The organism is Geothrix sp. PMB-07 (assembly GCF_030758935.1).
Lineage (GTDB): Bacteria > Acidobacteriota > Holophagae > Holophagales > Holophagaceae > Geothrix.
On the sequence record NZ_CP132333.1, the window covers coordinates 2,045,314 to 2,101,935 of the forward strand.

At 64.6% G+C, this 56,622-nt stretch carries 49 protein-coding genes, 5 tRNA genes and 1 pseudogene (2 of these 55 cut by a window edge); 29 read left to right on the top strand and 26 right to left on the bottom strand.

All coding sequences use genetic code 11. From position 1 onward, the window contains the following. The 8 genes from Q9293_RS09095 to dapA form a co-directional block, all read right to left on the bottom strand. A protein-coding gene (locus tag Q9293_RS09095) for a family 2A encapsulin nanocompartment cargo protein cysteine desulfurase (protein ID WP_306252256.1) crosses the window boundary here: on the bottom strand, positions 1–1,311 show its 5' portion. The gene continues 216 nt to the left of window position 1, outside the view; the window shows 1,311 of its 1,527 coding nt (coding positions 1–1,311); it begins with the start codon at positions 1,309–1,311; its stop codon lies off the left edge, out of view. Continuing rightward, positions 1,308–2,246, bottom strand: a complete 939-nt coding sequence (locus tag Q9293_RS09100) for a family 2A encapsulin nanocompartment shell protein (RefSeq protein WP_306252258.1) — start codon at positions 2,244–2,246, stop codon at positions 1,308–1,310. Before Q9293_RS09100 ends, Q9293_RS09095 begins: the two co-directional genes overlap by 4 nt. A gap of 62 nt (positions 2,247–2,308) precedes the next feature. Then, on the bottom strand, positions 2,309–3,742 hold the full coding sequence (moeB, locus tag Q9293_RS09105) for a molybdopterin-synthase adenylyltransferase MoeB (RefSeq protein WP_306252261.1): 1,434 nt from the start codon (positions 3,740–3,742) through the stop codon (positions 2,309–2,311). Positions 3,743–3,761: 19 nt separating this feature from the next. Then, a complete protein-coding gene (locus Q9293_RS09110) occupies positions 3,762–4,217 on the bottom strand; it encodes a M67 family metallopeptidase (RefSeq protein ID WP_306252262.1) in 456 nt (151 codons plus the stop codon). Beyond that, positions 4,214–5,215, bottom strand: coding sequence for a PLP-dependent cysteine synthase family protein (locus tag Q9293_RS09115; RefSeq protein ID WP_306252264.1), 1,002 nt, complete (start codon positions 5,213–5,215; stop codon positions 4,214–4,216). The genes Q9293_RS09110 and Q9293_RS09115 overlap by 4 nt, the downstream gene beginning before the upstream one ends. A gap of 59 nt (positions 5,216–5,274) precedes the next feature. Then, a complete protein-coding gene (locus Q9293_RS09120) occupies positions 5,275–7,209 on the bottom strand; it encodes a rhodanese-like domain-containing protein (RefSeq protein WP_306252266.1) in 1,935 nt (644 codons plus the stop codon). Positions 7,210–7,252: 43 nt separating this feature from the next. Continuing rightward, a complete protein-coding gene (locus tag Q9293_RS09125) occupies positions 7,253–10,081 on the bottom strand; it encodes a TonB-dependent receptor (RefSeq protein ID WP_306252268.1) in 2,829 nt (942 codons plus the stop codon). Between the two features lie 280 nt (positions 10,082–10,361). Beyond that, the gene (dapA, locus tag Q9293_RS09130) at positions 10,362–11,264 is read right to left on the bottom strand and encodes a 4-hydroxy-tetrahydrodipicolinate synthase (protein ID WP_306252270.1); all 903 of its coding nucleotides are present in this window, start codon (positions 11,262–11,264) and stop codon (positions 10,362–10,364) included. Positions 11,265–11,726: 462 nt separating this feature from the next. Between dapA and Q9293_RS09135 the strand changes: the two genes are divergently transcribed. The 3 genes from Q9293_RS09135 (at position 11,727) to Q9293_RS09145 (ending at position 14,578) form a co-directional block, all read left to right on the top strand. Continuing rightward, positions 11,727–12,722 (top strand): aldo/keto reductase, encoded by a 996-nt coding sequence (locus Q9293_RS09135; protein ID WP_306252272.1) that lies wholly within the window; start codon positions 11,727–11,729, stop codon positions 12,720–12,722. A 35-nt stretch (positions 12,723–12,757) separates the two neighbouring features. After that, the gene (locus tag Q9293_RS09140) at positions 12,758–13,516 is read left to right on the top strand and encodes a carboxymuconolactone decarboxylase family protein (RefSeq protein WP_372342204.1); all 759 of its coding nucleotides are present in this window, start codon (positions 12,758–12,760) and stop codon (positions 13,514–13,516) included. A gap of 90 nt (positions 13,517–13,606) precedes the next feature. Then, positions 13,607–14,578 carry an AraC family transcriptional regulator gene (locus Q9293_RS09145; RefSeq protein WP_306252276.1) on the top strand — a complete coding sequence of 324 codons (972 nt, stop codon included), beginning with the start codon at positions 13,607–13,609 and terminating at the stop codon, positions 14,576–14,578. 313 nt (positions 14,579–14,891) lie between these two features. Here the strand turns inward: Q9293_RS09145 and Q9293_RS09150 are convergent. From Q9293_RS09150 to Q9293_RS09180, 7 genes and pseudogenes are all read right to left on the bottom strand, one after another. Further along, positions 14,892–14,968 (bottom strand) — tRNA-Met (locus Q9293_RS09150). A 53-nt stretch (positions 14,969–15,021) separates the two neighbouring features. After that, positions 15,022–16,818, bottom strand: coding sequence for a flavocytochrome c (locus tag Q9293_RS09155; RefSeq protein WP_306252278.1), 1,797 nt, complete (start codon positions 16,816–16,818; stop codon positions 15,022–15,024). A gap of 135 nt (positions 16,819–16,953) precedes the next feature. After that, the gene (locus Q9293_RS09160; RefSeq protein WP_306252281.1) at positions 16,954–17,664 is read right to left on the bottom strand and encodes a lactate utilization protein C; all 711 of its coding nucleotides are present in this window, start codon (positions 17,662–17,664) and stop codon (positions 16,954–16,956) included. Next, a complete protein-coding gene (locus tag Q9293_RS09165) occupies positions 17,657–19,099 on the bottom strand; it encodes a LutB/LldF family L-lactate oxidation iron-sulfur protein (RefSeq protein WP_306252282.1) in 1,443 nt (480 codons plus the stop codon). Before Q9293_RS09165 ends, Q9293_RS09160 begins: the two co-directional genes overlap by 8 nt. Next, complete coding sequence (locus Q9293_RS09170) at positions 19,089–19,835, bottom strand: (Fe-S)-binding protein (protein ID WP_306252284.1); 747 nt, start codon at positions 19,833–19,835, stop codon at positions 19,089–19,091. The genes Q9293_RS09165 and Q9293_RS09170 overlap by 11 nt, the downstream gene beginning before the upstream one ends. After that, on the bottom strand, positions 19,832–22,687 hold the full coding sequence (locus tag Q9293_RS09175; RefSeq protein ID WP_306252286.1) for an FAD-binding and (Fe-S)-binding domain-containing protein: 2,856 nt from the start codon (positions 22,685–22,687) through the stop codon (positions 19,832–19,834). Before Q9293_RS09175 ends, Q9293_RS09170 begins: the two co-directional genes overlap by 4 nt. Before the next feature lie 99 nt (positions 22,688–22,786). Beyond that, positions 22,787–24,539 (bottom strand): annotated as a pseudogene (locus Q9293_RS09180) (L-lactate permease). A gap of 171 nt (positions 24,540–24,710) precedes the next feature. Between Q9293_RS09180 and Q9293_RS09185 the strand changes: the two are divergent. Next, positions 24,711–25,427 (top strand): FadR/GntR family transcriptional regulator, encoded by a 717-nt coding sequence (locus tag Q9293_RS09185; protein WP_306252288.1) that lies wholly within the window; start codon positions 24,711–24,713, stop codon positions 25,425–25,427. Positions 25,428–25,589: 162 nt separating this feature from the next. Here Q9293_RS09185 and Q9293_RS09190 read toward each other — a convergent pair. Together Q9293_RS09190 and Q9293_RS09195 are read right to left on the bottom strand one after the other, a co-directional pair. Further along, positions 25,590–25,665, bottom strand: a tRNA-Ile gene (locus Q9293_RS09190). 46 nt (positions 25,666–25,711) lie between these two features. Then, the gene (locus Q9293_RS09195) at positions 25,712–26,326 is read right to left on the bottom strand and encodes an LON peptidase substrate-binding domain-containing protein (protein WP_306252290.1); all 615 of its coding nucleotides are present in this window, start codon (positions 26,324–26,326) and stop codon (positions 25,712–25,714) included. Between Q9293_RS09195 and Q9293_RS09200 the strand changes: the two genes are divergently transcribed. The 4 genes from Q9293_RS09200 (at position 26,325) to Q9293_RS09215 (ending at position 31,364) form a co-directional block, all read left to right on the top strand. Continuing rightward, positions 26,325–27,347: an SIS domain-containing protein gene (locus tag Q9293_RS09200; protein ID WP_306252292.1), complete on the top strand. Its 1,023-nt coding sequence runs from the start codon at positions 26,325–26,327 to the stop codon at positions 27,345–27,347. The genes Q9293_RS09195 and Q9293_RS09200 overlap by 2 nt on opposite strands. Before the next feature lie 83 nt (positions 27,348–27,430). Then, positions 27,431–29,659 (top strand): LptF/LptG family permease, encoded by a 2,229-nt coding sequence (locus Q9293_RS09205; RefSeq protein WP_306252294.1) that lies wholly within the window; start codon positions 27,431–27,433, stop codon positions 29,657–29,659. 2 nt (positions 29,660–29,661) lie between these two features. Then, positions 29,662–30,792 (top strand): tRNA 2-thiouridine(34) synthase MnmA, encoded by a 1,131-nt coding sequence (gene mnmA / locus Q9293_RS09210; protein WP_306252296.1) that lies wholly within the window; start codon positions 29,662–29,664, stop codon positions 30,790–30,792. A gap of 35 nt (positions 30,793–30,827) precedes the next feature. Then, positions 30,828–31,364, top strand: coding sequence for a hypothetical protein (locus Q9293_RS09215; protein WP_306252299.1), 537 nt, complete (start codon positions 30,828–30,830; stop codon positions 31,362–31,364). Positions 31,365–31,414: 50 nt separating this feature from the next. Here Q9293_RS09215 and Q9293_RS09220 read toward each other — a convergent pair. The 3 genes from Q9293_RS09220 to Q9293_RS09230 all read right to left on the bottom strand — a co-directional run bounded on the left by Q9293_RS09220 (position 31,415) and on the right by Q9293_RS09230 (position 32,157). After that, a tRNA-Cys gene (locus tag Q9293_RS09220) sits at positions 31,415–31,489 on the bottom strand. Between the two features lie 56 nt (positions 31,490–31,545). After that, positions 31,546–31,620: transfer RNA gene (locus Q9293_RS09225), tRNA-Gly, on the bottom strand. Positions 31,621–31,656: 36 nt separating this feature from the next. Then, positions 31,657–32,157 carry a Fur family transcriptional regulator gene (locus tag Q9293_RS09230; protein WP_306252300.1) on the bottom strand — a complete coding sequence of 167 codons (501 nt, stop codon included), beginning with the start codon at positions 32,155–32,157 and terminating at the stop codon, positions 31,657–31,659. A gap of 30 nt (positions 32,158–32,187) precedes the next feature. On the opposite strand from Q9293_RS09230, the gene Q9293_RS09235 reads away from it, so the two are divergent. The 15 genes from Q9293_RS09235 (at position 32,188) to Q9293_RS09305 (ending at position 45,536) form a co-directional block, all read left to right on the top strand. Next, positions 32,188–33,873, top strand: coding sequence for a nitrogen regulation protein NR(II) (locus Q9293_RS09235; RefSeq protein ID WP_306252302.1), 1,686 nt, complete (start codon positions 32,188–32,190; stop codon positions 33,871–33,873). A gap of 201 nt (positions 33,874–34,074) precedes the next feature. Then, a complete protein-coding gene (locus Q9293_RS09240; protein WP_306252305.1) occupies positions 34,075–34,557 on the top strand; it encodes an LSm family protein in 483 nt (160 codons plus the stop codon). 185 nt (positions 34,558–34,742) lie between these two features. Continuing rightward, positions 34,743–35,801, top strand: coding sequence for a PdxA family protein (locus Q9293_RS09245; protein ID WP_306252307.1), 1,059 nt, complete (start codon positions 34,743–34,745; stop codon positions 35,799–35,801). Further along, complete coding sequence (locus tag Q9293_RS09250) at positions 35,801–36,514, top strand: aminotransferase class IV (RefSeq protein ID WP_306252310.1); 714 nt, start codon at positions 35,801–35,803, stop codon at positions 36,512–36,514. Before Q9293_RS09245 ends, Q9293_RS09250 begins: the two co-directional genes overlap by 1 nt. 162 nt (positions 36,515–36,676) lie before the next feature. Beyond that, entirely contained in the window at positions 36,677–38,062 is a 1,386-nt protein-coding gene (glmU, locus tag Q9293_RS09255) for a bifunctional UDP-N-acetylglucosamine diphosphorylase/glucosamine-1-phosphate N-acetyltransferase GlmU (protein ID WP_306252312.1), read from the top strand. Positions 38,063–38,101: 39 nt separating this feature from the next. Continuing rightward, positions 38,102–38,878, top strand: coding sequence for an ABC transporter permease (locus Q9293_RS09260; protein WP_306252315.1), 777 nt, complete (start codon positions 38,102–38,104; stop codon positions 38,876–38,878). A gap of 4 nt (positions 38,879–38,882) precedes the next feature. Next, positions 38,883–39,674, top strand: a complete 792-nt coding sequence (locus tag Q9293_RS09265; RefSeq protein ID WP_306252317.1) for an ABC transporter ATP-binding protein — start codon at positions 38,883–38,885, stop codon at positions 39,672–39,674. Next, positions 39,671–41,137: an MlaD family protein gene (locus Q9293_RS09270; RefSeq protein WP_306252319.1), complete on the top strand. Its 1,467-nt coding sequence runs from the start codon at positions 39,671–39,673 to the stop codon at positions 41,135–41,137. The genes Q9293_RS09265 and Q9293_RS09270 overlap by 4 nt, the downstream gene beginning before the upstream one ends. Further along, a complete protein-coding gene (locus tag Q9293_RS09275) occupies positions 41,134–41,922 on the top strand; it encodes a DUF116 domain-containing protein (RefSeq protein ID WP_306252321.1) in 789 nt (262 codons plus the stop codon). Before Q9293_RS09270 ends, Q9293_RS09275 begins: the two co-directional genes overlap by 4 nt. After that, positions 41,919–42,815 carry a prenyltransferase gene (locus Q9293_RS09280; protein WP_306252322.1) on the top strand — a complete coding sequence of 299 codons (897 nt, stop codon included), beginning with the start codon at positions 41,919–41,921 and terminating at the stop codon, positions 42,813–42,815. Before Q9293_RS09275 ends, Q9293_RS09280 begins: the two co-directional genes overlap by 4 nt. 66 nt (positions 42,816–42,881) lie before the next feature. Next, positions 42,882–43,721 carry a serine hydrolase gene (locus tag Q9293_RS09285; RefSeq protein WP_306252324.1) on the top strand — a complete coding sequence of 280 codons (840 nt, stop codon included), beginning with the start codon at positions 42,882–42,884 and terminating at the stop codon, positions 43,719–43,721. Positions 43,722–43,799: 78 nt separating this feature from the next. Then, positions 43,800–44,390 carry a polyphenol oxidase family protein gene (locus Q9293_RS09290; RefSeq protein ID WP_306252327.1) on the top strand — a complete coding sequence of 197 codons (591 nt, stop codon included), beginning with the start codon at positions 43,800–43,802 and terminating at the stop codon, positions 44,388–44,390. Between the two features lie 54 nt (positions 44,391–44,444). Further along, positions 44,445–44,804: a SpoVG family protein gene (locus Q9293_RS09295; protein ID WP_306252329.1), complete on the top strand. Its 360-nt coding sequence runs from the start codon at positions 44,445–44,447 to the stop codon at positions 44,802–44,804. A gap of 64 nt (positions 44,805–44,868) precedes the next feature. After that, positions 44,869–44,943 (top strand) — tRNA-Gln (locus Q9293_RS09300). Between the two features lie 50 nt (positions 44,944–44,993). Next, positions 44,994–45,536 (top strand): hypothetical protein, encoded by a 543-nt coding sequence (locus Q9293_RS09305; protein WP_306252331.1) that lies wholly within the window; start codon positions 44,994–44,996, stop codon positions 45,534–45,536. A gap of 17 nt (positions 45,537–45,553) precedes the next feature. Here the strand turns inward: Q9293_RS09305 and Q9293_RS09310 are convergent, their stop codons facing one another. Beyond that, on the bottom strand, positions 45,554–47,461 hold the full coding sequence (locus tag Q9293_RS09310) for a serine/threonine-protein kinase (protein WP_306252333.1): 1,908 nt from the start codon (positions 47,459–47,461) through the stop codon (positions 45,554–45,556). Positions 47,462–47,589: 128 nt separating this feature from the next. Between Q9293_RS09310 and Q9293_RS09315 the strand changes: the two genes are divergently transcribed. The 6 genes from Q9293_RS09315 to Q9293_RS09340 are packed head-to-tail and all read left to right on the top strand — an operon-like array spanning position 47,590 to position 52,126. Further along, complete coding sequence (locus Q9293_RS09315; RefSeq protein WP_306252335.1) at positions 47,590–49,113, top strand: cellulose synthase family protein; 1,524 nt, start codon at positions 47,590–47,592, stop codon at positions 49,111–49,113. A gap of 22 nt (positions 49,114–49,135) precedes the next feature. Next, a complete protein-coding gene (locus tag Q9293_RS09320; RefSeq protein ID WP_306252337.1) occupies positions 49,136–49,438 on the top strand; it encodes an EscU/YscU/HrcU family type III secretion system export apparatus switch protein in 303 nt (100 codons plus the stop codon). After that, complete coding sequence (locus Q9293_RS09325) at positions 49,435–50,286, top strand: PHP domain-containing protein (RefSeq protein WP_306252339.1); 852 nt, start codon at positions 49,435–49,437, stop codon at positions 50,284–50,286. Before Q9293_RS09320 ends, Q9293_RS09325 begins: the two co-directional genes overlap by 4 nt. A gap of 31 nt (positions 50,287–50,317) precedes the next feature. Next, complete coding sequence (locus Q9293_RS09330; protein ID WP_306252341.1) at positions 50,318–50,716, top strand: response regulator; 399 nt, start codon at positions 50,318–50,320, stop codon at positions 50,714–50,716. 1 nt (position 50,717) lies between these two features. After that, on the top strand, positions 50,718–51,548 hold the full coding sequence (locus Q9293_RS09335) for a tRNA pseudouridine(38-40) synthase TruA (protein WP_306252343.1): 831 nt from the start codon (positions 50,718–50,720) through the stop codon (positions 51,546–51,548). 20 nt (positions 51,549–51,568) lie between these two features. Next, positions 51,569–52,126 carry an HD domain-containing protein gene (locus Q9293_RS09340; protein WP_306252345.1) on the top strand — a complete coding sequence of 186 codons (558 nt, stop codon included), beginning with the start codon at positions 51,569–51,571 and terminating at the stop codon, positions 52,124–52,126. 15 nt (positions 52,127–52,141) lie between these two features. Here the strand turns inward: Q9293_RS09340 and Q9293_RS09345 are convergent, their stop codons facing one another. The 5 genes in view from Q9293_RS09345 to Q9293_RS09365 are tightly spaced (at most 24 nt apart) and all read right to left on the bottom strand, a layout consistent with a single transcriptional unit that may run on beyond the window. Beyond that, positions 52,142–53,890, bottom strand: a complete 1,749-nt coding sequence (locus Q9293_RS09345; RefSeq protein ID WP_306252347.1) for a sensor histidine kinase — start codon at positions 53,888–53,890, stop codon at positions 52,142–52,144. Positions 53,891–53,914: 24 nt separating this feature from the next. Next, the gene (locus tag Q9293_RS09350) at positions 53,915–55,189 is read right to left on the bottom strand and encodes a CapA family protein (protein ID WP_306252436.1); all 1,275 of its coding nucleotides are present in this window, start codon (positions 55,187–55,189) and stop codon (positions 53,915–53,917) included. After that, positions 55,189–56,067: a radical SAM protein gene (locus tag Q9293_RS09355; RefSeq protein WP_306252349.1), complete on the bottom strand. Its 879-nt coding sequence runs from the start codon at positions 56,065–56,067 to the stop codon at positions 55,189–55,191. The genes Q9293_RS09350 and Q9293_RS09355 overlap by 1 nt, the downstream gene beginning before the upstream one ends. Before the next feature lie 17 nt (positions 56,068–56,084). Further along, on the bottom strand, positions 56,085–56,513 hold the full coding sequence (locus tag Q9293_RS09360) for an acyl-CoA thioesterase (RefSeq protein ID WP_306252351.1): 429 nt from the start codon (positions 56,511–56,513) through the stop codon (positions 56,085–56,087). Between the two features lie 5 nt (positions 56,514–56,518). Then, positions 56,519–56,622: the 3' portion of a PepSY-associated TM helix domain-containing protein gene (locus Q9293_RS09365; protein WP_306252353.1), read on the bottom strand. The gene runs 541 nt beyond the window's last position; 104 of the gene's 645 nt are visible here — the last part of the coding sequence; its start codon lies beyond the right edge, outside the window; the stop codon is at positions 56,519–56,521.

Sequence of the window (56,622 nt, forward strand, 5' to 3'; positions counted from 1 at the left end):
GAAGGACAGGACGCCCGCCTTCTCCCGGGCGGTGCCGATGATCCGCAGGCCCGGAATCCGGCTGAGCGCTTCGGTGCCGTAGACGAGCAACTCGTGTTCATGGCGCTGGACATTCTCGAGGCCGAGACGGCTGAGGTAGTCCAGCGCCGCGCCCAGCCCCACGGCGTCGGCGATGTTCCCGGTGCCGGCCTCAAAGCGTGCGGGAGCCGCGTGATACACGGTGCGCTCGAAGGTCACGTCTGCGATCATGTTGCCGCCGCCCTGCCAGGGCGGCGTGGCGTTCAGGATCTCCGAGCGTCCGTAGAGCACGCCGATCCCCGTGGGGCCGAAGACCTTGTGCCCTGAGAAGACGTAGAAATCGGCATCGATGTCCTGCACGTCGGCCTGCAGGTGCGAGACGGCCTGGGCGCCGTCCACCAGAACCTTGGCGCCATGCCGGTGGGCCAGGGCAGTCAGATCCTTCACGGGGTTGATGGTGCCAAGCGCGTTGGAGACATGGGTGAGGGACACCAGGCGGGTGCGGCTGTTGAGCAGCTTCTCGTATTCCTCAAGGATGACTTCGCCGCGCTCATCGATGGGAGCCACGCGCAGCCTGGCCCCCTTTTCGGCCGCCAGCTGCTGCCAGGGGACGATGTTGGAATGGTGCTCCAGCCAGGTGATGACGATCTCATCGCCGGGGCCGATGAAGCGTCGCCCCCAGCTTTGAGCCACCAGGTTGATGGCCTCGGTGGCGCCCCGCACGAAGACGATGTCTTGAACGGAAGGCGCGTTGAGGAAGCGCCGCACCTTCTCGCGGGCCCCCTCGTAGGCATCCGTGGACCGCGCCGCCAGGTCATGGGCGGCTCGGTGGATGTTGGAGTTCTCATGCCGGTAGAAGGCCGCGATGCGATCAATGACGGCGTTGGGTTTCTGGGTGGTGGCGGCGTTGTCGAGCCAGACCAGCGGCTTGCCATGGATGCGCTCCGCCAGGATGGGGAAGTCGCGGCGGACCGTGTGGACATCGAAGGGACCCGGGGCCGGATCGAGGGAAGGCACCAACTCGGGCTGGAACGTATCCAAGCCGAAGGGCGCGGGGGCTTGGTTCCAGGGCGATCCTGTCGCTGCCGCCGGGGCCGGCTCCAGGAAGTAGTAGTCAGGGGTCGGGGCGCCGGGTTCGGAAGGGGGCAACTGAGGTGCGGGATTCGGCGGCGGATCCCTGAACAGGTCGTTGGCGAGCTGGGTGAGAAGCCCGGCATCGATGGCATCCGGCCCGGCTGACAGGCCGCTCGTCCCGCTGAGTGGATGCTGCGGAAGGAGGCTGGAATGGGTCATTTGGGCCACACGTAGTCGTGGTAGGCATCGATCTCGACGTTCTCCAGCACGCCCAGCGCATCCTCGGTGAGCACGGCCGCCGAGCAGTAGAGGGAGACCAGATAGGAGGCGATGGCGGTGGCGTCGATGCCCATGTAGCGCACCGACAGACCGGGGGCCTGCTCGCCGGGCAGCCCGCCCTGGAAGAGCCCCACCACGCCCTGCTTGGCTTCGCCGGTGCGGATCAGGAGGATGCTGGATTTCGCGCTGCCCTTGGCGCCGCTGATGGGAAGCTTGTCGCTGGGCACCAGGGGGACGCCGCGCCAGGTGAGGAAGGGGTTGCCGAAGATCGTCACCGTCGGCGGCGGAACGCCCCGGCGGGTGCATTCCCGGCCAAAGGCCGCGATGGTGCGGGGGTGGGCGAGGAAGAAGGCCGGTTCCTTCCAGACCTTCGCCAGCAACTCATCCAGATCATCGGGAGTGGGTGGGCCCTTGCGGGTGGGAATGCGGAAGGCGGGCGCGGCGTTCTTCAGCAGTCCGTAGTCCTGGTTGTTGATGAGTTCGTATTCCTGCTTTTCCTTGAGGTGTTCCACCACCAGCCGGAGCTGTTCCTTGAGTTGGTCATGGGGATGGTTGTACAGATCGGTGATGCGGGTGTGGACGCCCACCACCGACTTGATGGAGCTGAGCACGTATTCCCGGGGCTTTTCCACGTAGTCCAGGTACGAGGTCGGAAGCTCCTGCTCCGCCTTGCTGGTGCAGACCACCGCCACCGCGGTGTCACTGTTCTTGGTCTGGTTCACACGGTAGACGCCCGCCTCGACCGGCACCCAGGACAGGAAGCGGGGCAGCCAGCGGGGCGTGATGATCGAGGTTTGCGCGACGGTTTTCTGGGCGTTGGCCAGTTGCCTCGCGCCGGCATCGCCGAGCACTCGACGGGGGGTTGGGTCGGACATGGGGGCTCCTCGTGGGATGGGGCGGCAAGGGGCCGCCTGGGGGGTGGAAGGTGGTGCCGGAATCAGTAGCGGGGCAGGGAGTGGTCGATGCGTTCGGCCCAGGCATCCACGCCACCGGCGAGCACCTGGAGGTGGCCGAATCCCGCCTTCCGCAGCAGCCGGTAGGCCTCCAGGCTGCGTCCGCTCCTGTGGCAGTGGAGGGTGTAGCTGTTGGCGGAATCCAGTTCGTGCAGGCGCGCGGGAAGCTGGCTCAAGGGATAGCGGATGGCCCCGGGGATGCCGACGATCTGGGCCTCGTGGTCTTCGCGGACATCGAGCAAAGCCAACGTCTCTCCGCTTTGGCGGCGTGCATGGAATTCCTCCACCGTGACCGTGGGGATGCCTTGGCCATCTCCCTCGGGTTCGGCTCCCCGGACCTGGCAGAAGGCTTCGTAATCCACCAGGGCCGTGATGCTGGGGGAAGGCCCGCAGACGGCGCAGTGGGGATCCTTGCGCACCGAGAGTTCGCGGAACTGGAAATCCAGGGCGTCAAACCAGGACAGGCGGCCCACCAACGGCTCACCCACGCCAAGGATGAGCTTGAGGACTTCCAGGGCCTGCAGGGAACCGATGATGCCCGGGAGCACCCCGAGCACGCCGCCTTCCGCACAGGAGGGCACCAGGCCCGGAGGCGGCGGCTCAGGGAAAAGACAGCGGTAACAGGGGCCACGGCTGGCATCAAACACGCTCACCTGGCCCTCGAAGCGGAAGATGCTGGCGTAGACATTGGGCTTGCCGGAGAGCACGCAGGCATCGTTCACCAGGTACCGGGTGGGAAAGTTGTCGGTGCCGTCGGCGATGATGTCGTAGCCCTCGAACAGCTCCAGGGCGTTCCAGCTGGCCAGTTGCAGGGAGTGCGTGACGACCTCGATCTCGGGATTGAGGTCCGTGAGCCGCTCCTTGGCGGCATCCAGCTTGGGCCGCCCCACATCCGCGGTGGAATAGAGCACCTGCCGCTGGAGGTTGGTGAGATCCAGGGTGTCGAAATCCACCAGTCCGATGGTGCCCACCCCCGCGGCGGCCAGGTAGAGGGCCAGCGGCGAACCCAGTCCCCCCGCGCCGATGCAGAGCACCTTCGCGCCCTTGAGGCGCTTCTGCCCTTCCAGGGTGACCTCCGGCATGATCAGGTGGCGGCTGTAGCGGAGGATCTCCTCGCGGGAGAAGCGGACCTCCGGGGCCCCACCCGCGATGGCGGGAACGATGGTGAGAACGTCGCCGTCCTTGAGACTCACTTCCTGGAGGGAAGGGGCCAGCACGCGCACGTTCTGATCCTCCAGGTAGAGGTTCACGAAGCTGCGAAGGGCGCCTTGTTCATCCAGCAGCTGGCTGGCTAGATCGGGGCTCAGGGCCGCCAGCGCGGCGATGGCTTCTTGGGCGGTGCTGGCCTCGACCTGCACGCGTTTGGCGCCATCGACATAGCGTCGGAGCGGGGTGGGAATCAGGATGGATACAGCCATGGATGGCCTCCGGGAAAAGTCAGGATGCGGTTCCGTGTTCGAGGCGGGGTTCGACGGTCAGGAAGGTGCCGCCCTGCTCATCAAGGGCGAAGGCGTTGAGATCTGCCGAATGGCCCTTTTGCACGGCGCAGATCAGGTACAGGTAGCCCTCCCAGGCATGGACCCGGTCGTATTCCGAAGGCTGCGCCGGATGGTCCGGGTGGCTGTGGTAGTAGCCAAGCACCTCCTGATCGGTGGCCAGGGCATGCCGTTCGGCCTTCATCTGGAAATCCGGCGGGATGAGGTAGCGCCGGGTCTGGTCGTCTCCGTGCTCATTCGGGGCGGGGCTGATTTCCGTCACGGCCCAAGGCGAGGCGTGGCCATCCCCGTGGCCGAACAGGGCGCCGCAGGCCTCGTTGGGATACGCGGCCTCGCAGTGGCGGCGCACCTGCGCTTCCAGGTCCGCCGGAAGGGGGCGCATGGAAGGCGCTGTCATGGCCGACCCTCATCCCAGGAAGCCTCGCCCAGCGACTTCATGACGTTGTCCGGCAGGATGGTCACCAGCAGGCCCTGGTCCAACCCCTCGGCCACCTTGAGCGCCGCCACCACCGCCGCGCCGCCGCTGGTGCCCGCGGGCAGGCCCTCCTCGCAGGCGAGGCGACGGGCCATGGCCTGGGCTTCCTCGGTGGACACATCCACCTGCCGGTGGACCAGGCCCGCGTCGAAGATGGGAGGAATCTCCGTGGAGGCGTAGTGCTTGGTGCCCTCGATGCCGTGGTAGGCGGCGTTGGGCTGAACCGTGATGCACTGGATACCGGGCCGCAGTTCCTGCAAGCGTCGACTGACGCCTGTGAAGGTACCGCTGGTGCCCAGGATCGCCAGGAAATGGGTGACACGGCCCTCGGTCTGCTCCCAGATTTCAGGGGCGGTGCTTTCGTAGTGCGCCCGCCAGTTCATGGGGTTGCTGTACTGGTCGAGGTAGAGGTAGCGCTCGGGGAAGTCCTCGGCCAATTGGCGGGCCACGTCCCGGGCGCCGTCGGCCCCTTCCAAGGCGTCGGTCAGCACCAGCTCCGCGCCCAGCAGGCGCAGCAGGCGCTTGCGCGAGGCACTGGCATTGGCGGGCATGCAGAGGGTCACGCGATGTCCCCGGGCGGCAGCGATCTGGGCCAGGGCGATGCCGGTGTTGCCGCTGGTGGAATCCAGCAAAGTGCGAGCGCCACCCCGGAGCAGGCCCCGGGCCTCCGCGTCGCGGATCATCCAGAGCGCAGGCCGGTCCTTCACGGATCCGGCTGGATTCATCCACTCGCATTTCACGTAGATGTCGGCGCCCGAACGTTCGGCGCGGATCCGCTGCAGGCGCACCAGGGGCGTCCGGCCGAAGGTGGATCCGCCCGGGAGAAGCTCCGACGGACGGGCGGCGCGGCTCCGTGCCGCGATCCGGCGCAGGCGGGCGAGCCGTGCGGAAGCGTAACAGTCAGATGGCTTGGGGGACACCGGGGCTCCAGGTCGGAAGGTGGGGCTGACGGACCGCAAAGGAATCCAAAGGAAGGGCCTCACTTCACCGGCGCGGAGGTGGGCGGGAAACGGACGATGGGCGTGTCCTCGCGATTGCCGTACTCCTGCCAACCGGCGTCGTAGGACACGACATTCCGGTAGCCCAGGTCGCGCAGGGCGATCTCCTTCAAGGTGCAGCGGGTGCCGGTCTGGCAGTAGATGACCACCACCTTCTCCGTGTCCTTGGGCAGGTTCAGGGCCCTGAGTTTCGCTTCCACCTGGTCTGGGGGCAGCACCTTGTGGGTGACGGGATCGAGCAGGTCGTCGTAGTTGAGCAGCACCGCACCCTCGATATGCCCACCCCGCTTGTTGCCCCGCAGTTCCTTGCCTTCGAATTCGCTGGCCGAACGGGAATCCAGGAACACCACATCCTTGTCCCCGCGGTGGCTCAGCACCTGATCGAGGTTCCAGTAGTGCTTCTCATCAGGGCGGGCCTGGTACACCGCTGGCGGAAGCACCCGGGCTTCGGTGCTGGCGGGTTGGCCGAGCCGCTTCCATTCGTCGAGGCCGAGACCATCCAGGAAGCGCACATCCGGGTGCCCCAACCATTGCAGGATGGCCACCGGCACCGTGCCGTCGGCCTTGCCGGCATGCCCACCGTAGACGACGATCCGCTGCTCCCGCGTGAGGCCCGCCTTGCCCAGGAAGGCCTCATAGCGATCCACATCGGGTTTGCCCTCAGGGGTGCGGAAAATGTAGGAGCCAATGCCTTCCTGGGAAGGCACCTTGGTGGGCGCGGTGCGCCACAGCAGGCCGGGCAGGTTGATGGCGCCTGGAATGTGCCCAGCCGCGTAATCCTGGGGGCTGCGGGCATCGATCACGAGCAGCTTTGGATCCCCCCAGGCCGCCTGCAATTGGGTGGCGCTGATGAAGGTCTTCCATTGAGGTGCGGCTTCGGCTTGGATTCCCGTCCTGGCCGGTGGCCCCACATGGAGGCTGGAGATGTCCATGAGGTAGAGCGTGAGCAATGGGGCTTCAGTGCCGTTGGTCCGGTTCGAGGCGAAGAGCAGCCAGTGGCCATCGGGGGAAATGGCGGGGAAGCCGTCGAAGGCCTTGTCGTAGGTCAGCCGCACCTGCTCGTCGCTCTCCAGATCCCCGAGGAACAGTTCGTAGTTCCGCTCCGGCAGCACCTTCACGAACACGTAGTGGCGGCCATCTGGAGCCGGGTAGGGGGCCCAGTTGGTGCCTTCGTCGTGAGTCCGCTGGCGCAGCCCTGTGCCGTCATCCTGGATGGTGTAGATGGCCATGGGCAGGCTGCCCTTCCGGCCTTCGTCGGCCTGCTTCCAGGCGCGGAACAGGATGGTCCGGCTGTCAGGCAGGTAGAAGGCGCCGCCGGGTTGCAGCTCTTCGAGGTGGGTGATCTGCCGCGCCTGGGAGCCATCTGGCCGCGCGCGCCAGAGATCCAGCTTGCCGTTGGTCTGGCGGGCGAAGAGCACCCACTGGCCGTCCGGGGAAACGGAGACTTCCGCATCGTACTGGGTGTTCTGGGTCAGCCGCTGGAGGTTGCCGCCGTCCAGGTCGGAGCGGTAGAGCTCTGCGCCCTGCGGGTAGTTCCGGGGGTCGGAGAAGTTGCCCTTGGGCAGGTCGAGGTGGTCCCGGGTCGAGGTCCATACGATGGATTTCCCATCGGGGAAGAAGAAGGAGCAGGCATCCTCTCCGCGATCATTGATCCGTTTGATTTCCGTCCCGTCGATCCGGAGGGTGTAGACGTGGTGGGCGGCATCGCCCTCCCGCTTGGCGGTGCCGATGATGTGCTGGGAATCCGGCGCGAAGTAGAATTCCGCTGCGGCCCCGATGTTGGGAATCCGGTGAACGGGCAGTTCCTTGCCAGAACCTTCGGCTTGGGTGGTCTGGCCCAGCAGGCAGAGCCCGCCGAAGGTCGCCGAGAGGAGGGTTCGGAACAAGACGGGAGTGAGAGAGAACCGTGAAGCCATGGGCGGCCTCCTTGGGGAAGGGCAGAGGGTGGAGATGGAACGCCTAGAAGCGGACGCCAGCCTGAACGCCAAGGCTGCGGGCGGCGCCGTAGTCGCCGCGGCTGTGGGGAACCCCATTGCCTGCATCGGGCAGCCAGGCACTGCTGGTCCCTGTAGCCGGCGTGTCGTGGTTCCAGTTGTTCTGGACCTTGATGATCTGTTGCCGGTTGAAGACGTTGGCCACCGTCAGCTTGATGAAGAAGGCGAGGGGCTGGTTGCCGATGCGCAGCAGGCGGAAGTCCTGGCTGGCCGCCAAGTCGGTATAAGCCTGCGAGGGGAACACCACCTGGCCGCGGCGGCTGTCCTGATACTGGTAGAAGGTGGCGCCCTGGGCCTGGGCGGCGATGGCCGGGTTCACCTCCCGGCCCGTCAGGGTCCGGCGGATGCTGTCGTGGGCGCCGGAATCAAAGCGGTAGATCAGGCCCACCGTCGTGCGGCCCCAGGACCAATCGACGTGGTATTGGCCGTTGAGCCTCACTCGGAGGGGAATGTCGCCGAAGAGCGGGCCCTCGGGGTTGAACTGGCGCGTGTCATAGACCGAGACGCCGTCCTGGGTGGAGAAGTACTTGATGCCCTGCCCATTGGGGCCAGCTCCAGGGCTTTCGCCCTGGTAGTTGCCCTTGAGCGAGGACCAGGTGACGTTCCCGCGCAGGTCGAAGGCGGCGGCCTCAAGGCCTCCCTCCAGCTCAAGCGCCTGATAGGTCCGGCGCGCGAGGTCGCTGTTCTCCCAGACCTGGACGTAGGCGGATCCCACCGCGTCATAGGGGGGTGGCGGCGTCACTCGGCCATCGTTCCCCACCCTCACATCGAACAGATCCTTGTACTCGCGGCGCACCAGGGTGGCCTTGGCGAACCCCTCCTGGCCCGCCACCTTGAACCCATGGGCCAGGCTCACCTGGGCCTCATCGGTGTGGGGGGCACGCAGATCGGGAGACAGGCGGGTGGTGAGGGTGGGTGAGGCGTAGCCCTGGAGGGCCGTCCAATTGGCTGGGTTGGCGGCGTTGGCCTGAGTGGCGAAACCCGGAGAGGCATAGGGGCCGGTGTAGCCGTAGTCGATCTCCGTGGGATTGCCGGCCCCGCTGACGGAGTTGACGATGTTCGACAGAGCCTTGGCGTTGTACCGGTTGAAACTGGCTGTGGCCTGCCAGGTGTTGTCGCCGAAGAGATCCCACTTCAGGCCCAGACGGGGCGACCAGCCGGTGGCGCCGGCGGAGGCACTGGTGTCTTCGCTGTGGGCGGAGTAGCGATCCAGCCGGAGGCCGAGGTTCAGCGACCACCTGGAATTCAGGCTCCATCGGTCGTTCACGTAGAACCCGCGGCTGTCATCGAAGGCCTTGGCCCCGGTGGATTGGAAGGTGGAATACCCAAAGGGCAGGGTGGTTCGTCCCGGCTTCCAACGACCCACCACGATGAGGGCATTGGTGGGGGATTGGTAATCCTGGGCGCGGCGGGTGCCCTCCAGGATGTTGAAGCCGAAGGCGAGCTGGTGGGCGCCGTAGGCCTCGAAAAGGTAGGTGGCCTTCACGTCGGCGCTGCGGTTGTCGCGATGATCGCCGCCATCCAGAGCACTGTAGACGCCGTTCAGGTAGAACGCTCCGGTGAAGGCATCCAGGATGGGCGTGACGCCGGGCAGGGTGCCGCCTCGCAGAAACCCTTCCTTCTTGGCGCCCAGGCGTGCTTCCACCGACAGGTCAGAACCGAAATTGGCGGCCCAGTTGAGGCTCCAGGAGGTGTTCTGCTTGATCTGGGGGATCAGCGACTGCAGGTCGCCGGAGGCCACATCCACGTGATCGGTTTCGTTCCGGTTGGTGAGGTAGGACAGGGAGAGGGTCTGGTCGGGCAGCAGCTGATAGGTGAATTTCGCTTGCAGGCGGTTGTCTGAAAAGGTGCTGGTGTAGGGCGTGCCGGCATTGGTGGTGATGGAACTCAGCGACTTGGACAGGGACTGGGATTCCCGGTAGCCCGACAGGAAGAACCAGAACCGATCCTTGATGAAGTAGCCGCCCACGCTGAGGCTCTCGTTGTGGTTGAGTTTGTCGGACAGGCCCACGCGGCTTTGCAGCGGCTGGACCGCGTTCCAGGCGTCCTTGGAGAGGGTGCTGCGCAGGATGCCCGTGAACTGGTTGCCGCCGGATTTGGTGAGGCTGTTCACCACGCCGCCATCCACGTCGCCGTATTCGGCGGAAATGGCCCCCGTGATGATCTGCACTTCCTGGATGGCATCGGAAATGGGATCCACACCGCGGTTGCCGAACTTCGGATCGGTCACATCCTGGCCATCGATCAGGAACTTGTTGTTGGACGTGAGCGCGCCTCGGATGGACACATTGCCGTTGATCTTCTGGGTGTCCGTGACGCCGGGCGTCAACGCCAGCAGGTCTTCGGGGTTCCTTCCGGTGGGAAGGGCTTCCACGGAAGCGAACTGGAAATTGCTGGAGTTCCCCACTTCCGCCTTGTCCAGCTGCGAGAAGGTGGACGACACCACCACGGTGGCGCTGTCGATGGGACGGAGCACCAGGCGCGGCGTGTAGCCCTGGCCCAGGTTCACCTGGAAGGGCGCCTTGAGGGTTTGGTGTTCGGCCTTGGTGACTGCGATGAGGTATTCGCCCGGGGGCAGGAGGCGCGAGGAGAAACGGCCCTGGGCGTCCGTGAGGTGGGTGCGGAGGCCCTGAAGGGCAGGACTGGTGAGCACCACCTGGGCGCCGACGACAGGCCGTCCCTGGGGATCTCGCACCTCGCCGTCGATGTTCGAGGTTTGAACGCCCTGGGCTGCTAGGAAGAGCGGGCCGGAGGCGAGAAGGAAGGCCAAGGGGCGGAGTGGGAGGCGGTTCATGGACGTTCCTGAAAGAGGATCGGGGTTCAACGAGCTGGGGCATCGCCTTGGCGGCGGAGCGCAGGATGCGGGGAATGGGCGGGGGGAGGTGCGGGCTGGTGAACTCAGCCGCGACAGCGTGAGGAGGTCCACCAGGGCACCCGAGTGCGCCTGCCTTCGGTGCGCCACTCCATCCAGAGATCCAGGTGCGACAAGGATTCCCGCGGGTCAGCAGCGGGAGCTTCCGCTGCCTGGAATGGTGACCGGGTGATTTCTGAGAGGGGCTGGCGGGGGGTGGACATCAGGCCACCTGGGCGCGGTGGACCGCGGCGGAAAGCACGGCCTGGGTTCCAGGAGAGGCTGGCAAAAGGGGCAGGCGTACCTGATCGCTGCAGAGGCCGAGGCGATGGAGCAGGGCCTTCAAGGGCACGGGATTGGTCTCATGGAAGAGGGCTTCCACGAGGGGGCGCAGTTGTTCCTGCAGACGGTGGGCCTCCGCCTGTTTTCCCTCCAGCGCCGTGTGCACCAATTCCAGGGCTGCTTCCGGATAGGCGTTGCCAAGGACACTCACCAGGCCGCGGGCACCCCGTGCGATGCTCGGCGCGGCCAGGCCATCGTCCCCGGCCAGCAGCACTTTGCCCTTGGGCAGGAACTGGGCGATTTGCCCGATCTGCACAAGGTTGCCGCTGCTCTCCTTGACCCCCACGACTTCAGGGATTCGCCAAAGGCTGCGCAGGGTCGGGGGTTCCAGGTTCACGCCGGTGCGGGAGGGCACGTTGTAGGCGATGAGTGGAAAGCCCGGCACCGCCTCGGCGATGGCCTTGTAGTGGGCCACCAGGCCGCACTGCGTGGGGCGCGTGTAATAGGGCGTCACCACCAGCGCCGCCCGGGCCCCAAGCTGGCGGGCCCGTCGCGTCCAGGCGATGGTCTGGCGCGTGGAATGGGAACCTGTTCCCGCGACCACGGGCCGTCCCTGGGCTTCTTCCACGGCGACCTGGAGGATCGCGTCCCGCTCGGTTTCCTCCAGGGCCGAAGCTTCTCCTGTGGATCCCAGGGGGACCAGGCCCGACACGCCTGCCGCCACCACCCTTCGCGCCAACAGCCGGAAGGCCGGAAGATCGATGGCCTGATCAGCCGTGAACGGCGTGGGCAGGGCCACGAGGAGGCCCTGAAGGTCGAGGACGATCCGCCTGAGGGGCGTCATCGGATCTCCCCCGCCCGGCCTTTGCCGGATTCAGGGCTTTCAACTGGAGGTGCTGCCGTCCTGTCCATCATCGCCATCCTGTGTGTTTGAACTGAGGGGCTCCATGGGGCGTTGGGGCCCCAGAATCATCAGCAGCAACACAGACAGCGCATGGTCCTCTCCAGATGGGACGGGCACCTGGCCCGGTAAACCCAGCATGGCCGAGGGCAATTATATTGTCAATCAATTATATTAAATTGCTTATATATAAAATGACAACCGTGGCTGCCACTCGTTCTGAGGTCATCCCATCGCAAGGGGAAGTGGGCGGCCTTGGCCATTCAGGCAAGAGCTCTGGAGCATCAGGCAAACCCGGGCTTTCCCGATTCCTAGACTTGTCTCTGGGCATTGAGTAACCACGGTCTTGCACGCGACCCTGTGATTCAACTCAACCCAAAAACCACCCACGCCTGAGGAGCCATCATGCAGACACGAACGCTTGGAACGAACGGATTGCAGGTGTCGGCCCTCGGCCTGGGCTGCATGGGCCTGAGCTTTGGGCTCGGCCCCGCCGTCGAGAAGCAGGAAGGCATTGCCCTGATCCGGGCCGCCGTGGAGAAGGGCGTCACCTTTTTCGATACGGCCGAGGTCTACGGGCCCTGGGTCAATGAGGCGCTGGTGGGTGAAGCCCTGGAGCCCTTCCGGGGGCAGGTGGCCATCGCCACGAAATTCGGGTTCGAGATCGACCAGGTGACCGGCACGAACCCCGGTGGCCTGAACAGCCGCCCCGAGCGCATCAGGGCCGTGGCCGAGGCCTCCCTGAAGCGCCTCCGGGTGGAGGCCATCGATCTCTTCTATCAGCATCGGGTGGATCCGGAGGTGCCCATCGAAGATGTGGCGGGCGCCGTGAAGGAACTCATTGAACAAGGCAAGGTCCGGCACTTCGGCCTTTCGGAAGCCGGTGTGCAGACCATCCGCCGGGCCCATGCGGTCCAGCCGGTGACGGCACTCCAGAGCGAGGACTCACTGTTCTGGCGCGAGCCGGAACTGGAAACCATCCCCACTCTGGAGGAACTCGGCATCGGCTTCGTGCCCTTCAGTCCCTTGGGCAAGGGATTCCTCACAGGCAAGATCGACGAAACCACCACCTTTGATCCCACGGACTTCCGGACCGTGGTTCCACGATTCACACCGGAAGCGCGCAAGGCGAACTTCGCCCTGGTCGAGGTGCTCAAGGCCCTCGCGGCGGCGAAAGGGGCGACGCCCGCCCAGCTCGCTTTGGCCTGGCTGCTGGCCCGGAAGCCCTGGATCGTCCCCATTCCGGGTACCACCAAACGGCATCGGCTTGAAGAGAACCTGGGGGGCGCTGCCCTCGAACTCAGCGCCGAGGAGCTGCAGGCCATCGACACCGCCGCCTCGACGATTCGGCTTCAGGGTGAGCGGTATCCCGCGCACCTGCAGCGCCTGGTGGGACGTTAACGCGACCTCGACCTGGATCAGGAAAGGGAGGGATGATGAGCCTTTCGGATACTGCCCGCAGAAACCACGAGCGCTGGTTTCCGAATCACGTCTCCACGCTGAAGAAAACCGACCCGGAGTTCATCGAGCTCTTCGATAACTTCGCCTTCGACGAGGTGTTCTCCCATGGAAGCCTGGATGACAGGGCGCGGCTGATGGTCATCCTGGCAGCCTTGATCGCGGGCCAGGCGCACGGGGAGTTCAAGGTCATGCTCCGTGCGGCCCTGAATGCAGGTGTCTCGCCCGTGGAAGTCAAGGAGATCGTGTACCAGGCTGTGCCCTATTGCGGCATCGCCGACGTGTACGAATTCCTCCATGTCACCAACGAAACGCTTGAGAGCCTAGGAATACAGCTCCCCTTGCCGGGGCAGTCCACCACCACGCCGGAGACGCGAATGGAGCAGGGACTTGCGGTTCAGAAGGCGATCTTCGGTGGGCTGATCGACAGGATGCGCAAGGAGGCAACAGCCACCCAAACTCACGTTCAGGACTACCTGTCCAGCAATTGCTTCGGCGACTATTACACGAGGACCGGGCTGGATCTGCGGATGCGGGAACTGCTGACCTTCTCGATGCTGGCCGCCCTGCGGGGCTGCGAACCTCAGCTGAAGGGCCACATTCAGGGCAACGTGCAAGTGGGCAATGACAAGGGCGTGATGCTCGATGTCCTCACCCAGTTGTTGCCCTACCTCGGCTATCCGCGGATTCTCAATGCCTTCCGCTGCTTGAATGAAGTCCTCCCTGAATCGGCCTAGATACGGGCCTAAATCCAGGGTTGGTGCACAGGGTGAAGAAGGGCACCACGTTCTGGCAGACCGGACAGATGCGAAAGGCGACAATGACCCATGGCACACACCCACGCTTCAGCCTCCCCCCGTGGTCTGGGCCCGGACACCCAGCAGGCTGATCTCGCCAACCTCACAGCTTTGCTGAAGGCCCACGCGCCCTATGACGGTGTCTTTGAACTGCGCCTTCCCGGGGTGTTCCTCAGCCGGGCCTCTCAGGCGCACAAGGCCTTCCACCATGCGGTGCAGCGCCCGGCCCTGTGCCTGGTGGCCCAGGGGGCGAAGCGGGTGATGCTGGGGCAGGAGCTCTTCGAGTACGACGCCTCGCGGATGCTCATCTATTCGGTGGATGTGCCCGTGGCCGCCCAGGTCACCGAGGCCACCCTCGACCAACCATTCCTGGGGATTCGACTGAACCTGGATCCCAGCCGAATCGCTGATCTGACCTCCAAGGTGTACCCGCATGGCCTCCCCAAACGGGAAGAGGGCCGCGCCATCTGCGTCGATCAGGCCGACAGCCACGTGCTCAACGCCGTGGTGAGGCTCCTGGAACTGGCCTCGCAACCGGGCGAAGCCGACCTGCTCGCGCCGCTGGTCATCGACGAAATCCTGATCCGGCTGCTGCGCAGCCCCCTGGGTCGCCGCGTGGCCCAGATCGGCCAAGAGGACGGCCGCCTCCACAGGGTTTCCAAAGCCGTGGCCTGGGTGCGGGCGAATTTCGACCAGCCGCTGGACGTGGAACGGCTGGCCACCCTGGTGCACATGAGCCCCTCCTCCTTTCATCAGCACTTCAAGGCCGTCACGTCCTTTAGCCCCCTGCAGTACCAGAAGGCGCTCCGGCTGCAGGAAGCCCGGCGCCTGATGCTCCATACCCAACTGGATGCCGGGCTGGCCGCGCAGCGGGTGGGCTATCAGAGCGCTTCCCAGTTCTCCCGTGAATACGGGCGTTACTTTGGAAACACGCCCACCAGGGACATGGCCGTCCTGCGGGAGCAGGCCGCGCACTCAGGTGCTGCTTCTCCAGACGCGTGAGGGGTGGTTGGCCGCCCCTGCTTCTCGGCAGTCCGAGTCTGGTTCTCTCTCCGCCGTACAAACGAAGATCGGGGCCGAGGCTCCGATCTTCTGTGTGGTGGCTGACCAAGGTCTTCGGGCCGCGTCCGCGCGGACCGAAGGAGGCAGACTCGAACTGCGCGCGTGGCTGGCCACGGCTGCGGACGCTGCGCAGGCCCCACAGGGGCCTTGCTCACTGCAGCCTACCTGGCCGCCCCTGCTTCTCGGCAGTCCGAGTCTGGTTCTCTCTCCGCCGTACAAACGAAGATCGGGGCCGAGGCTCCGATCTTCTGTGTGGTGGCTGGAGGCAGACTCGAACTGCCGACCTAGGGATTATGAGACCCTCGCTCTAACCACCTGAGCTACCCAGCCAGAACAAACAGTCTATCGCGGCCCTGGGGCTGCGTCTACGGCGGAAATGACGCTCAGGGCTTGACCGGCGCGTGGGCCGCGGCGGCAGCCTGGGCACCGGCGATGCGGCCGAAGGTGATGGTCTCAGAGATGGAATTGCCACCCAGGCGGTTGGCGCCATGGACACCGCCGGTGACTTCGCCCGCGGCGAAGAACCCGGGGATGGGCTTGCCGTCCTTGGCCATCACCTCGGTGCGGGTGCTGATCTTCAGCCCACCCATGGTGTAGTGGACGCCGGGCTTCACCTCGATGGCATAGAACTTCGGCGTGGTCAGGGCCCGGGGCAGGTCGGGGCGCTTGAATTCGGCATCGGCCTTGGCGGCCACAGCCTGGTTGTAGCGGTCGAGGGTCTCCTTCAGGGCCTGGGGCGGCACCTGGATGGCGGCCGCCAGAGCTTCCGGCGTGGCACCTTCCTTCACCAACTCAAGGTGAAAATAGCCATCGATCTGCTTGAGGCTCTGGCGCACGCCCTCGTCGAAGACCATGAAGGCGCTCTGGCCCGGCTGGGCCAGGGTGGCCTTGGACGCCGCGTCGCGGGTGGTGATCTCGTTGACGAACCGCTTGCCTTCGCGGTTCACCAGGATGGCGCCGTTGCCACGGACGGCCTCGGTGATGAGGATGCGGCTGCCTGCGGCGATGCTGGGATGGATCTGGATCTGCTCCATGTCCTTGAGCACACCGCCCGCGGCGGCGCCGAGATCCAGGCCATCGCCGGTGGCGCCGGGCTGGTTGGAAGAGGTCATGCCCTGGAAGGTCGGCTGGTAGTGGGCCACGCGTTCGGGGTTGGCGGAGAAACCGCCCGCAGCCAGCACCACGGCCTTGGCGTCGATGCGGTAGAAGCCGCGATGACGGCCCTGGACCAGAACGCCCGTGATGCGGCCCTGGCGGTTCTCCAGGAGGCGGACCACCCGGCTGTTCACGCGGACATCCAGCTTGCGCTTGACGGCATTGGCCCGCAGCACATCGACGATGTGGGCGCCCACGGCCTTGCCGCCCTGGGGCCGGTGGGTGCGGTCCACGCTGGCGCCGCCCATGCGGCCCACGTCCGACAGATCGGCGCCCAGTTCCGTCAGATACTCCACGGAAGCCGCGGACTGCTCCGCGAGGATCTTCACCAGCTCCAACTCATTGAGGTTCTTGCCGCCGGTCATGGTGTCCTTGACCATCAGCTCGACGCTGTCCTTGATGCCTTTCTTGGCCTGGAAGCGGGTGGCGGCGGCGTTCATGCCCCCGGCGGCCAGCATGGAGTTGCCGCCGGTGATGGGCTGCTTCTCGAGCACGACCACCTTGGCGCCTGCGTCATGGGCCGTGAGTGCGGCCACCATGCCGGCGGCGCCGGATCCGATGACCACCACATCCGTGCGTTCCCGGCGGCGCACCGAGGCTGGCTGCGGCGGCTTCGGCGCCGCTTCGGCAGGTTTCATCACGGTGGCGGGGAAGGGGATCTTCAGCTCAAAGCCGTGACAGTTGCCACAGTAGGCCCAGGATCCCCGATGGCCTCCATGGCAGGCCGTGCAGGCGATGTCACCCAGGTGGGACACGTGGGGGTTGATGTGCCCTTGGGCCTTGGCGCCGACCTCCTTGAGGCTGCCGTGGCAACGGACGCATCCCTCGTTCACGGTGGTTTCGTTGTCATCGACCTTCACCGGCCGACCCTTGCCATGGCATTCGGCGCAGGCGATGCCGTTCTTGGCATGCTGGCCAGCCAGAAAGCCGGGGGCCTGCGGCAGGGCGGCCTGCATGGGAGAGGCGCCCAGGAGCAGGCCCAGAAGGCATCCGAGAATCAGCCGAGACGACGAAAGGTGACGCATGGGAACTCCTGAATCCGGTGCGGACTGGTGGTCTGACCGCACCGGGTAATAGGATCCCCCAGCAGCAGATTGGAATCAATCGATACTTCATGGCTGGGTCATTAATGTTGCAATGGTTGCCTCTGGCGCGGGGCCTCAGGGGGCGCCGAGATCATCCACCAGAACCACGATGAGCCGCTTGGGACCATGGACGCCATAGGCCAGGGTCTGCTCGATGTCGGCGGTCTTGCTGGGACCGGAGATCATCAGGGCATTGGGGGGCAGGCTGCGACCCCAGCCCAGGGCTTTCACGGCGGACCAGAAGCTGTCCTGGATGGTGGAAGCCCGCAGCAGGGCCAGGTGGATGGGAGGCACCAGGGAGAGCAGGCGAGGCTCTGCGGCATCGGGCATCAGCAACAGGCCCCCGGTTTCAGCCACGCCGCCCACGGTGCCGGTGAAACCGGCCTCGACGCCGTTGAAGAGCTCGTCCTTGAAGCTTTCCACGGGCCGGTCGTAGGGCATGAGCTGGGTGCCTCCAGCTCCCTGATCGGCAACCCAATCCGCGGCGAGGCGGGTGCCGGCCTCGCTGCCAGGTCCGTAGAGCAGGTTCTTCAGGCCTTCCCGCGCGCAGAAACTCTGGATCACGGCGGTCCAGTCCTCCGGAGTGGCTTCAAGGAATTCGGTGTGGACGGCCTCCATGCCTTTGCGCAGGCGTTCCATGCGCTCGCGGGCGGGCCAGTGGCGGCGCTCCAGCACGGCGAGGTCGAGGGGAGGCAGGGGGGCGCTGCCTCCCGCGGCGCGCAGGCGGCCGAGGATGGCGGCGCGGGCCGTGGAAGAGGCGGTGGAGGAGGGGGTGGTGTCAGTCATGGCGGGCTCCCTGGCGGGCTTCATTCCGCATGCGCTCTTGCAACGAATGCCGCGCGGGAACGGGGGTCGAGCGGGTGCGGGTCCAGTGCTTGATCAGGGGAGCCCCAGCTGGCAGGGCCTTGCCGAAGCGGGTGGCGAACCAAGCCGCCAGCCGGTAGAGCCGCGGCCGTTTGAGCACCCCAGCCCAGAGGCGCCAGGCCCAATCCTCCGTGCGGGTCCGGCCTGCCCCCTTGCCCGCGACCTGTGACTCCGCGTCGGTGTGGGTGGCCTCCCGGCGCAGGCGCACCAGGATCTCCGGGATGGGGATCTCCACGGGGCAGACCTCGCCGCAGGCGCCGCAGAGGCTGGAGCCGTGGATGAGATCGTGGCGCACGCCGACGCCTTCCATTTGCGGTGTGAGGATCTTGCCGATGGGACCCGGGTAGACGGCCTCGTAGGCATGGCCGCCCACGCGGGTGTAGACCGGACAGTGGTTCATGCAGGCGCCGCAGCGGATGCAGCGGAGGGTGGCCCGCAGCTGGGGATCGGCGTAGATGCGCGAACGGCCATTGTCGAGGATGACCAGATGCACTTCCTGGGGGCCGTCCTTCTCGCCCGTGCCGCGGGGAGCGGTGATCAGGTTGAAGTAGGTGCTCACCGCCTGTCCCGTGGCCGAGCGGGTGAGGATGGCGTAGAGCGGGGCCACATCCTCGAGGCGGGCCACCACCTTCTCCAGGCCCATGACGGCGATGTGGAGTGGCGGCACGTGGGTGCTCATGCGCCCGTTGCCTTCGTTCTCCACCAGGCAGAGGGTTCCGGTCTCGGCCACGGCGAAGTTCACGCCGGAAAGCCCGGCATCGGCATCGAGGAATTTCTGGCGCAGCACCTTGCGCGCCATGGCCGTGAGTTCGTCCACATCCTCGGTGTACTTCGCATCCTTGATCTTCTGGCTGAACTGGCGGGCGATCTGGTCTTTGTTCTTGTGGATGGCGGGCATGATGATGTGGCTGGGCGTTTCACCATCCAGCTGGATGATGTACTCGCCCAGATCCGATTCCAGGGCCTCGATGCCGTGCTTTTCCAGGAAGGCGTTGAGGTGCATCTCCTCCGAGACCATGCTCTTGCCCTTGACCAGGGTCTTGGCGCCCTTGGATTGGAGGATGCCCAGGATCAGCTCGTTGGCCTGCTCGCAGGTTTCCGCCCAATGCACGCGGATGCCGTTCTTCGTGCAATTGGCCTCGAATTGTTCGAGCAGATCGGGCAGGTTCAGCAGGCTGCGCGAACGGATGGCGGTGCTGAGGTCGCGCAGATCCTGCAGGTCGGCCGGATCGGGGAACTGGGCCTTGCGCTTGGCCATGAGGCCGTCCATGGCCCGGCGGAAGTTGGCTCGGAGCTGGGGATCCAGCAGGGCCTTGGCCGCGCTCTCTTGGAAGTGGACTTCGAGCTCAGCGTGCATGGGTGCGCTCCCAGAGGAACTCGGCAATGTGCTGGACGCGCAGACGGCTCTGCTTGGCTTCCAGGGTGCCGTTCACGTTGAGGAGACAGCCACCGTCCGTGGACAGCAGCACGGAGGCGCCGGTGGCTTCGGCATCGGCCGCCTTGTCGCAGGACATGGCCCCGCTGATTTCCGGCTGGCGCACGGAGAAGGTGCCCCCGAAGCCGCAGCATTCATGGGTGCGGGTCAGGGGGGCCAGCTCCACGTTGGCCAGCTGTCCGATGAGCGCCTGGGGCTCGCCCTTGAGACCCAGATCCCGCACGGCGTGACAGGAGCTGTGCCAGGTGACCTTCACCGGTTCGCCCAGGTCCTTCAGCCTCACCTCGAGGACTTCCACCAGGAATTGCGTCAGTTCGTAGACCCGGCCGCTGAAGGCGCGGACCTGGGCCTCGTCGGGCTGGCCGTGGAAGAGCTCGGGGTAGTGCTTCTTCATCATGCCGGCGCAGCTGCCCGAGGGCAGGATCACCGGCAGGTCCTCAGGAAACAGGGCTACCTGGGTGCGGGCCACGTCCCGGGCCTCCTCCCAGTAGCCGCAGTTGTAGGCGGGCTGGCCGCAACAGGTCTGTCCCTGCGGGAAGACGACCTCGACTCCGGCCGCGCGCAGGAGCTGGATGCCGGCCATGCCGGCATCGGGAAAGAACAGGTCCACCAGGCAGGTGCCGTAGAAGTAGACCTTCTTGGGCTTGGAACCGTTCACTTGGAGGCCTCCGGGCGAGTGGCGGATTCGAGCAGGTAGAGGAAGCTGCGGTACACCGACCCCGTGGAGCGGGTCATGCCCACCTCGCAGGTGCGGCTGCTGGCGTAGTAGCCATCGTAGGTCTGGCTTTTCACTTCCTTGGCTTCGTGCTTGGTGGCCGAGGCGGTCAGTTCGGCGTGGGTGAAGCCGCGGTCCCCGGCAAAGCCGCAGCAGCCCGCATCCCGGGGCACCACCACCGTGTCGGCGCAGGCCTTGGCGACGCCTTCCAGCTTGGGCAGCAGGTTCATCTTGGTGAGCGAACAGACCGGATGGAGCACCACGGAGTTCACCTTGCGGTTCACCTGAAGGCGAGGCAGGAGCACATCATAGGCGAAGGCTGTGCTGTCGATGATCTTCATCGCATCGAACTTCTGCTGGTTCTCGGGCGTGAGGTAGCCGCGGCCTGTGACCACGCCATAGGTGCAGGGGCTGGTGTCCATGACGATGGACAGGCGGCCGCCGTCGCTCCATTCCCAGAACTTCTCGATGGCCCGGTTGAGGGTGAATTGGTGGGCCAGGTCGAAGCCCTTGGAGGAGAAAGGGACGCCGCAGCAGGTGCCTTCCACATCGAGGGGGATGTAGACAGGTACGCCTGCCCGCTCGGCCAGCTTCACCAGGGCCTCCACCAGGCTCAGTTCCTCGGGCTCGCCGGGCAGGTGGCCCATCATGCGGGAGATGCAGGCGGGGAAGTAGATGGCCTGGGCCTTTTCCTTGGAGGTGACGGGCAGGGGGGCCTTGGCCGCCTTGGGCATTTCGGGGCTCCACTGATGGGAGGCGCCGAAGGCCTTCATGATGCGCGTGATGAAGGGCATGGCCTTGGGGCCGAAGAGGCTCTGCACCAGGTGCCCCGAGCGCAGGGCCACGCGCATGACCGGTTCCACAGTGGCGAAGTTCCTGGCCACGGACAGGGCGATCTTTTGGGCGCGGCGGCTGTGGCTGGCTTTGCGGAAGCGCTTGGTGAGCTGGCCCGTGTCGATGCTGACCGGGCAGGCCGTGGCGCAGAGGCCATCGGCCGCACAGGTCTCCACCGCCATGTAGTTGAAGGATTGCTTGAGGGAGTCGAGCAGGGCAGGGTTCTCCCGGTTCCCCTCCAGCCGGGCCATTTCACGGCGCACGACGATGCGCTGGCGTGGCGTGAGGGTGAGCTCGCGGCTGGGGCACTTGGGCTCGCAGTAGCCGCACTCGATGCACTTGTCGACTTCCTCCTCCACGCCGGGCATGGGCTTGAGGTCGGCCAAATGGCACTTGGGATCGGCATTCAGGATCACGCCGGGGTTGAGCAGGCGCAGGGGATCCACCAGATCCTTGAGCTGCTCCATGACGGCCTTGGCCTCAGGGCCCCACTCGGCCTCCACGAAGGGCGCCATGTTGCGGCCCGTGCCGTGCTCGGCTTTGAGGGCCCCGTCGTATTTCTTCACCACCAGCTCCACCACGTCGTCGATGAAGCGGGCATAGCGGTCCACGGCGGCCTGATCGTTGAAGGACTGGGTGATGACGAAGTGCAGGTTGCCATCCTTGGCGTGGCCGAAAATGATGGCCTCGTCGTAGCCGTGCTTGGCGAAGAGTTTCGTCAGATCCACGGCGGCGTCGGCCAGCTTATCGATGGGGAAGGCCACATCCTCGATGAGCACCGTGGTTCCGCGCTTGCGCACGGCGCCCACGGAAGGGAAGGTGCCCGAGCGGATCTTCCAGAAGAGGGCCTGCTCCACGGGATCGTGGGTGAAGCGGGCGGGCTCCAGCAGTTTGAGGTCGGCGGTGGTGGCCAGGGCGGTGCGTTCCAGGTCGGCGCGGACCGATTCATCGCGGCCATGGAATTCCACCAGCAGGGCCGCGGCGCCTTCGGGCAGGGTCTTGATGCTGGGTGGAATACCCGGCTGGTTTTCCACCGAGCGCAGCGAGGCTCGATCCAGCAGCTCCAGGGCGGCGGCGCCCGCATCCCGCAGGGGCACGATGGCGGCGCAGGCCGCATGGAGGTCGGGGAACAGGAGGAAGGCCGTCACCTTCACCGGCAGGTCCGGCACGGACTTCAGCACGGCTTCCGCAATGAAGGCCAGGGTGCCTTCGGAGCCCACCAGCAGGTTGCGGAAGATATCCACGGGCCGGTCGAAATCGATGAAGGCGTTCAGCGAATAGCCGGTGGTGTTCTTCATGCGGTACTTGGCCCGGATGCGCTCCGCCAGGGCGGGATTGGCCAGGAGATCCGCCTTCAGCTTCAACAGCCCTGCGGTCAGGGCGGGCTCGAGGGCGCGGAACTGCTCATCGGCGTTGGGTGAGGCCGTGTCGATGACGGTGCCCGAGGGCAGCACGAAGGTCAGTGAATCCAGGGTGTGGTAGGCGTTCTGGGTGACGCCGCAGCACATGCCGCTGGAATTGTTGGACAGGATGCCGCCCACGGTGCAGGTGTTGATGGAGGCCGGATCGGGGCCCATCTTGGCCTTGAAGGCCTTCAGCGCGTGATTGACATGGGCACCGATGACACCCGGTTGCACCTTCACCTTGGCGCCGCCTTCCAGCACTTGGATGCCGCGCCAGTTGCGGGCCACTTCCACGAGGATGCCATCGGAGACGGACTGGCCTGACAGGCTGGTGCCCGCGGCCCGGAAGGTCATGGGGATCTTCTCCGCATGGCTCAAACGAAAGAGCCCGCGCACATCCTCGACGCTGCCCGCGAAGGCCACCGCCTTGGGAATAAGCCGATAGAAACTGGCATCCGAGGCGAAGGCGACGAGGTCGATGGGGCGATCGAGCACCCGATCCGGGCCCACGATGGCCGAAAGGGAATCCCTCAAGGAGGCGGCGGTGGCAGTGGTCATGAGAAACATCCTCTTGGTCGTGATGAGCGCTAGAACGTCCCGCCGGCGATGATGCGGCCGGCGGGATTTGGATCATAGGGTCGGAGCCGCCAGGCCGGTTTAGTGGCCGGGGGCCGGGGCGGCAGGTGCGGCCGGGGCAGCAGGGCTGGCCCCTTCCGTTACAGTGGGAGCCTCCGGGGGCAGGCTGGGCATCCAGGTGGGCGCGATCTTCGCGAAGAAGACGATCACCAGGCCCACGAGCGCGGCCAATACGATGCTGTGCAGGAAGACGTAGCGCAGGATGTTGCCTTCCTGGCCCTGCTGTTCGGTGGCCACGGAAGCCACCACGATGCTTTGGGCGTCGATCATCTTGCCCATGACGCCACCCGAGGAATTGGCCGCGGCCGTCAGGATGGGATTGAGCCCCAGCTGGGTGGCCGTGATCTTCTGCAGGCCGCCGAACAGCACGTTGGCCGAGGTGTCGCTGCCCGTGAGGGCCACGCCCAGCCAGCCCAGCATGGCGCTGAAGAATGGGAAGATGGCGCCGGTGGCGGCGAAGGCAAGGCCGACGGTGGCGTCCAGCCCGGAGGACTTGGTGATGAAGCCGAGTGCGAGCATGGCCATGATCGTGAGGAGGGAGATCTTCACGCGTTTCAGGGTTCCCCAGAAGATCTTGATCAGGTCACCGAAGCCGAAGCCCAGGAACAGGCCGCCCAGGATGCCGGCCAGGAAGAGGCTGGTGCCGGTGGCGGACAGCCAGTTCACTGTGTAGGTGGCCGCCTCCACGGTGGGCTTGGCCACCACGGGGGGCGCCTTGATAACCATCTTGTGGAGCTTGGGAACGTCGTAGTTCTTGACGGTGTAGCCAGCGAGGAAGTTCGGGCTGGTCTTGGTGCCGCCGTTGAGGGCCGTCTTCACTTGCGGGATGCCCCACGCGAACACGAAGACAGAGAGGATGACCCAGGGCATCCAGGCGCGGAAGATCTTCTTGGTGCCGTGGTCGGGGATGGCGTCCGCGGCCTTGCCACGCTCGTGCTCGAAGCGCCAGGTGGTCTTCGGTTGCCAGAACTTGAGCAGGACGATCAGACAGACCATGGAGAAAATGGAGCTGGCGATGCTCACCACCCAGGGGCCGTGGTAGTTGCTGACCAGGTACTGGGCCAAGCCGAAGCTGACGCCCGAAACGAGGCAGGCGGGCCAGATTTCCATCATCGCCTTGCGGCCGGCCATGACCCAGATGATCCAGAAGGGAACGATGAGGCAGAAGGGCGTGAGGATGCGGCCGACGGCGGCGCTCAGTGGGCCTAGTGGCAGGCCGGTCACGGCAGCCAGCACCACGACGGGGGTTCCCAGGGCACCGAAGGCCACGGGCGCTGTATTGCCGATGAGGGCCAGACCAGCAGCCTTGAGTGGATCAAAGCCCAGGCCGATCAGCATGGCCGCTGAAATGGCCACCGGCGTGCCGAAACCCGCTGCGCCCTCGATGAAAGCACCAAAACAGAAGGCGATCATCAGGGCCTGGATGCGGCGGTCCTCGGCCAGACCGGCGATGGAGTGTTTCACGATCTCGAAGTCGCCTGATTTAGCTGAGATGTCGTAGACGAAGATCGCGTTCAAGACAATCCAGCCAATGGGCAGGAGGCCGTAGAAGGCGCCATTGACAGCGGCCATGCCGGCCATGGGCGCGGGCATGTGGTAGACGAAGATGGCCACCACCAGGGCTGTGACCAGGCCGAGAAGTGCCGCGATATGGGCCTTCACATGCATGAAGGCCAGAAGACCAAGAAGGACGACCACCGGCAAAAGCGGCCACCAGGGCCGAGAGGAATATATTCCCCATGACCGGGTTATAGATTTGGGTCCAAGGAGTCATGCGTCCTCCAAAAAGGGGGGAAAGGTGATGGGTGGATAGGTTTTGTAAAAAGAACTTGGGCGAAGGTTACAATGGGTCTAGTGGTCAGACCATACTGAAGACTCGTATTTTTGGTCACACTTTCCATGTCTCTCATTTTCAATAGTTGAATTTTCAGCCTAGAGTGAATCCATGGATTTTACGCCGATCAAGACCAAGCGCCTCTACGAAGAGATCGTTGAGCAGATCAAGACGCTCATCACCGATGGACGGCTCAAGCCTGGGGACAAGCTGCTGGCCGAGCGCGAACTGGCAGAGCAATTCCAGGTGAGCCGGGCCTCGGTACGAGAAGCCATCCGAACCCTGGAGATGCTGGGTGTCATCGATATCCGACCCGGTGAGGGGACCTTCGTGCGGGGCACGGAAACCGATGACATTATCCGGCCCCTGGCCATGTTTCTGGCCGTGGAGCGGAACTCGCTCCTCGACATGTTTGAAATGCGGCGCATCTTCGAAACGGCCACGGCCGGCCTGGCCGCCGAACGGGCCACCGAAGAGGAGTTGGACCACATCGAAGCGATGCTCGAGAAGATGCGGGAACGCCTGAATGTCCTGGACCCCGAAAAGGGCGAGGAGTTCGACGCGGCCTTCCACTACGCTGTGGCTGAGGCCACCCACAACAGCCTGCTCACGAAGCTATTCAAGACAGTGTCCGAAGAGTTCGCGAAAGCCAATTCCGTGGCCAGGCGCCAGCTGTACCACGACAATGTGCAGAATGCGCAGCGCATCATCGACCAGCATTCGGAGATCCTCGACGCGATTCGCTCACGATCTCCCAAAGTTGCGTCCAAAGCCATGCTCGCGCACCTGATCTTCGCCGAAGGAGAACTGCGCAAGTGGATTGTGTAGCCGTGCGTCACAGGCATTGACGTCGATTGCGCCGATGCCTGCAGCGATTCCGTCCTATTTGCCTATCCTGGCAAATGGTGACGCCAGCACGTCCTGTGCTGGCGCCCTTCGGGCGGAATGTCCCTGGCGAGTCATTCCGTCCTATTTGCCTATCCAGGCAAATGGTGGCCCCGGTGGGGTTCGAACCCACGACCAAGCGGTTATGAGCCGCCAGCTCTGACCGCTGAGCTACAGGGCCAGGGCCAGTGTAGCAAAGAGGATGCGAGTTGCCTGGCCGTTGCCGCTCAGAGAGAACGCCCGCCCACGGCGAAATCGAGCAATTGGAGCATTCGGTCGGCCAGGGTAGGAAGATCAGGGGATTCCAGCAAGAACTGGCGTTCCGTGGGCTCGAAATCCAAGGCCATGGCCAGGGTGTTCAATCGGTCGGTGTCTTCCAGCGGAAGGTCGAGCAACTCTTTCAACTGGGCTTCGATGCCTTCGGATGCGGCGAAAGCATCCAGAGACTCCATGAGTCGCCGCCGGTGGGGTCCGGGCCAAAGCATTGCCGAGTCGAAGGGAAGTTCTTGGTATTCCGCTTGGCGAAAGGGCTTTCCAGGGCATTCTCCCGTGATCTTGACGGTGGCCTTGCCCTGGAGCAGGAGATTCCACCTTCCACCGGTGAGAGGTTCGGCTCGCACCACTTCTGCCAGACAGCCAACATCGAAAATGGGTGCGGTTTCGCCGAGCGTACCGGGTTCGGGGGTCTGCCTCATGAGGGTGAGGATCAAGTGATGGTGAGAATTGAGAACTTCGACCGTCATCTCCTGGTACCGGGGCTCGAAGATGTAGACCGGTAGGAAGGTCTGCGGGAACAGTACCACCGAGGGCAGGGGGAATAGGGGGAGAATGGCTGGTAGCATGAACACCTTACGCCACCGCATCGGAGTCGGAACTGTGAAGGATGAGAACCAGGTCAGTCCGGCAGGAGAAGCCGGAAACGCCGTATTGGACGCGGCCAGTGCGGGCCTAGATCACCTTCGCAGGACATGGGATCCGAAAAAAACCGAGGGCTGGGTCAACATGGTGGTGGACCGCAGCGGACGGGTCATCCTCACTGGCATGGGCAAGTCGGGACTGGTGGCCCAGAAGATTGCCGCAACCCTGGCCTCCACTGGCAGTCCCAGCTTTTTCCTCCATCCCGCCGAAGCCCTGCACGGCGATCTCGGCATGGTGACCCGCGAGGATTCCATCCTTGCGCTTTCCAACAGCGGCGAAAGCGAAGAAGTGGTACGCCTGCTGCCGAGTCTCCTCCGCCTGGGCATTCCCATTGCGGCCATCACGGCCCGGCCGGATAGCAGCCTGGGCCAAGCCGCCACCTGGACCTTCGATTATCAGCTGCCCCAGGGAGAAGGCTGTCCCCTGGAACTGGCACCCATGGCCAGCACCACCCTCCAACTGGTTTGGGGCGATCTTTTGGCCGCAAGTCTGATGGCCCGGAGGGGCTTTACGCGGGACCTGTTTGCGCTCAATCATCCCGCTGGAACTCTCGGAGCTAAGCTTTTGAAAGTGGGCACCTTGATGCACAAAACTTGGCCAGTGGTTTCACCCATGGCCTCCCTGGTCGATGTCCTCAAGAAGATGACGGATGGACGGTTGGGCATGACCAGCGTCATGGCCGATGAAGCGCTTCTTGGGGTCATCACTGACGGAGATATCCGGCGCGCCCTCGGGAAGGCCGAGTCGGAAGGGCGAAATCCGTTGAACCTGACGGCCGATCAGATCATGACCAGGCACCCGGCTTCCATTGAGGAGGGAGCCTTGGCTCTGGAAGCCGCAGGCACCATGGAGAGCCGCAAGATCACCTTCCTCATGGTCACCCGAAGAGGGCAGCCATGTGGTGTGTTGCATATTCACGATTTGTTGGCATCCAAGGTGTTGTGAGCCGTGGTGAGGTTTGGCGGTTCACGATTAAGGTTACATAATATACATTATCGAAAGTTGAATTTGCGCTTCCAGGTGCCGTCTTGCTGACCCGCTATGTCCTTCGACGCTGGGCAACCCCCTTCCTGGGTGCCCTGTTGTTCTATGGGTTCCTGTTGGTTGCCTGGGAAATGGTGGTCATTTCCAGACAGATCTTCTCCGAAGGGGCTCCGCTTCGCTGGCTGGTCCCCATGCTCCTGACAACCTTGCCGGACGAGCTCGGGATGGTGCTGCCCATGGCCGCGGTCCTGGGTGGGCTGCTTGGAACGCAGCAGTTGATGGAGGGTTCGGAACTGGTGGCCGCGCAAGGGCTTGGAGCCGGCCAGCGGACCTGGATTGCCCCCTGGATCAAGATGGCGTCCTGGCTTGTCGTGCTGGCAACCCTGAATGCCCACCTGCTGGTCCCGGCTGCGGCTCGGATTCAGCAGGTGGTGCAAAGCAAGATGACCGAGGAGGCCAAGGCCCGCTTTCTGCGGCCAGGTGCACCGCCCTGGCATCCACCCGGCGCGCCGAATTCAGCCTTCTGGGTATCACCCGATGGCAAGGTCCACATCATGGAATCCACTCCTCAGGGGGTTCAGCACCTCACGGCCTCTTCCATGACCTATGCCATCGAGGCCAAACCGGACGGTTCCTCCGAGCTGCAGCTGCGTTTGAATGGGCTTCAGGGGGCGCTTTACCAGACAGCTGGGGCTGGCAGTGTGATCCATTTGAGCCAGGAGAAGCAGATCCTGAGGTTCGCCGTGCCCTCCGGCACCAGACTGCTGCCCCCAACCCCATTGCGTTATCAGAGTTCGGCGACACTCTTCCGAATCCTTCGGGAACGCCCCGGCGCCATGGAAACCCCTGAATCCAAAGAACTGAGGTTGCAGGCGGCCAAGGAATTCTCTCGGAGAACCACCCTGCCCCTGGCTGCGGCCGCCCTCCTGCTGCTGGGCATTGCCCTGGGTTTTGGGCACCCGAGGTTCTACAAGGGAGGAGCCATCATCAAAAGCTTCGGGGTCATCATCGTCTACTACCTCGTGCTTAAGTTCTTTGAAAATTTATGGGACAGCGGAAAACTGAAAACAATCATCCCGCTTCTGCTCATTCCGATCCCCTTCTTCCTGACGGGCTGGCTGCTGCTTCAGTCACGCCTGAAGCCCCACCGATCCAATCCCCTGGGCCTGAGACTTTCCTTTCTGTCTCGTCCGGTGGCGACATCCTGTCTGCCATTCCTTGCCAGGATGGGAAACATCAAGGACACCTTCACGAGCTGGATTCACGGCAAGGGCACCCAACATGGCATCCTGCGGCACTGGGCCAGCCTGGCCTGGTGGCGGAACTGGGCCTCGACGCTGGGCAGTTTGCTGGTGCTGAACCTGCTGGTCGAGTACGCCAATCTGGCGGGAGATCTTTCTAAGAATGGAGTTCATGTTCATGTCTTCATTCGATATTGGTTCTGGAACCTCCCTCCTTTCCTGGTGGTGGCACTGCCCATGGCTTTCCTCCTGGGCACCCTTCTGGCCCTGTCTGAAGCGGCCCTGAATCGGGAATGGCTGGCTCTGCGCGCCGGAGGTGTGAGCCTGGTTCGCTGGCTTTGGAGCAGCCGGTGGTCCTGGGGGGTGGTGACCTTGTTGACGCTGGTGCTTCAACTGGCCATTGCTCCAATAGCCATGGGCCGTGCAAACAGCCTTTACCGTCAAATCCTCAAGCGACCGCCCATCTCGGCAGCCGTCCATCCCTGGCTCCATCTTGGTTCCACTGGGGTGCTTTGGCACCTGCAGGGTAATGAGCGTTGGGGCTTCCCGCTCAAGGAGCCAGGAGAGGCTCCGATTTTGCTGCGCTGGCACATGGGGGATCCCTATTCCGAGGCCCTGGCCTGGGGCGGCCTTCATCTGGTTCAGGGGCCTGCGGCCGACCGGCTGTTTCCCGTACAGGCCCTGCGTAAGGCTGCCAGCGCGGAAGAAGCCCATACCACCGACCTCCTGCTCTGGCAGAAATGGGCGCCGGATCCAGAACGGGCCTACATGCTGTGGGGGCGCATTCTGGGTTGGCTCGCGGGCCCGTGCCTGGTGTTGGCCATGCTCTCCTTCGCTTTCCCGGGGCCCCGGCAGGGGCGAGGGCAGGCTCTGGGGGCCGGGCTGGTGGCAGGGCTGCTATTCCTTGGCTCCCAGACGCTCTTTGGCGGGGCAGCCAAGGCGTCGGAGATCCCCGCCTATTGGGGTGCCTTGGCGCCCCTGCTGCTCTTGCTGTCCGTGTCGCTGCTGCGGCTCCGTCGCCTGAGGACCTGACCTTGAGCCACCTTCTGGATCAAACCCTGGCCCTGCTGAGGTCCCACCCCACCCTCCGCCAGGGGGACCGGATCTTGGCTGCGATGTCGGGAGGCGTGGATAGTTCGGTCATGGCGGCCCTGCTTCACCGCGGCGGGTATGAAGTCATCGGGGTTTCCATGCAACTCTTCGACAAGAAAAGTGCTCAAACTTCTGATGGCAAATGCTGCACTTTGGATGATTTCCAGGATGCCAGAAGGGTCGCCTACGAACTGGGGTTTCCCCACTACGTCATGGATTTCGAAAGCCGATTTCGAGAGACCGTCATTGAGGGTTTCATCCAGGGGTACTTGAATGGTGAAACTCCAAGTCCTTGCATTCGATGCAATCAGCATCTCAAGTTCTCTGCTTTGATGGAGCGGGCTGATTCCATGGCGGCGCATTTCGTGGCCACTGGTCATTACTCCACCATCTCGTGGGACGGCGGAAAGTGGCAGCTTCGCAAGGCGGCCGATCCAGCGAAGGATCAAAGTTATTTCCTTTTCCACCATACCCAGGCCACCCTGCCTCGCACGCTCTTTCCGCTGGCCCACCTCTCCAAGCCAGAGGTTCGGAGACTGGGAGCGGAGTTGGGTCTCCATCTGGCCGACAAGCCTGAAAGCCAGGAAATCTGCTTTGTCACGCAGGACCGCTATGACGCCTTTCTGGCGGCGGAGGGCCGCGATCCAGGCCTGGGTGAAGGGGACATTCGCCATTTGGATGGTCGTGTTCTGGGCCAGCACCAAGGGTTCTGGCGGCACACCGTGGGACAGCGTCGGGGGCTGAGAATTGCCGCCGCGGAGCCTTTGTACGTCATCCGGGTGGAGGCTGCTTCCAACACCGTGTGGGTGGGCTCCGAATCGGACCTTATGTCCACCGATCTCGTCGCCCGCGAAATCAGCTGGGTGAACGAACCCCCAGTGGGACCCCTCGCCTGCGAAGCGCGCATCCGCAGCCGCTCCCCCGAGGCCGAGGCCCTGGTGATCCCGTTACCGGACGGCCGAGTCAAGGTGGCCTTCGCCGAATCCCAGCGGGCCATTGCCCCGGGACAAGCGGTGGTTTTCTATCGGGACGGTGAGGTTCTGGGCGGGGGCTGGATCGACAGCCGGCTGTGATCCCCGCCCGCCTCCAGGGCCGCTAGCCTTCTGTCATGAACGCTTATCGCCTTTGGGTCCAGGCCCACCCCTTTCTCTCTGCCGCCCTCCAGTTCGGCCTCCTCGGCACCCTTGGTGAAGTTGTCGCTGCCAGCCTACGGGCCCGGCGCTTCTCCCTGCCCTGCACCGTTCTCGAACTGCTCGCGAAAGTCTTTGCCTGGGCCCTGCTGGGTCTGGTCATCAAGGCCGGCTTCGTGGGCATGAAGGGGTTCACCCGCGCCTTGCTGGAGCATCACATCCTGCCCGCCTTCCTCGCCACAGGTCTGGGCTGGGCCTTTGCTTTGTCGACGCTGACCAACGTGTTCTTCGGCCCCCAGATGATGCTGTTCCATCGGTTGGAGGACAACCTCATCCTGCGTCGCCGCGGGTTTGACGGCATGGCACCTGCTATCAAGACCCTCATCTGGTTCTGGATTCCCGCGCACACGCTGACGTTCAGCCTGCCGGTGGACTTCCAGGTGGGTCTGGCGGCTCTGTGGTCTCTGGCCCTGGGGTTGATTCTGGGACTCGCCTCGGGGCGCAAGAACGCCTGATCGAGCACTACCGGATCGCCGACAAAAAAAGCCCCCTTGCGGGGGCTGTCTGGAGGCGCCGATCGGAATCGAACCGATGAATACAGGATTTGCAGTCCCGGGCCTTACCACTTGGCTACGGCGCCTTGCTGTGAAGAACTGGCTGTCAAACAATGCGGGCCGCTTGCGCGGCCCGGCAGAGTGGAGCGGGTGATGGGATTTGAACCCACGACTTCAACCTTGGCAAGGTTGCACTCTACCACTGAGTTACACCCGCGTGAGAGATCAAGATTAGCAATGGCGGGCCTTCGGGTCAACGGTCAATTTCACGGGCCCCATCCTTTGTTCCGGTTTTCCGTTGATGGCCCTCTGCGTTCGCGGCCGTCTCAGCACCACAAATCCCACACAGGCCAAAGAGCATGAGCTGGTGGCGCGTGATCTGAAAGCCAGAAAGAGCCTCCAAGTTCTTGAGCGATTCTTCGAGGCCGCAGGCATCCACTTCGGCGGTGCGTCCGCACCGTTCACACTGGAGGTGATGATGGTGGTGGCGGGAATCACAGCGTACGAACCGCATCACCTGGTCAGCGCCAAGGATGCTCTCCGCCCAGCCTTCGCGGACAAAGCGCTCCAGGTTGCGGTAGACGGTGGGCAGCCCTGATCGCCGTTCGGGCATGCGTTCCCAGATCTCCTCCACCGTCATGGGCCGGTCGGAATCCTTCAAAACCCGGAGAATGCCTTCGCGCTGGGGCGTCTGCCGCATGCCCGCGGCGCGGAGGGATGGGGTGGATGGGGGATGGGCGTTGGACACGCCCATAGAATGGCAGATTCGGGCAACATGGTGGCCATGCTCCAACGCACCCTGGGCCGGTTGGGCGCCGCAGACGCCACCGCGCCTTTTCTGCCTCTCTCCTTCCGCCTCTTTGCCACCTTCGGCCTGCTGGTGGTGCATGCCGCCCTTCCGCTGGAGGGCTTGGCCTCCGCCCCCGGGGAGCCCGTCTACCTCAGCGCCCTGGGGTTGATGCTGATGGAAGCCCTGTGGGAATCAGGCCGCGGCTTGAAGGCCTCGGGCCAGCTGTTCCCCATTCCCCGCATCGGCTGGATCCGCTGGAACCTGGCCTTGGACCTGGCGCTGGTATCCCTCATCATCGCCTACCATGGCGTGGCCCAGGAACGGTTCGCCACGCTCTACATCTTTCCTGTGCTGGCATCGGCGTTCTACCTGCGAACGGTGGAGATTGTCTGGGTGGGTGTGGCCTCTTCCATGACCCACCTGATGCTGGTGCTGGCTTTCACCCTCGGTTGGGCCCCGCCTTTTGGCCTCTCTGGGGCCATCCCCGATCCCGACCAGAGCCAGCTCTCGTTCCTCCTCGGCATTGCCTCTCTCCAGGTGTTCGCGGCAACTCTGGTCGTGGTGCTCATCCGTCGCAACCTGGAACGGCTCCGCACGGATCTGAGTGTCAGCGAAGCCGCGGTGGACGAATTGTCGGCCCTGCATCAGCGGGTGGTGGAGTCCATGACTTCCGGTTTGATCACCCTGGATTCCCAGGGCCGGATCACCTCTGCCAATCCCGCGGCAGAGGCCATTCTCGGGTGCGGAATTGCGCTGGGGAGCCCTATCCATGATGTGCTGCCCATTGGCGACGCCTCACTTCCGCAACAGGGACGTGAACACCGCTTCGAGGTGACGCTCACGAACATCGGGGCAAGCCGCCGCATAGTGGGCGGCCATCTGGCCTCCATGCGGGATGCTGCCGGGCTGGAATCGGGCCAACTGCTGCTTTTCCAGGACCTCACAGAGTTCAAGGCGCTGGAAGAACGCACCCGGATCAGCGAACGGTTGGCCGCCATCGGGCAGCTGACTGCCGGCCTGGCCCATGAACTGCGCAACCCGCTGGCCTCCATCAGCGGATGTGTGCAGCTGCTGCATCGTCCAGCTTCTCCCGAGGAGGTCCGCACCCGCGTGCTGGGCATTCTTGATCGTGAAACCCAGCGGGTGGGGGCCATCGTTTCGGACTTCCTGGACTTTGCCAAGGTCGCAGTGCCGCGCGGTTCCCGGCTGCCCCTTCCGCGCGTGCTGGAGGACATCCGCGCCAGTTGGGAGATGGACCCCCGGACCGCGGGGCTGCCTCTGCAGATGGATCCGGTCCCAAACGTCTGGATCGAGGCGGATCCCACGGGCATCCACCGGGTGATCACGAACCTCCTCAGCAACGCGAGGAAGGCCGTCAAGGAGACCTCTGCTCCGACCGTGAGGCTGTCCTGTGCCGTGACGGAGGCCGTTCTGCGCCTGTCGGTCACAGACAATGGCTGCGGCATGACGGGGGAACAGCTGGACCGCCTCTATGTGCCTTTCGCGGGCAGTTTCGAGGAGGGATCCGGGCTGGGGATGAGCCTCGTCTACAAGTTCATAGAAACCATGGGCTGGCGCATTGAGGTGGAAAGCCACCCCGGCAGCGGCACCAGCGTCCAGATCCACCTTCCCTGCCTCCGGCCGGAAGAGGCGATGGCGTCGGCGCAGGATCAGCCGTAGACTTGCCACAGCGTTCAAACTCACCACAACTTGGGCATCCACTCTTGCAGGGGCCGATGGGCACCTGCCACAGTGGATCATCCCCGATCAGCATGTCCAGTCCGCCCCTCTTCCAGGTTCGGCTGTCCAGGTTCGAACGGAGGTCGGCCAACGGCCGATGCCTTTGACATTCCCGTACCGCCCACTGGGCCAGGATTCTCCATGAACCGGAAGCTCATCCGACCAAACCTCAGTGAACTGAAGGACAAGCTCGGAATCCCCGCCAAGAGCGGCGGGGAGGCGATGACGCCCCTGCCCCCGGCCACCACCTCAAGCGGCGAGCCCAATCCGGCGGTCAACCCCGCGGCGGCCACGGCTCCCCAGGGATTGGGAAGCCCGCGCCGCAAAATCGCTCCGCCCGAGCAGACCAACGCGGAAAGTTTCTATTACCTGAAGCAGATGCAGTCGAAGACGCCCATGGTGATCGTGCTGCAGGATGACGAGAAGGTGCGTGGTGTCATCGAGTGGTACGACAAGCACTGTCTGAAGATCAATCGGGTGAAGGAACCCAACGTTCTGGTGCCCAAGCACAACATCAAATACATCTACAAGCAGGAAGAGGAACCCCGGATCCGCCGCAGCCGGACATCCAAGAAGGAAGAGCCCGTCGCGCCGACCGAGGTTGATATCGCGGTCTACGATTGAGCCAGGGACAGCTTCCCGTGAGTTCCAACCTCCGTGTGCACCTCGCCATCAGTTTGGGGGATCCCTGTGGCATCGGCCCGGAGCTGCTGCTTTCGAGCCTTGCCGTCTTGCTGGCGAGAGCCGATGTCACCGTGGTGGGGTGCCGGGCAGGTCTGGACCTTCTCGCAGACTCGCCTGGAGCGCCCGTGGCATGGCGCTGGATTGACGCACCGGAGAACGCCCCCGTGGGTTTCCACGGTCGGGCCTACCGGCTCCAGGTCAGGGCACTGGATTTGGGGCAGCCCCTGCTGGCAGAGGTGCTCTGGCTCGACCCCGCGCCTGAGATCGTCCGCGACCAGCTCTGCCTGGGCCAAGGCTCCGCTGCCTCCGGCCGGGCCACCGTGGAGGCCGTTCGCGTGGCTGCCCTCCTGACCATGGCAGGCCTGGCGGATGCCCTGGTGACGCTGCCCATGGCCAAATCCGCCGCCCATCTGGCGGGCTTCGACATCCCGGGTCATACCGAGTACCTCCAAGAACTCTCGGGCGCCCCCATGACGCGCATGGCTTTCGTGAGCCCGCGCCTCAACGTGGTGCTGCACACCGTTCATCAGAGCCTGCGTTCGGTGGTGGAAACCTTGGATGCGAACGGCGTGGCCGAAACCCTCGCCTTTTCCGCGGAACAGTTCATCCGTCTCACAGGGAAGCAGGATCTCCGTGTGGCGCTCTGCGCCCTGAATCCCCACGCCGGTGAGCATGGGGCCTTCGGCGAGGAGGAGCGTCTGCTGGAGGACGCCCTGGTGCAGGCGGAAGCGGCTTTCCTCGACTTCACGCCAAGGCCTGGCAGTCCCTTTTTCGCGAACGGCGACCCCCATCAAGACTCGGCAAAACCCCATTCTGTGGGGCAGCGGGGGCTCGAAGTCGTATCCACCGGGGGCACCGAAGAGGCGCGTCCTGCGCCGGTGTTTTTCGGCCCCCTGCCCTCGGACAGCGTTTTCCAGCGGGCCTCCAAAGGCGAGTTCGACCTGGTGGTGGCCCTGTACCACGATCAGGGGCTCATCCCCGTGAAGCTGCTGGAGCCCACCCGCGCCGTGAACCTCACGCTGGGACTGCCTTTCATCCGCACCAGCCCTGATCACGGTACCGCCTTTGACAAGGCGGGGAAGTGGGTTGGCGAAGCCGAGAACTTCCTCGAAGCCGCCGCCCTGGCGGTGCGACTGGCAGGGCGAGGACGTGAAAGCCTGTTGACCCTGCTGCCCCGAGACTGATGAGCTTGGAACGATTCTTCGGCCCTGGCTTCCACCTGGCTTCTGCAGCCAGCCATGCGGCCATGGAAGGCTTCCCACGAACGGCCCTTGCCGTCCACGAGGGACAGCCGTGCCACCTGCACGCCCACCTCCACCGGCTGCAGGAAGCCGCGGCTGCCCTCCACCATTCTGGAGATTGGGTGGAGTCGCTTGGACCGGAGATCACGGCACAGATCAGCGTCTGGATGAGCCGGTCGGATGCGGTGCCAAGCGCGGCCCTTCGTCTGGCGCTTCAGCCGGAGTTTGGTTTTCTGAGGGTGCGCCTGGAGTCCCTTCCTGGGATTTCCCAGCCCTACCTTTTGGCACCGATGCCCCATCCCCTGGCCCACCGTCAGGGCGACCCCCTGCTTCGACACAAGGGACTTGGGGGGCCCTGGAGCACGGCCGCACTCGCGGAAGCCCGCACCCTCGGGGCCGCGGACGCGCTGCTGCTCTGGGCGGACGGAACCCTGGCTGAAACCGCCATTGCCGCCGTGGGCGTGGAGCGGGATGGCGTCCTCACGGTGCCTCCTCCCGAGGGACGGGTGGCCAGTCTGGCTGAACAGCTCGATCTCCCCCATTGGGCCGCTCAGCGGGGACTGCAGGTGGAAGTGGGCCCTCTGGCCCTGCCCCAGCATGGGCAGATATGGTGCATGAACGCGCTGCGGGGCATCTGGAAGGCCCAGCTTGCGTGAATCTCCTTCATCTCGGGTTCCTGGCTTCCGGCCACCCCCTGTGGCCTTGGCTCAACTCACGCCGAGATCTGGCCTGCTACGCTTATTTCCGCATCTCATGCTGGGCCTGCCTGGCACCTTCGCCTTCTGGCGGGGTTTGATAAACACACGAACGGAGGTGGCATGTCCACGGTAGCGGTCATTCTGGCGGCGGGGCTTGGAACCCGCATGAAATCCCGGCTCCCGAAGGTCCTGCACCCCATTCTCGGCGACCCCTCCCTCCTGTGGGTGCTGCGCACCCTGCCTCAGGGCCTGGGCGGCGCCGTGGTGGTGGTTCATCACGGCAAGGAGCAGGTTGTGGCGGCCCTGGAAGCCTGGCAGAAGGCCGGGCTCCTGCCCTGCCCCGTCAGCACCGTGGACCAGGGCGAACCCCTCGGCACCGGTCATGCGGTGCAGGTGTGCATTCCGGAGCTGGATCGCCTGGGTGCCAGCCGGGTCGTCATCCTCTCCGGCGATGTCCCCCTCACCACCGCTGCCACGGTTGCCCGCCTCTGCGCGGCGGAGGCCCTGCTGCTGGCCATGGACCTGCCCACACCCGGTTCCTATGGCCGTGTGCTTCAGCATGGCGATGGGCGCTTGGCAGGCATTGTGGAGGCCAAGGATGCCACCCCCGCCCAGCTGGCGGTCCAGCGGGTGAACGGCGGCGCCTACGCCCTGCCCTGGCCCGCCCTCCGCAAGGCCCTGCTGGGCCTGACCAACGACAACGCGCAGAAGGAATATTACCTTACAGACGCGGTGGCAGCGGCGGCGGCCGAGGTGCGGGTGGCCGTGGATATTTGCGATCCGCAGGAGCTCGCCGGCATGAACTCGCGCATGGATCAGGCCGAGCTGCAGGCCTGGGCCCAGCGGCGCATCCAGAGGCACTGGATGGCCGAAGGCGTGACCTTCCTGCACCCCGACAGCATCCAGGTGGGACCACGGGTCACCCTCGACCGCGATGTGTTCCTGGAGGCGGGCGTGACTCTGGAGGGCGCGGTGCGCGTGGGCGAAGGCACCCGCATCGGTCAGGGAACGGTCATCGCGGATTCGGTGCTGGGGGCTGGGGTCGAGGTGCGCCCCTACTGCGTCATCGAGCAGGCTCAGGTGGGCAACGGCGCCAAGGTGGGCCCCTTCGCGCGGCTGCGGGAAGGCACCGACCTGGGCGAGGCGGTGCACATCGGGAATTTTGTGGAAACCAAGAAGGCGAAGCTGCACCGGGGCGCCAAGGCCAATCACCTGGCCTACCTCGGCGATGCGGAGATCGGCGAGAAGACCAACATCGGCGCGGGCGTCATCACGTGCAATTACGACGGGGTGAATAAACACAAGACGAGCATCGGCCGTAACGTCTTCGTGGGATCGGACACTCAGCTGGTGGCCCCTGTCACCATTGGCGATGGGGCGCTTATTGGCGCCGGAACCACGGTCACTGCCGATGTTCCTGGTGATGCCCTGGCCCTCAGCCGAGTGCCCCAGACCTCCAAGGAAGGTGGCGCCGCCCGCATCCGGGCCCGCCAACAGAAGAAATAACGCGACTCGGTTAAGCTGATTCTTTTGGTTCGGAGCCCCATGGTCCTGACTGCCATTGACAAGGTCGGCACGGCAGTGCTGAAGGCCACAGACACCTTTGGTGACTTTGCCGTCCTGGCCGGCCGGACCTTTGCGGCCATCTTCAAGCGGCCCTTCGACGGAAAGAGCCTGCTGAACCAGTTGCAGTCCGTGGGCGTGAATTCCATTCCCGTGGTGGTGCTCACCAGCCTCGCGGTGAGCATGGTGTTCGCCGTGCAGCTGGCCTTCGGTTTCAAGCAGTTCCAGGCCGAGGGCCTGGCCTCCCAGGTGGAGGGCCTTGCCATCATGCGGGAACTGGCCCCAGTGATCACCGGCCTCATGCTGTCCGGGCGCATCGGCTCGGCCATGGCCGCCGAGCTGGGCACCATGCAGGTCACGGAACAGATCGACGCCCTGGAATGCCTGGCCACCGACCCTATCCACTACCTCTTCGTGCCCCGGCTGCTGGCCTCCATGATGGTGGTTCCCCTGCTCACGGTGGTCTCGGTGTACGTGGGATTCTGGGGTGGGTATCTCATCCTGGTAGGTGTCGAAGGCCAGAGCGCCTTCGTCTACGGCAACGAGTTCTACAAGCTGCTGGCCTTCCGGGACCTCCGCATTGCCCTCTACAAGGCGCTGGTCTTCGGCATGATCATCGCGCTGGTGGGCTGCTGGAAGGGCTATCGCACCCAGGGCGGCGCGGAAGGCGTGGGTAATGCGCCCACCAGCAGTGTGGTGACCAGCTCGCTGTGGATTCTGATCGCAGATTTCTTCCTCACCAAACTGCTGCTGGTGTGACGACATGGCCGTGATCGATGTCGTCAACCTGTCCAAGGCCTTCGGGCCCAAGGTCGTGCTGTCCAACGTGAACCTGCAGGTGGAGGAAGGCGAAAGCCTTGTGGTGCTGGGCGGCTCCGGCACGGGCAAGACCGTGCTGCTGCGCAACATCATGGGCCTGCTGACACCCGATTCCGGCCACGTGGCGGTGGAAGGCAAGATCATCGCCCAGCTGTCGCGCGAAGAACTCTTCGAGGTGCGCCAGAGCATCGGCATGTGCTTCCAGATGGCGGCCCTCTTCGACTCCATGACGGTCTTCGAGAACGTGGCTTTCGGCCTCCGCCGCCACCGTGAGATGGGCGAAGAGGAGATTCGCGCCCGGGTGGAGGAGTGCCTCTCCATGGTGGGCATGAAGGGCACGGATCAGCTGAAACCTGCTGAGCTGTCCGGTGGCATGAAGCGGCGCGTGGGGTTTGCCCGCGCCATCGCCCTCAAGCCCAAGATCCTGCTCTTCGACGAGCCCACGACAGGGCTCGATCCTGTGATGACGGACGTCATCGGCCGCATCATCCTCGACCTCAAGCACGAACTGGGTGTCACAAGCATCACCATCACGCACGACCTGAAGTCAGCCTTCGAGATCGCCGACCGCATCGCCCTGATCTTCCGGGGTGAATGCATTGCCTGCGAGACGCCGACCCAGTTCAAGGTCAACCCGCACCCGGTCATTCAACAGTTCCTGCGGGGGGATGCCGATGGCCCCTTCCTGCAGGATCCGCCCCCGCCCAAGCGCAAGAGCCAGGAGGCCCACGCATGAAGCTGGAAACCAAAGTTGGCCTCTTTTTCACCGGCGCCATTGCCCTCATGGCCGTGCTCATCTTCCGCACGGAAAAGCTCGAAATCGGAGGCAAGCGCAATCAGACGGAGCGCTACACCTATTTTGACCAGGTGGCTGGCCTGAACCTTCAGAGCAAGGTCCTCATCGCGGGCGTCAAGGTGGGTGAAGTGCGCACCATCACCCTGGAGAACGGGAAGGCCCGGCTGACCATTGGCCTATCCAATGAATACCCGATCTACGCGGATGCGGTGGTATCCCTGGGTTCCATCGGCATTCTGGGTGAGAAGTACGTGGATCTGGATCCCGGCCATAGCGCCAAGGGCCCCTTCCCCGAGGGCAGGCCACTGCCCAGCAAGGCCGGGGTGAGCATGGATAGCCTCATGGAGACCCTGGCCGATATTGGCAAGAATGTGAAGGGCGTGACCCAGGCGCTGAATGAATCCATTGGGGGCGAGCAGGGGCGGCAGAAGCTCGATGAGATCGTGGACAACATCCGCCTCCTGACTGGCGAGGTGCGGGCCATGGCGCAGGAGAACCACGGCGCCATCAACCACACCCTGGCCAACGTGGAAGCCATCACCGCTGAACTCAAGGACAAACTGCCGAAGCTGGCTCAACAGTATGAAAACGTGGGCAAGAACCTCAACGCCATGATCGAGGAGAACCGTCCCGAGATCAAAGGCGTGGTGGGTGATGTCCGCAAGCTGGCCCAAAGCTTTCAAGGTTCTGCGGACAACATCCGAACCCTCACGGACAGGCTGAACCGGGGTGAGGGCACCATCGGCAAGCTGCTGAACGATGACACCACCGTGAAGAAGATCAACGAGGCCGTGGACAACCTCAATGGGCTGCTCGGCGGCGTGAACAAGATGGACTTCCGCCTCGACATGAACGGCGCCCAGTGGGACAAGCGCAAGGACAGCCGGGTGGGCCTCGACATCGAGATCGCGCCACGCCCGGACTACTGGTACGCCCTCGGTCTGGGCTCCACGCCAGACGGCAAGATTGCTGAAAGCACCCGCACCGTCACCAAGCTGGATCCCATCACGGGTCAGCCGGTCACCGTGCTGGAGAGAAGCCAGTTCGTCACCAGCGACCGGGCTCTCACAGCCTCGGCCCAGTTTGCCAAGCGCATCGGCCCCGCCGTGTTCTCTGCGGGCATCGTGGAGGGCAAGGGCGGCGGCGGGCTGGAGTTCCGGACCCTCGACGGCGATAAGCTGCGCCTGGGCATTCTGGCCTACGACTTCACCAAGCGCGACGACAAGCCCAATCCCCGCTACCGCTTCACCACCAGCTACCAGTTCTGGAAGGGGGCCTACGTCCAGGCCGGCATCCAGGACATCGGCAACAAGGATCTCCGCACCGTCTTCTTCGGCGGCGGTCTGCGCTGGTGCGACGACGATCTCAAGAAGCTGGTCGGTCTCGCCGGGGCCGCCAAGTGAAGACCTTGCGCACCCTGCCGGCCCCCGGGCCGTTGCCGGAGGAATCGGGTTTCCTGTTCCTCCTGGTTCGCAGGGGTTTGCCCATCGGAATGGCGCTGGCCGCGTTCCTGGCTGCCGCCATGCACAGCGTGGGCCGGGGCTGGTGGATGCTGGCGGGGGTGGGCGCATTGGCGGCGGCCTGGCCCAGTTTCCTGAAGGGCGAAGCCTTTCTCCGCAACCGGGCCGCCATCCTGCGGCAGGATGGTCTCTGGGCCAATGCCATCCGGCCCCTGGCCAAGTGGCTGGGGTACGAGGACGCGTGGATCCTGTCCTTCTGCGGCCACAACAACCGGCGGACCCGCGAATCCTTCGGCACACGCCGTGCCCGCCGCGCCTTGATCCTGCTGCCCCACTGCATCCAGATGGCCCGCTGCAAGGCCGGCATCCTGGATGATCTGCAAGCCTGCTATGACTGCGGCCTGTGCCCAGTGGGTGACTACATGAACGCTGCCCTGCTGAACCGCTGGGAAGGCCGCATCACCAACCGGAGCCACAAGGCCTACCGCGAGGCGAGGGAGTACCGGCCCGATCTCATCGTCGCCGTCAGTTGCACGGACCGCCTGCTCAAGGGCCTCACCAAGCTGCCCGAGATTCCCTCCTATGTGATTCCCCTCGCCCTGCCCCACGGCATGTGCGTGGACACGGATTTCAGCGTGCCTCATCTGGTCGCGGCCATGGAATCGCTGGTGGAGCCCCGTCGCCCCTCGGGTGAGATTCAACCGCTCCGCAAGGAGGGCATTGCATGACGGGGGGAACCTTCCCCGTCCGGCGGTTTTTTGAGCGGCTGATTGGACCGCGGGCCATGCCCTACCTGCTGCACCTGCGGCCCCTGGAATGGCCCATCATGAGCGCCCACTTTCTGCTGGGCACCTTGCTGGCCGCAGGATGGGGCCTACGGGCCAAGCCCTCCTTTCTGGGTTGGCTGGTCTTCGTGGCCCTAATGAACGGCGGCACCCTCGCCATCAACAGCGCCTTCGACAAGGATGAGGGCGACATCGGCTACCTGAAGGCGCCGCCGAAGCCACCCGACCACCTGTTGGCCTTTTCACTGGTGCTGCTCGGTGCCAGTTCCTTGCTGGGCTTTCTTCTGCCCCGGCCCTTCACCTACATCAACCTGGCCTGCGTGGTCATGAGCCTGCTCTATTCGGTACCGCCGCCTCGTCTCAAGGCCCGGGCTGGATGGGATCTGATCATCAACTGCCTGGGTTTCGGCCTCCTGACGCCCCTGGCTGGCTGGGCCCTCACGGGCCTGCCCTTCAGCCGGGCCATTCTTCTGGCTGGCGTCGGCTTCGCGTTCCTGTTCGGCACCCTCTACCCCATGACCCAGATCTACCAGGTAGCGGAAGATTCGCGACGGGGCGACCGGACTCTGGTCATCCAGGTGGGTGTGGGGCGCAGCCTCTGGTTCGCCTTGGTCGTGGCCCTCGTGGCCCATGCCTGCTTCTTCGCAGCCCTGGTCTCTCAAGGGCGCCCTGTGCTTTTCCTCCTGCCATCCCTTCTGGCCTGGCTTGCAGTGCTGATCCCCTGGATTCGCCAGTGGCGAAACTGGACCGATCAGCGGCACGAAGCTGGCATGTACTGGGGGCTGGCTGCCTGGGCTGTGACGGATTTGAGCCTCCTCGCCTTGCTTTGGCCTTAAGTGGAAATCGCCTTTTTCCGATAGACTAGGAAGATGCAAGAACAATCGAATTCTTCAGGAGTGGGCATGGGATTCGGGAAGGGCGTGCGTTGGGCGGGTTCTTTGCTGGCCACAGGCTGCCTCTGTCTCAGCGCCGGGGCTCCTCACGCGCCTGCCCAGCTGGCCCTGAAATCGGCCTCAGCCCTGGTGCTGGATCAAAACACAGGCAAGCCGCTGGTGGAAAAGCAGGCCGGGGCCGTGGTACCCATTGCCTCTCTCACCAAACTTATGACAGCGATGGTGCTGCTGGATGCCCACCTGGATCCCAAGGAAAAACTCACCATCACCAAGGACGACTTGGATGTGCTCCGCCACAGCCGCTCCCGGCTGCCCGTGGGCACGCAACTCCCGCGGGAACAGGCTCTCCTGCTGGCACTGCTGGCCTCGGAAAACCGTGCGGCTCATGCCCTGGGGCGCACCTTCCCTGGCGGACTGCCGGCCTTTGTCCACGCCATGAATGCCAAGGCCGCCCAGTTGGGCTTGACGGGCACCCGCTTTGAGGACCCCACGGGCCTCTCCAGCGGTAACGTTGCCACAGCCTGGGATTTGGCCCGGATCCTTCAGACGGCCTACACCTATCCCGAAATCCGGGATTTCACCACCCGCCCCGAGGCGAACCTCCAGGCTGGGCGCCGCAGCATCGCCTTCCCCAACACCAATGCCCTGGTGCGCAACTCCCGTTGGAATATCGGCCTCTCCAAGACCGGCTACATCGAGGAGGCTGGCCGTTGTCTGGTGATGCAGGCCATGCTGGCCAACCGGCCCGTGCTGGTCATCCTGCTGGATTCCTGGGGCAAGTACAGCCGGCTGGGCGATGCCAACCGCATCAAGCAATGGCTGGAGGCCCGTCGCGGCTCCAAGGGCTGATCGGTGCTGACACCTGGCGTTGAACCCCCCTTCCCCTTGCGCTGGGGCTTCAGCACTCGCCTGGATCCTGAAGCATCCTTGCCCGCCCGGCGCCTGAACCAGGTGCATCGCTGCGGCGTGGTGGAAGCCTCCGATGCGGTTGTCGAAGGCGATGGCCTCTGGACCGCGACCCCCGGCCGCCGGATTGGCGTGCGGGTGGCCGATTGCGTGCCGGTGTTGTTGGCGGGCCCGCTGAAGGATGGAACGCCGTGGGTGGCGGCCCTGCATGCGGGTTGGCGCGGTGCCACGGGCCACGGAGATCCCACGCCCGGGGGCGGCATCCTGCGTCGCGGCGTGGCCCGGTACCGAGCCCTGGGTGGCGACCCGGCGCGTCTGGTGTGGGCTTTCGGCCCCGCCATTCTGGCCTGCCACCTGGAGGTGGGCGAGGAGGTCATCGACGCGGCCCGGCTCGACCCAGCTTGGCAGGAGGGCCTGCGCAGCGCAGGCCCTTCGGGCAAACCCCACCTGGACCTTCACGGTCTGTTGCGGGCCCAGGCCCTCGATCTGGGTTTGGCGGCGGAAAAGGAAGGCACCGTGGCCCTCTGCACCGTTTGCCGCCCCGACCTGCTCTACTCCTACCGCCGCGGGGAAACCACCAGCCGCCAGTGGGGCTGGATCGAGATCGGCTAACCTGGAGAGCCGCCGCCGTTGTCGGTTGCGGCCTGAATTGACCGAGGACTGCCCATGCTCAACATCACGGATATCCGCATCACCAAGGTGGAAGGCGACGACAAGCTGAAGGGCTTCGCGGCCCTGGTCATTGATGACTGCTTCCTGGTGGGCGACCTTCGCGTGGTGGAAGGCGAGGACGGCTACTTCGTGGCCATGCCCAGCCGCCGCAAGCGGGACGGCAGCTTCAAGGACATCGCCTATCCCCTGAACAACAACCTGCGCGAACAAATCGAAGAGAAAGTGTTGCTGGCCTATGAAGCGGCCACCGGGCACCGCGCCATCAGCCGCATCGAACGGGGCGAGGCCGCCCAGGTTCGGCCTGATCTGCTCAGTGTCGAAGAGTTCGGCTTCACCCCCAAACCCAATCCCTGAGCCCTGAGTCCCGAACCGCAGGCTTGGGCTATGGCTGAAGCCGCGCTATGCTTGTGTTTCCGTTTGGGGAGTAGCCAAGTGGTAAGGCAGCAGGTTTTGATCCTGCGTATCGAGGGTTCGAATCCTTCCTCCCCAACCAATCAGCCTTGAGCCAACGCGCTCTGAGCGTCGCCCCGGACAGCCGCCATCATGTTTCCTGTGCTGATGCTCTTTCTCCTGCCCTTCGGGGGCGGCATTCCTGGTGGCGTCCTCCTCGCCCAGGCGAAAGGCCTGCCCTGGCCCATCACGGCGGGGTTGTACCTGCTCTCGGATGTGATTCTGGCGCTGATCCTGGAGCCCATTCTCTGGCTGCTGGTCCGGCTGGGAGCGCGGATCCCGGCACTGGCCCAGGGCATGATCGTCATGCAGGCCGCCATGGCGCGCAGCCTGGCGCTGTTCAAGGGCACGGGCGCGGGCCCCATCACCTTCATCTTCGTTGCCTTCGGCCTGGATCCCATGTCGGGGCGGGCCGTGGCCCTGGCCGCAGGGCATGGCTTCGTGGCTGGATGGGCCTTCGCCATCGCTGGCGACATGCTCTATTACGGCGCCGTCACGCTCACAACGCTCAAGCTGAACACCCTCATCAAGGACCCAAGCACGACGATATCCATCGTCCTCCTGGCCATGTTCGCCATCCCCATGGTGATTGGCATTCTGCGGGCCCGAGGCAAAATGCCCGGACGAAAAGCCTGACCTCTTCCGCCTCAGGTCTATAACGGGAATTTGAGGGTCTTGTCACCGGTGAGGTCCACGGTCTGATGCTTGATGCCCTTGGGGCCGCGGACGGTGATGGAATGACGGCCCTGGGCGATCTGGACACTGCTGCCATCGCTTTCGATGCCCGTGTCCTGGTCATCCACGAAGACCTTGCCTGTGCCTGGGAACGTCTCCACCGTGAGCGTGGCCAGCCCCGGAAGGGTGAGCGCCAGCGTTTGGCCCGCGGCGATGGTGACGCTGCGGCGATCCCTGTAATGGTGCCGCACACTCGACAGCTCCAGTTGGTGCGGGCCCGGATCGAGGGGCAGTTTGGCGCCGGGGCTCAGCTCGCCGAGATCTTTGCCATCGGCCTTCACCTTCACACTGAACCCGCCGGATAGCTTGACCGCACCGGGGGCTTTGGGGTCCAGGGCCGGCTCCTGCAAGGTCTCGGCGGTGGCAGCTTCCTTCAACTCGAAGGCCCGTCCGCCGGGGGTCTCGCCAGGACCGAAATCCGCTGCAAAGCCCAGGCGCCCCTTGGTGATGGTCAGCCGGTGCGGCTGACCCTGGTTCCACTGGACCTTCAAAGGCGTTTGCCCCTCGATGGCCTTCTCATCGAGCACCACTGTGGCTTCGGCTGGCGTCGAGTTCACCAACTCTTCCGTCACAATCGGCAGGAGGGGGAATTCAGCTGGTGCCGTCTCTCCGGCCTTGAGGTCATAGGCCACGGGGCGATACCCCTTCAGTTCGAGTCGCAGCCGATCCCCGGGGACCAGGGGCTGGTTCACGGGTGTGCGGCCCACCGGCAGATCGTTCACGAAGACCTCGGCCCCCGAAGGCTGAGATTTGATCTGGAGTCGGGTGCCCTTGGGCCCGCGCAGGAACAGCCACCAGCCCATGGACAGGGCAGCGACGAGGCCCAGGGCGACCAGCCAGGTCCGGTTGGGTTTCTTGTCCTCGGACCGCCCCACCACCATGGTTTCGTCGAAGGAGGTGGAGGTGATCTCGGGAATGGTGGCATCCCGGCTCATGCCCATGAGGCCCAGCAACTCGCGCCGATCCTCCTTGCCCAGTTCCACCACGGCATCCAGAAGGTCGCGCACGAAAGCTGTGCAGGAAGGGTGGCGATCCGCGGGCTGCTTGGCGAGCACGCGGTCGAAGACCCGCCGCCAGCCCTCAGGAAGGAGGCCCACCACGGGCGGCTGCACCTCAATGGGGGGCTCGTTCACGATGCGGTAGAGGATGGTGTTGATGGACGTTCCGGGAAAGGGCGACTGCCCGCTCATGAGCTCGAAAACCAGCACACCGAAGCTGAAGATGTCCGAGCGGTTGTCGACGGAGCCATCCTTGATCTGTTCGGGGCTTGCGTAGCTGGGGGTTCCCAGGAAGGTGCCGGTCTGTGTGAGGCTGGCATCCTCCCGTTTGGCGATGCCGAAATCCATGAGCTTGGCCCGCCCATCCTCGGCCACCATGACGTTGCCAGGTTTCACGTCCCGGTGTACGACGCCCTTGGCATGGGCGTGATCCAGGGCTTCGGCCAGCCCCACGGCGATCCGGAACTTCTCCTTGAGGCTCAGGAGGGAATCGCCCTTGAGGATGCCGTCCAGGGGCCTGCCTGGAACGAACTCCATGGCCAGAAAGGGCCCCAGCCCCTCCACCTCTCCCACGTCGTAGATGGCCACGATACCCGGGTGGTTCAGCAGGCCAGATACTTCCGCTTCTCGCTGAAAACGAGCCAGATACTCATGCTTATCGGCTTCGGTGCGCACGTAGTCGAACCGCATGAGCTTGATGGCCACCTTGCGCTTGATCCGGGGATCCTCGGCCAGAACCACGCTGCCCATGGCCCCAGTTCCCAGCAGCCGGATGACCTGATACCGGCCAATCGCGCTGGGGAGGTTGAGGTTGTCGAGATCGCCCATGATTGCCATCCTACCGGACGCATCGGAGATGTGACGGTAGATTGTTAGGTTTTTCATGGAATTTCCAAGAACTGCTGACACAATAAAGCAGACCCGCCGACCCGGGCCATGGGGGGATTTGTTCCGTGATGGAAGTCGTCAAAACCGTCGTGCTTGGCACCTACTTCACCCTGCTCACCATCCTGAGCATCTACGGGGCGCACCGCCTCTGGATGCTGCTGCTCTACTATCGCCACAAGAAGGACGTGCCTCAGCCCGTGGGCGATGAGAACTACCTTCCGATGGTCACGGTGCAGCTGGCCGTGTTCAACGAGATGAACGTCATCGAGCGCCTCATGGACTACGTCGTGAAGATGGACTGGCCCAAGGAGAAGCTCGAGATCCAGGTGCTGGATGACTCCACGGACGACACCGTGAAGGTGGCGAGCGCCGTGGTGGACCGCTACAAGGCTTTGGGTTTCGACATCCACTACCTGCACCGGACGGATCGTACCGGCTTCAAGGCTGGCGCCCTCTCCGAAGGCCTCAAGGTCGCCAAGGGTGAACTGGTGGCCATGTTCGACGCCGACTTCCTGCCCACGGTCGACTTCCTCCGCAAGGCCGTGCCCCATTTCGCCAATGAGAAGGTCGCTTTCGTGCAGGGCTGCTGGGCCCACCTGAACCGCGAATTCTCCCTGCTGACCCAGGTCCAGGCCATCCTGCTCGACGGCCACTTCGTCTTCGAGCACACCGCCCGCCACCGCTCCAAGGCCTTCTTCAACTTCAGCGGCACTGCCGGCATGTGGCGCGTGTCCGCCATCGCCGATGCGGGTGGCTGGGAGCACGACACCATCACTGAGGATGCGGATCTGTCCTACCGCGCCCAGCTCAAGGGCTGGAAGGGCGTCTACCTGAAGGACCTCGTCGTTCCCGCCGAGCTGCCCGTGGAAGTCAACGCCTTCAAGAGCCAGCAGCACCGCTGGGCCAAGGGCAACGCCCAGGTCATCCGCAAGCTCATGAAGACCATCTGGAAGTCCAACGAGAGCCTGCACACCAAGCTGGAGTGCTGGTTCCACCTGACGGCCAACTGCAACTACATGCTGATGGTGGTGCTCTCCATCATCATGGTGCCCGCCATGATCTTCCGGGCCGGCACGCCCGTTCACATCCTGCTGCTGACCGATGGCCCCTTCTTCCTGCTGAACGCCGTGAGCGTGGGCCTCTATTTCGGCCTCTCCCAGAAGGAACTGACGGACAACACCGGTTGGGTGCGGCGCCTGAAGTACATCCCCGGCCTCATGGGCCTGGGCATTGGCCTCGCCCTGAACCAGGCCAAGGCCGTGCTGGAAGGTTTTTTTACCGATGACAAGGAATTCAAGCGCACGCCGAAGTATGGCGTGGATGCCGAGGGCAATTCCGTGACGAAGCGGGCCTACAAGGTGCCCAAGAGCCTCATGACCTTCCTGGAGCTGGGCTTCGCCATCTACTACTTCGGCGCGGTGCTGGTGGCCATCTACATCCGCAAGTGGGCCTCGGTGCCCTTCCTCTGGCTGTTCTTCAGCGGCTTCTCCTACATGAGCATCCTGTCCCTGGCCGACGTGAAGCTGTTCCGTCGACTGGCCATGGATGAGCCCGCCGACGACGCCCAGAACGCGGCGAATTTCGTCCAGTAACGTTTCCAGCCGATAAGGGCCCATGGCTCGTCCCACGGCCCGTCCCGGATCCACCCGTTCCCACGCTGTCGCTTTGCGGTACCGGCCGGAGGCTCCTTTCCAGGACGCCGCCCCGAGACTTGTTGCCAAGGGCCAGGGGCTTCTGGCCGAGCGCATCCTGGAGCTGGCCAAACAGCACGGGGTGTCCGTCTCTAAGGACCCTGACCTGCTGGCGGCCCTGGAACCCCTCGATCTGCACCGACTCATCCCACCGGACCTCTTCCAGGCCGTAGCCGTGCTGTTGGCGAACCTTTACAGGGCCAACAAAGAACTGACGCCACGATGATCGACCTCCACTGCCATACCCTCCACTCGGATGGAACGGATACGTCCGAAGGGCTGGCTCTGCTCGGAGACGAGGCACGGCTATCGGCCCTTTGCCTCACGGACCACGACACCCTCGCCGGCATACCTGGTTTCCTGGCCATGCAGCCCCGGGTGAAGGTGCGCCTGCTGGTGGGCACCGAGCTCAGCTGCCGGTTTCTGAATCAGTCATTGCACGTGCTCGGCCTGCTGGTCGATCCGGCCAATGCCCGGTTCCAAGCCCGCCTGGTGGAGCTTCGCGGGCGGCGGGATGACCGGAACCGGCGGATGATTCTGCGGCTGGCTGAGCTGGGTTGCCCTGTCACCTACGAGGATGTCCAGGCCCAGGCGGATTCCCCCCTGCTCTCCCGGGTGCACTTCGCCAAGGCCCTTGCGGCACGGGGCTTCGTGCGCCGTCCCCAGGAAGCCTTCACACGGCTCATCGGCGATGATTGCCCGGGGTTCGTCCCCCGGGAGGAACTGAGCCCTGCCGAAGCCTCCCTCTGGATCCGCGAGGCCGGAGGCGTGCCCGTGGTGGCTCATCCGGGCCGTTTCGCCGGCGGCGGTTTCCGCTGGGAACAGGCCATGGCCGAGCTGCAGCGCGAGGGGCTGGAGGGCCTCGAAGGCTACTACGGTGAATACCGTGCGGCCGAGCAGAAGTACTTTGTGACCTTGGCCGCGAAACTGGGCATGGTGGTCACCGGCGGCAGCGACTACCACGGGGGGAACAAACCGGGCCTTCGGCTCGGCCGTGGCAGGGGGGGGCTTCAGGTACCAGACGACCTGCTGGATCGTTTGGAAACGCAGCAAAGAATTGGCAGTTACAGGTAGGAAACGATAGTCTGGAAGGACCGAGGCGTTCATGTCCAACCGCATCCTCCTGGTGGAGGACGATCCCATCAATGTGAAATTCATCCAGACCGTGCTCGTCAAAAAAGGCGGGTACGAAGTGCTGGTCTCTGAAGAAGTGGATGAGATCCTTCGCCTCGCCCATGAGGCCGATCTGCTGGCCATCATCATGGATGTGAGCCTTTCCAGATCCAACTACGAAGGGCGTAAGGTCGATGGCATCTTCATCACCCAGCTCCTGAAGAAGGATGAAATCACGCGCCACATTCCGGTGCTGCTCGCCACGGCCCACGCCATGTTCGGCGACCGCGAAAAGTACCTGGAACTCACGGGCGCCGAAGGCTACATAGCCAAGCCGATCCACGACCCCGCCACCCTGATCGATGCGGTCAAGGCCGTCATCGCACCCTGACATGGCCCTGAAACCCGCCCCCCCGGCCGCTTTCCGGCTGTTGATCGAATACGATGGCAGCCGTTTCCAGGGCTGGCAGAAACAGGGCGCCAAGCAGTCCCGCGAAGGGGTGCGCACGGTCGCCGGCAGCCTTGAACATGTCATCCACGAAGCGGGTTTGCGCCTGGTCTACCTCGGCGGCGCGGGCAGAACCGATGCCGGCGTCCACGCCCTGGGCCAGGTGGCGCACCTGCATCTGGAGGCCAAGGGCGCGCCCAGGCCCGGCGAACTGCGGCGGATGCTCGACACCGCCCTGCCCCAGGACATCGCCATCCGGGATGTGCGCAGTTGCCCGCCCCGCTTCCACGCGCGGCATGATGCGGTGGACCGGATCTACCTCTATCAGATCAGCCGCCGCCGCAGCGCCTTCGCCAAGCCCTGGATCTGGTGGGTGAAGCGCAGCCTGGATCTCGACCGCCTGAACCAGGCCTGGTCTTCTTTCGCGGGTGACTGGGAACTGTCTTCCTTTGCCGACCTGGATACGGAAGAAGATGGCCGCTCCCGCATCCTCCGCTGTGAGCTGGTGGAGAGCGGTTCCCTCCTCCTGCTGCGAGTCCGCGCCACCCACTTCTTCCGGCGCCAGGTGCGGCGCATGGTGGGTGCGGCCGTGGCTTGCGCCCTCGGGGAGGAAGAACCCCGCCGCGTCATGGAAGATCTCCGCAATCCCACCGAAGCGGCCAACCTCTACTGGGGCGCCAAGGCCGCGCCAGCCTCGGGCCTCTTCCTCGAAGCGGTCCGGTACTCTGGCGACCCCGAACCCGGCCCGCCGAAATCCACCGTCATCGTTCCCTGAATCATCCTCTGAGGCCGCCCATGCTGACCCGCGACGAAGCCTGGCCGCTGCTCTGCGAATGGACGCCCTCCGACAAGCTGCGCATCCATGCGCGGGCCGTCGAGCTGGTCATGAGGGATCTGGCCGTGCACCTGGGCCAGGATGTGGAACGCTTCGGATTGGCGGGCCTGCTGCACGATGCGGACTACGATCGCTGGCCGGAGGAGCACCCCAAGCGCATCGTGGCCTGGCTGCGGGAGCGCGGCGAAGAGGAGCTGGCCCACGCCATCAGTGCCCACTACACCCGCTGGGGCGTCGATTATGACAGCCTGCTGGACAAGGCCCTGCTGGCTTCCGACGAAATCACCGGCTTCGTCATGGCCTGTGCCCTGGTACGTCCCACTCGCACCGAGGGGCTGGAGCCCAAGAGCGTGAAGAAGAAGCTGAAGGACAAGGCCTTCGCCGCGGGCGTGGACCGTCACGAAGTGGCCGAGGGCCTGCGGATGCTCGTGGAGGCGGCGGGTGGTACCGAAGAGGAACATCTGGCTCGCATCATCGCCACGCTGCATGCCCACCGGGAAGAGCTGGGACTGGCCTAAGGCCTTCGCTTCGCCTCAGCCTTTCAGCGGAAGGTAGATGGCAAAACGGGTGCCCAGCCCCGGTGTGCTCTGAACGGTAAGACCGCCGCCATGCTCCGCCACCACGCCGAACACCTCGGCCAGGCCCAGCCCCGCCGCGGCGTGCATGGGCTGGGTGGTGAAGAATGGATCAAAAAGGAGGGCCACCTGGTGCGGGGGGATGCCGATACCCGTATCGACCACCTCGATCACCGCGCGGGCGCCCTTCCCCACCGGCAGCGGACAGGCCTCCATGGGAATCCGGACCTGCTCCTGACGGGCGGTGATCCGGAGGTTGCCGCCCTGGGGCATGGCTGCCACTGCATTCATCGCCAGTTCGCGCACCACGGATTCCAAACGGGGCAGGTCCACCGGAACCAGCAGGGGATCGTTCCCGGTGGCTACCTGGAGGGAGATGTTTGAAGGCAGGGTGGGCACCAGGCGATCACCCATGCAGCGCACGGCTTCACCGAGCTCGCAATCTTGGAGGGAGAGGAAGGACCCGCCTCCATAGGACAGGAGCTGATGGGTGAGACGTCCGGCGCGGTCAGCAGCTTCAAGGATGACCTTGAAACCCTCCCGGAGTGAGGGATCAAGGCCCGTGGTGGCCGAGCCCATTTCGGCCCGGCCCACGACGGCTGTCAGCAGGTTGTTGTACCAGTGGGCCATGCCACCCGCCAGGCGCCGTACCGCAGCCACCTTTTCCTCCTGCCTTTGTTTATGGTGGAGAGCCTCCTCCCGGTGAAGCCGCGCGTTCTCCCTGGAGGTGAGGAAGAGCCGGGCCAGGATGAAAACCACCTGGAGAACCATGACCGGAACCAGCAGGCGAAGGTTCCAGCTGCCGGGGACAAAGGCTCCGTAGAGCAGCAGCAGGGCGATGCCCGCGGTGGCCATCAGCGGCAGCGGGTTGAAGGTGGAGAACCAGTCCGGCCCCGGGGCCTGGTCGTCTTCGCGAATGGGATCGAACCGGAAGGCTGCCGCGGTCCAGAGGGTGCATACCGAAGTCAATCCATTCAACAAATCCCCAAAGGGATATGCCGCCTTCGTTCCGCCTGATGATTCCAACTGGTACACCACCAGCGTGAAGAGGTTCAGGAACACCATGGTGACGAAGAGCCAGAAGGCGCGGCGGCTCGGGTGGGCGGCCCCCCGCAGCACCAGGACATTCAGTCCGATGAGCATGAGGGTCTGGGCCCCTCCATACGCCAGGTTGTAGGTCCGGGTGACCGGATCCGCCGCGGCCACCACCTGAGGCATGGTGATCACCAGGGCCAGGGCCACCGACAGGCCCATCACTGCGGCGGCCAGGTCGAAGAGAAACTCCCACCATGCGGACTGACGTGTCTTTCGAGTGGGCATCCAGAGAATGCCCGCCAGCCCCAGGAGGTAGGTGGAGAAGGCCACCAGGGCCGCCAGGGAGGCGGACGCCGGCCGGAGCCACCCGGCCTCGCTGGGAATGAGCCAAAGGGCATTGAAGGCGCTCAGGGCGAAGGCACAGCCGGTGATGCGCAAGGATCGTCGCAACCTCGGGTTGAGACCGAGGCGCTGGGCCGCCCAGAACACGAGCAGGCATTCGATGACGCTCTTGGCGCCCAGGTAGGCCAGGTAGAGCACCCCACTGTCTGCCGCGCGCCATCCCAAAGGGAGCCAGCCGGACAAACCCACTGCCAGATAGAAACCGGAAAGGAGCCAAAGCCAAAGCCGGATGGTTCGTCCTTCGCTGTGCTTCAGGGACTCCGTTCCCATGAGGCTGGGCTCCTCGGCTTCAGTCTAATGGGCTTGGGTGCCGACTGGGGCCGGGATTCCTTGGAGCACGAAGGCTTCTCCCAGGATGTTGGCGATCCGCTGGCGGCGGAGGAGCAAGGTCCGCAGGTACTCCTGCTTCTCCAGAATCACCTTTCGCCGTGTCGCGTCATCCAGCGGGGGTGGCGCCCCGACCCGAGGCTCGTTCAGGTGATCCAGCTCTGCCCGAACGCGGGCTTCGGCCGAGGCCACCCGGATGACGCGGATGCTCCGCTGACCGGAGGAGGCACCCCAGTTGTTCTCAGTCCAGAGGGGTTCTGTTTCGACTTGAGCCAGGCCCATGTGGACGCGGCCATCGGCTTGGCGCCGCCCCTCAAAGCGCACCTTCAGCGCGGCGCCATCCCGGCTATCGCCCCCAGCCACGGGGAAGAGATCCGCCCGGTACATGCGGTCCTGGTTGCTGATGAAATTCCCCAGGGAATAGGCCACGAGGGCCTTCCGGCCCTCCACGTCCAGCAGTTCCATGGGCTGCAGGACATGGGGATGGTGGCCCAACAGCACGTCACAACCTGCTGCCACGAGAGCCTGGGCGATGTCCTTCTGACGCTTGGTCGGCTGGTGCTGGTATTCGTTGCCCCAGTGGATGCTGACCACCACCAACTCTGCCCTGGTGCGGGCCTCGCGCACGGCCTGCAGGGCAGGCTCCAGGTCCAGGGGACGCACCCAGGGCTCCGTGGCGCGATGGTTGAGATCCAGGTTGAAGATGTCGGTGAAGCCAAGGAAGGCTACGCGCACACCCTGCCTTTCGACAATCTGGAGGCTCTCCGCCTGGGCCTGATCCAGGCCGCTGCCCACCGCCACCAGCCGCTCGGCGTGGAGCCGCTCCAGGGTTTCCCGCACACCTTTGGCGCCCTGGTCGAAGGCGTGGTTGTTGGCCGTGGACAGCACCGTGAAACCGCTGGCCCTGAGGGCCGAGGGAAGGGTTTCCGGGGCGTTGAATTGGAAGGGGACTCCAGGCCGTCCTGTCGCGGGCGCCACCGGTGTTTCCAGGTTGCCGAAGGCCAGATCAGCTCCCTGGAACAGGGGCACCAGGTCGGCCCAGAGGGCCGGAAACCCGGCGAGATCCCTGGTCGCGGCTGCCTTCACATCCTGGTGCATCATGATGTCGCCGACGGCGACCAGGCTGAGGGTGATGGGGGCCGGTGGTGCCGGTTTGGGTTTGGCGCGGCAGCCGAAGATGCCCAGGGTCAGGCCCATCAACAGAGCCAGGCCCAGGGCCCCGCCTGGAACGGACGAACGCATCAAGCCCATTCCTCCGGGCCGTAGTAGACCTCCACGGGCAGGCTGGGGATGCGGCTCCGCAGGTTGGCAGCGATGGCATCCATTTCCAGGCGCCGCAGGGGCCGGGCCTCCGGCTCGGGCGTGGGGCGTGCCACGGTGTAGAGTTGCACCGCCTGCAGCTGCCCACCCTCCCGCTGGAGGTGCTCCAGGCGTTGGCAGTAGGCCTCGAACTCCGCGTTGTCGGGCCCCCGCCCCTTCCATTCGAGGAACAGGGTCTGGATGACCATGGGCCAGCGCCGGGAGGTGGCCAGCAGGTTGTCGAGAATCCGCTCGAAGGGGACCTTGCTGCGGCAGATTTCGCGGTAGTAGTCCTCGGTGCCGGCGTCGAGCTTCGCCCAGATCTCGCCTTCATGGGCCATGAGGGTATCCAAACCCCTGACCACTTCCGGTGCCTGAAGGCGGCTGGAATCGGTGATGAGGACGAGTTTCACCAGCTCGAGGCTCCGTTGGACCTTGAGTCGGGCCACCCGCGCCACCACCTCGGGGAATTCGCGCGCGGTGGTGGGTTCTCCGTCTCCACTGAAGGCGATGTCGTTCAAGCGCCGGTGCTCGGGCCTTGCAGAGTTGAAGGGGGGGATCTCGTAGATTTCCCCGCTGATCGTGAGGTCCAGCAGGGTGGCCAACTCCCGGTCCAGCTGGTCGAGGTCCAGATCCTTCCGCTTGGGCGGCGCAAGGCGATCCACCTCGCAGTACACACAGTCAAAATTGCACACTTTGTCGGGGTTGAGGTTCACCCCCAGGCTCACGCCGCGGCTGCGCCGGGAGATGACGGGATAGCAGTAATCGAAATCCCGCCACACGCGACGATGGTCCAGGTGGGCCTTGATCAGATCTGTCATGCCTCCAGGATAACGGATCAGGACCGGTCCGCCCGGAATCCCATGCGGGTCCGGTGGGCTTCCTCGGCGGCGCGGACCATGTCCGGTTTCCACAGGACGGGCTCCGGGCGCAGGTCGGCATCCACGGCCACCATGACGAATTCTCCGCTGGTGACATCACGGCGCGCATCCGAGCGGGGATCGTAGACCTCGACCTGGATCTGCAAGGTGAGGCTGGTGTGGCCTTGGCGGGCGATGGCGATGTGGAATTCGATGATCTCCCCAGCCCGCACGGGGCTGTGGAAGAGCAGTTCCGATACCTTCACCGTGAGGAAACGGCGGTTGCGGGAAAGCAGCGAGGCCGCGATGCCAGCCACCTTGTCCATGCGGGCCATCATGTCACCGCCGAACAGCGCGGCATTGAGGCCAATGTCCTGATCCAGCACCATCTCGCGGGAGATCAGCATGGCGGCTACCAGGCCCGGGAGGCGACGAGGATGAGGGCCAGCAGCCCCGCCGACGCCAGGCCCAGGGCCAACAGGCGCGGCCCGGCCAGCCGCGTCCACAGCAGGGTAC

Coding starts and splice junctions, on each gene's coding strand:
- Q9293_RS09280 (WP_306252322.1), top strand. CDS start 41,919: ATGACGGGGGGAACCTTCCCCGTCCGGCGGTTTTTTGAGCGGCTGATT.
- Q9293_RS09185 (WP_306252288.1), top strand. CDS start 24,711: ATGGATTTTACGCCGATCAAGACCAAGCGCCTCTACGAAGAGATCGTT.
- Q9293_RS09310 (WP_306252333.1), bottom strand. CDS start 47,461: ATGGGCGATCTCGACAACCTCAACCTCCCCAGCGCGATTGGCCGGTAT.
- Q9293_RS09110 (WP_306252262.1), bottom strand. CDS start 4,217: ATGACAGCGCCTTCCATGCGCCCCCTTCCGGCGGACCTGGAAGCGCAG.
- Q9293_RS09145 (WP_306252276.1), top strand. CDS start 13,607: ATGGCACACACCCACGCTTCAGCCTCCCCCCGTGGTCTGGGCCCGGAC.
- Q9293_RS09265 (WP_306252317.1), top strand. CDS start 38,883: ATGGCCGTGATCGATGTCGTCAACCTGTCCAAGGCCTTCGGGCCCAAG.
- Q9293_RS09125 (WP_306252268.1), bottom strand. CDS start 10,081: ATGAACCGCCTCCCACTCCGCCCCTTGGCCTTCCTTCTCGCCTCCGGC.
- Q9293_RS09230 (WP_306252300.1), bottom strand. CDS start 32,157: ATGGGCGTGTCCAACGCCCATCCCCCATCCACCCCATCCCTCCGCGCC.
- Q9293_RS09135 (WP_306252272.1), top strand. CDS start 11,727: ATGCAGACACGAACGCTTGGAACGAACGGATTGCAGGTGTCGGCCCTC.
- Q9293_RS09200 (WP_306252292.1), top strand. CDS start 26,325: ATGAACACCTTACGCCACCGCATCGGAGTCGGAACTGTGAAGGATGAG.
- Q9293_RS09120 (WP_306252266.1), bottom strand. CDS start 7,209: ATGGCTTCACGGTTCTCTCTCACTCCCGTCTTGTTCCGAACCCTCCTC.
- Q9293_RS09325 (WP_306252339.1), top strand. CDS start 49,435: ATGATCGACCTCCACTGCCATACCCTCCACTCGGATGGAACGGATACG.
- Q9293_RS09175 (WP_306252286.1), bottom strand. CDS start 22,687: ATGACCACTGCCACCGCCGCCTCCTTGAGGGATTCCCTTTCGGCCATC.
- Q9293_RS09195 (WP_306252290.1), bottom strand. CDS start 26,326: ATGCTACCAGCCATTCTCCCCCTATTCCCCCTGCCCTCGGTGGTACTG.
- Q9293_RS09315 (WP_306252335.1), top strand. CDS start 47,590: ATGGAAGTCGTCAAAACCGTCGTGCTTGGCACCTACTTCACCCTGCTC.
- Q9293_RS09320 (WP_306252337.1), top strand. CDS start 49,136: ATGGCTCGTCCCACGGCCCGTCCCGGATCCACCCGTTCCCACGCTGTC.
- Q9293_RS09140 (WP_372342204.1), top strand. CDS start 12,758: ATGAGCCTTTCGGATACTGCCCGCAGAAACCACGAGCGCTGGTTTCCG.
- Q9293_RS09285 (WP_306252324.1), top strand. CDS start 42,882: ATGGGATTCGGGAAGGGCGTGCGTTGGGCGGGTTCTTTGCTGGCCACA.
- Q9293_RS09100 (WP_306252258.1), bottom strand. CDS start 2,246: ATGTCCGACCCAACCCCCCGTCGAGTGCTCGGCGATGCCGGCGCGAGG.
- Q9293_RS09295 (WP_306252329.1), top strand. CDS start 44,445: ATGCTCAACATCACGGATATCCGCATCACCAAGGTGGAAGGCGACGAC.
- Q9293_RS09340 (WP_306252345.1), top strand. CDS start 51,569: ATGCTGACCCGCGACGAAGCCTGGCCGCTGCTCTGCGAATGGACGCCC.
- moeB (WP_306252261.1), bottom strand. CDS start 3,742: ATGGCTGTATCCATCCTGATTCCCACCCCGCTCCGACGCTATGTCGAT.
- Q9293_RS09235 (WP_306252302.1), top strand. CDS start 32,188: ATGCTCCAACGCACCCTGGGCCGGTTGGGCGCCGCAGACGCCACCGCG.
- Q9293_RS09165 (WP_306252282.1), bottom strand. CDS start 19,099: ATGCACGCTGAGCTCGAAGTCCACTTCCAAGAGAGCGCGGCCAAGGCC.
- Q9293_RS09350 (WP_306252436.1), bottom strand. CDS start 55,189: ATGCGTTCGTCCGTTCCAGGCGGGGCCCTGGGCCTGGCTCTGTTGATG.
- Q9293_RS09240 (WP_306252305.1), top strand. CDS start 34,075: ATGAACCGGAAGCTCATCCGACCAAACCTCAGTGAACTGAAGGACAAG.
- Q9293_RS09160 (WP_306252281.1), bottom strand. CDS start 17,664: ATGACTGACACCACCCCCTCCTCCACCGCCTCTTCCACGGCCCGCGCC.
- Q9293_RS09360 (WP_306252351.1), bottom strand. CDS start 56,513: ATGCTGATCTCCCGCGAGATGGTGCTGGATCAGGACATTGGCCTCAAT.
- Q9293_RS09270 (WP_306252319.1), top strand. CDS start 39,671: ATGAAGCTGGAAACCAAAGTTGGCCTCTTTTTCACCGGCGCCATTGCC.
- Q9293_RS09260 (WP_306252315.1), top strand. CDS start 38,102: ATGGTCCTGACTGCCATTGACAAGGTCGGCACGGCAGTGCTGAAGGCC.
- Q9293_RS09305 (WP_306252331.1), top strand. CDS start 44,994: ATGTTTCCTGTGCTGATGCTCTTTCTCCTGCCCTTCGGGGGCGGCATT.
- Q9293_RS09155 (WP_306252278.1), bottom strand. CDS start 16,818: ATGCGTCACCTTTCGTCGTCTCGGCTGATTCTCGGATGCCTTCTGGGC.
- Q9293_RS09215 (WP_306252299.1), top strand. CDS start 30,828: ATGAACGCTTATCGCCTTTGGGTCCAGGCCCACCCCTTTCTCTCTGCC.
- dapA (WP_306252270.1), bottom strand. CDS start 11,264: ATGACGCCCCTCAGGCGGATCGTCCTCGACCTTCAGGGCCTCCTCGTG.
- glmU (WP_306252312.1), top strand. CDS start 36,677: ATGTCCACGGTAGCGGTCATTCTGGCGGCGGGGCTTGGAACCCGCATG.
- Q9293_RS09335 (WP_306252343.1), top strand. CDS start 50,718: ATGGCCCTGAAACCCGCCCCCCCGGCCGCTTTCCGGCTGTTGATCGAA.
- Q9293_RS09250 (WP_306252310.1), top strand. CDS start 35,801: ATGAGCTTGGAACGATTCTTCGGCCCTGGCTTCCACCTGGCTTCTGCA.
- Q9293_RS09330 (WP_306252341.1), top strand. CDS start 50,318: ATGTCCAACCGCATCCTCCTGGTGGAGGACGATCCCATCAATGTGAAA.
- Q9293_RS09345 (WP_306252347.1), bottom strand. CDS start 53,890: ATGGGAACGGAGTCCCTGAAGCACAGCGAAGGACGAACCATCCGGCTT.
- Q9293_RS09355 (WP_306252349.1), bottom strand. CDS start 56,067: ATGACAGATCTGATCAAGGCCCACCTGGACCATCGTCGCGTGTGGCGG.